The sequence below is a fragment of the Streptomyces sp. NPDC001393 genome (assembly GCF_053597455.1).
On sequence record NZ_JBSFIH010000002.1, the window covers coordinates 114,803 to 172,473 of the forward strand.

The following is a 57,671-nucleotide window of genomic DNA, read 5'->3' on the forward strand; positions in this document are numbered from 1 at the left end:
AGTGACGGGGCGCTGATCATGGGACTGTGGACCTCCTGTGATGACGCGGGGGGGGCTTTCCCTGGAAACCGGTTTGGTCACCGTCACGCAGCAGCTCGCCCCGAGGGTGGTACAAGCGCCCGACACCAGAGCGGTCATCTGCCGACGCCGTACTTCACCTCGTCCGCAGCGCAGAGAGCGGCGAGCTCGTCGAGGCCGTGGTGCTGCACGGCACCGAAGCGCCTGACGGTGTGGTGAGGCGCGGGAGAGCCGCTCGGCGAGGTGGATGGGCGGGGCCAAGGGGGTGACCGAGGCTGTTCGACGGTGGTCATCGCGCTTGATCGGGCGGACGCGTCAACGAGCTGGTCAGTTTGCGGGTACCTACGCGTGAGTTCTCGGGGTTATCGACCTACTCGGACGGGCCCCATAGTTTCCGTGGCAGCCTGCCTCTCGGGAAACGGCTGGTTCGGCGCGACTGCTGCGGACGGGGAGAAGTGCATGAGATGCCCGGTGTGAGCGGGCTGCTCCAACCGTGTGCCCGGGTGGGAAGCCAGGTACTCGCGGAACGCCTGGGTCTCGCCGGGGAAGACCCCGTAGTTGTCCACGATCACGATGCCGCCCGGAGAGACGAGGGGAACGAGTTCGGTGAGGCAGGTGACGGCTGGCTCGTAGAGGTCGGTGTCGATCACGAGCAGCGAAATGGCGAGTTCAGGGTGGTTGGCGACGTACTGCGGAACCGTCTCGCACACGTCGCCAGGGACCAGGACCGTGTTCGCTTCGAGCCCGCGCCCCCGTTGCCCCAGGGTCTCAAGCAGCTGGTCTGCTCCGATGCAGTTGAGGCCGGCGACCTGCTGGATGTGGTCGACGATGCGCTGGTCGGATTCGGCGCTGGTGTGAGGGAATTCCCCGAACGTGTCGAAACCGATGAGGGGTCGGGTGTGCTCGGACTCCAGCAGGTGTCGCAGCATCGCCCACATGGTGAAGGATCCCCCGCGGAAGACACCGCACTCGACGATCGCACCAGGGACCGTGCGGATCCGCTGGTAGAGGTCGTAAAGCGCGAGTATCTTGCCGATGCGGCTGGGGCCACAGGTCAGGAGGAAGTCCTCTTCGTGCTGGAATGCTGTGGCCGGATCGGGAAGGTCGATCATGCTGTTCCAAACCTTTCTTCCTGGGTGAGTGGCTTAGCGGTGGTAGTGCCTCCGGCCTGGCGCGCTGCGGCCGCGAGCAGGTCGATCTGCTCGTCGTCGAACAGACCGAAGGGCATGCCGAGGGCGCACACGACGTGGTCGACCCCGAGGCTTTCCCATGCGGTGAGCCGGCTGTGCACCTCGTCAGGAGTGCCGATCAGCCCCCGTTTGCGCCACGCGTCGAAGCTGAGACCGTCGAGGTGACCGCCAGGTACCCAACGGCGCAGCCTGGTCCACCGCTGGTGGAGATCGTTTTCGTCCCTTCCGATGACGGTGGTGAGCCCGACAGAGCGCAGGATGGGGGCGGTTTCCCTTGCCGACGGCTGCGCCGCATTTAGCCGTGCGAGACGCTGCCAGTAGCCGGCGGGGGTGGGGTCCCAGGCCAGGTTCCAACCATCGGCGATGCGTGCGGCGACGCTCAGAATGCCGCTGCGTTTGCCCCCGACCCAGACAGGCGGTGCCGTCGGACCCAGCTCGGTGCGGATCAGCGCAGCAGTCCGTTCCACGTCGACGAGCCGGTCGGCGGCTGCGGAGAACCGACGGCCTGCCGCTGCGAACTCCGCGGCGTTCCAGCCGGCGCCGAGGCCGATGTCGAGGCGTTCCCCGGCGAGCTCGGCAACCGTTGCGATCTGGTGGACGAGGAGTGCGGGTTCCCGCAGCGATGCGGGGGTGACCAGAGACCCGAGCCGGATGCGACGGGTGGTCGCGGCGATCGCAGCCAAGAGAGTCCAGCAGTCCGGGGAGCGGCGACGGTCCTGGGGGGCAACGTCCAGCCAGAGATGGTCGGACACCCAGAGCTGGTGCAGTCCGGCCTGCTCCGCTCTTTGGGCGTAGGCGAGTGCCTTGCGCGTCCGGTGTGCTCCGGTGACCGCTGGGTTAGGGAAGAACCCGTCGTAATGGGGCAGTGCCAGGCCGATCGTGATCACCCCAGGCTCCCCTCGGTCTGCTGCGGGTGGGTGAAGGCTTCGAGCAACGGGTGCGGACGGCCGGAGTACGCGGAGTCGAGGATCCGGGCCGCCTCGCCCAGGAGTGGAGCGAACAGGTGGTGCCTTCCCTCCACGATGACCTTGGGTATTTCCCGGAGCAGGAGCATCGCGGTGTGAACAGCGAGCGCACCGAAGTCCTCTTCGAGTTCGGCGGGCCGACTCATCCGCCGGAAGGCGCGCACCGCCGGGGTGGTCCACCTGGAGAGAACGGCCGGGGGTGTGCTGCTGTAACTGAGCGCGAGTGCGGACCGTGTAGGCGTGATAACGCCGTGCGTGCCGGCCAGGAGGCTCTCGACGTACCACCAGCCGACGAGGTGGCTTGTCATCATGCGCCAGTCCTGATGGCGGCCGGACCACTCCCAGTCCACCAGGTGCCACTGCTTCGCATGGTCGAGCAGGATGTTGCGGGGTTGTGGGTCTCCGTGGCAGGCGACGCGAATAGTGGGTGGTCGCAGGGCTGCCAGCCGATGCAGCATCCGGTCCAGGGATCCGTGGTCCGTGCCGTTGACGATGATGTGGTGTTGGCCGTCGATCGGTATTCGCAAGTGGTGCGCGGCGTGGTGTAAGCCGTGGCGGCCACGTTCCAGTCGCAATGTGTGCTTTCTGGTGGCCAGCGCAGACTCGAAGCCGGGCCGTGCGGACTGGAGCCATACCTGGCAGAGTGCCTCGGTCACCTCGGTCCATACCGCGGCTGCCCGGGTGGTGGGCCCGGGACGGAGGGCGGCGTCTGCCAGGGTGGTTACCGAGGGACAGCGAGTGATCAGCGTGTCGCTGCCGTGGTGGTGGCCGGCGAAGAGGACCTCGGGAAGTCTGGCGCCGAAGTATGGGGCGATGGTGTCCCGGGCGCGGGCCTGCTGGATGGCGGGCACTCGCGGGTTGCGTGCGGACTTGACGGCCACGAGCGTGCCGTCGGGGCGTTGGACGATGCGGACGAGGGCTCCCGAGGAGCCGGTGCGGACGATACGGACGGTGTGGGCGGTGCGGGAGCTTAAGGACCGCTCCCGCACCGACGTGCCAGAAGGCATGGGTCTCCCGGTGTCCTTCAGGGTGCTGTGTCTTCCCTGCTCTTGCGGGCTCGCTCGGCCTTGCGGCGCAGCTGGTTGTAGGCGGCGGTCAAGCCCATCGCCTTGCGGGCTTCAAAGACCACCTGCTGCACTTCGCGGCGGGTGCGTTCGGTGCCTTCGACGATGATCTCGTCGACGAGGCCGCTCTGCTCCTCGTAGTGTGCGCGGCGCTCCCGCATCGGGTCGAGGAAGCGGTTGATGGCGGCAGCCAGCTTGTCCTTGACCTCGACGTCGCCGACCTTGCCCGCTCGGTAGCGTTCCTTGAGGTCGGCGACCTCCGCGGCGTTGTCGTTGAAGACGTCGTGGTAGATGAAGACGGGGTTGCCTTCGACCGTGCCGGGAATGTCGGCGCGGATCCGCTTGGGGTCGGTGTACATGCCGGCGACCCGCTTGCGGACATCCTCGGCGCTGTCGGAGAGGTAGATGACGTTGCCGATGGACTTGCTCATCTTGCCCTGGCCGTCGGTGCCCACCAGGGTGGGCACCTCGCTCTCGACGAGTTCGGGGACGGGGAAGGTCTCCCCGTAGAGGTAGTTGAACCGGCGGGCGATCTCCCGGGTGACCTCCACGTGGGCGTGGTTGTCCTTACCAACGGGAACGACGTGCGCCTTGACGCAGAGGATGTCGGCCGCCTGTAGCACAGGGTAGCCGAGCAGGCCGTACGGCATCTCTTCCTTGCCCGCGTCCCGAGCCATGTCCTTCAGGCTGGGCACGCGCTCCAGACGCGGCACGGTCACCAGGTTCTGGAACAGGGCGTTGAGCTCGGTGACCTCGGGGATGGCCGATTGCAGGTAGAAGGTCGCCCGTGTCGGGTCGATGCCGGCCGCGAGGGAGTCCAGGACCATGTCCCGGGCGTTGGTGGAGACCTTGGCGATGTCCTCCCGGGTGTTCTTGGTGGTGAGCATGTGCAGGTCGGCGATGATCAGGAAGGTCTCGTACTTGTGCTGGAGCTGCACCCGGTTGGCGATGCTGCCCACGTAGTGGCCGAGGTGCAGCTTTCCGGTGGGTCGGTCTCCGGTGAGCATGCGCTGGTCTGTCATGGAACTGATGGCCCTTCAAAGGTCTTGTCGTGCAACGACGGTCGATGAGATGAGGTCCCATTCTCGCCGGTCGTGTCCTGCTGAAGCGCCTCGATAAGTGGTTCGACGAAGGGCACGTCGATCAGATGGAGCTGTATCCAGCCGGGCATCGACCACCGCTGGCCGTCTCGGAACGGCGTCCCACTGGATCGCAGGCGCCTGGTGACCGATGCGTGGCGCGTGCCGAGATCCATCAGGAGGAAGTTCCCCTCGGTGTGCACGTAGGCGATGCCGAGGTTCTGGAGGGTTGCCGTGAGCCGTGCCCGGGCTTCGTGGCTGGCCTGTACCGTCCGCTGACGGGACTGGTCGTCCCTCAGCGCGCTGTGCGCCGCGGCGATCGCCAGCGAGTCCATCGTGTAGGGGAGCCGCTGGGCGCGCAGCCGATCGGCCAAGGGGGTGACTGCGAGTGCGTAGCCGACTCGGGCGCCGAGCAGGCAGTGAGCCTTGGACATCGACCCGAACAGCACAGCGCGCGGATACCGGCTGAGCAGCAGCGAGGCCGGCTCGATGGGCGTGCGTATGAAGTCGGCGTAGACGAGGTCGAGCAGTACGACGGCGTCATCAGGCAGGGCCTCGAAGAGGCGGTCGAGCAGCTCGGTGACTTGGCCGACGGCTCCGGAGACGGAGTGCGGCACGTCGATGACACAGAGTGCCGTGTCCTGATCAGCCAGACGGGCCAAGGCCGAGGTGTCGTGGGTGAAGGTGCTCGGATCCCACGCGGCAGCCGCGTACCGCAGGCGGTGGCGCTCGGCGAGCTCCTGGTACAGCTCGAACGTCGGCTCAGTTGCGACCACCTTTCCACCGGGGCGGGCTTGGATGCGGAAAAGCCAGTCCATGACCTCCGTGGAGCCGTGGCCCACCACAACCTGGTCAGGGTGTACTCCGGAGCGTTCCGCGATGGCAGCCTCCAGGTCGGTGGCGTAGCGGGGTGGCGGGCGGTGCAGTGCGCCTGCGGCCTGCCTGACGGCGGGTCCCACCTGCGAGGAGGTGCCTGCGCGCAGGGGCGTCGTGGTGGCGGCGCGGAGCCCGGCGACGACCCCGGTCAGGTGCTCCGCCTTGCAGTCCCCACAGCTCCGACCTGACAGGCAGCCGTCCAGCGCCCGCTGGGCGGTCTCCGGTGGACACAGCAGCTCGATCATGGCGAACGCCGAGCATCGCGTCGCATCCCCACCCAGGGAACGCTGCTCTTCGACGCTCGCCCGACCACCCGTCCGTGAGCGCAGGAACTTACGCTGGACCGTCGCCTCGTCGTCGTCCACGAAGACCACGGAGGACGGCTCGCGGACACTGCCCCGCTCACCTTCTCGCCGCAGGCTGGGGAAGAGCCGGCGGTAGAGCAGCTCCGGAACCTTGGCGTCGACGGCCCGTGCGGCTTGGGGAAGCAGGGCCGAGTGCGGTGCTTGCATGGCGTCGACCAGGGCGACACCTCCCTCCTCCATGCCTGCCGGGGTGTAGAGGAAGAAGCTGATCATGGCTTCCAGGTCGGTCAGTGCGCTCGCAGGTGTACTGCTGTCCCAGCCGTAGAGGCGGCGCATCCTGTCCAGCCTCAGCCCGGACAGCGCCTGGTGCTGCCACCGTCGTAGATCGGGGCCGTACTCGATGAGCTGGTCGGGCACCGAGGCTCCTGCGTAGTGGCAGACCGCGGTGCGGAAGCCATCGACGATGGAGGTGGAATCATCCGAGGCGTCGAACAGCAGAAGGTGCGCACCGCTGTCGGCCATCTGAGCTGCTGTACGTGCCAGTCCGAGGTGGCCCAGGTGCAGGCGCCGACCGGCGAACCCTACGCGGATCGGAGAGGCGGCCGAGCGGGGGAACGGTTGCGAGGCACCGAGCGTCTGGGTCGCCCAGACTTCGCCGGGGAGCATCGGCCTTTCCGTCTCCTGCGCCCGGTCATCGGAACAGACGACCGGGCGCAGGCCGAACTGCCGTGAGCGGTGCTCTTCGCGCGCGGCGGTCTGCCGGTTGCATGCCGCGTGCCACGCCGCCAGGGTCGTGGTCACGGTGCGCCTCCTCCCTCGGCGATGCCATGGAGGAACTCCAAGGCCGAGTGTTGTTCGTGTGGCGTTGCATGAGCGTCCGTTTTGCCGAAGTACACATCCGGGAAGCCGGGGTCCGCCTCATGGCACACGGCTCCGAAGGCCCAGAACCGGGCCGTGCAGCGGGCACGTTCCCGGTCGGCGTCATCGACTGGTGTCAGCCCGGTGTACACCCAGCCGCCGTGGGTGCCCGCAGGCGCGATGTACCCATCAGCCCGGAGTGCTTCGAGGTACGTGTGGCGCTGGTGCCCCCATACGCGGGTCATCAGCGGGGGGTTTCGCAGGAGCCTGGCCAGGTAGCCCGCAGCGTCCGGGTAGAGGTCGAGGAACGCCAGATGAGCGTGGGCGAGCAGTTGGTCCGCGTTCCAGGCCGTGTCCGGCTGTCCCAGCGCGAGCAATTCAGCAAGGGGCGCCAGGAACCGGGCGGTGTGCTGCGAAAGCAGCAGCTCACGCTCGGGCCGGTCGGTCACGAAGGGGCCAAAGAGCTTCAGCGTGAAGTATCCGCCGAACTGGCGCCTCAGTCCGTCGTCTGCCAGATCTCCGTGCGACAGCACGTAGATCGTCACGGGTGTCGCACCCCACGAGGCACTTCGCCGGTGCGGAGCACTGCTGAGGCTGCCGTCATGGAGGAGAAACGCATCGAGGTCGCTGCCCTCGCGCCCTTGGCCGAGCGGCAGGCTGCCGTAGAAGACCCACTGCCGGCCCTCGCGGGGGATGTCGGCCACGACAGGTTCCAGCAGGGCGATGAGATCGGGGATCCTGTCGACGAAGTCCTGGCTGATCACCTCTTCCACCGGACCGGTCAGCATCCCAGCCACGCGTCCACCTCCTCCGACCATCGTCCGTCGGCGTCGGCCAGCAGGCCCCTGACACCAAGCGCCCTGGCGGCAGCGACGTTCGCCGGCTTGTCGTCCACGTAGAGGGTTCGGGCCAGGTCAGTGCTGCCGAGCACTCGGTCGTAGACCGCTCGATCCGGCTTGACCAATCCCGTGAGGCTGGAGATCCACACGTCCGAGAAATGGCCGGCCAGGGCGAGCGCCTCCAGCCTCGGGACGAGCCACTCGTGCCGGTGGTTCGAGACCAGGATCAGGCGGGCCTGCCGTCCCCAGGACGGCAGCCGGCGGACCACAGGCATGGCCCGCATGGACTGGTCGAGGACCGTACGCCACTCTGCCGGAGCGCGCTCCAACCCGCAGGTCGCGGCCAGGGAGGTCCAGAAAGACGTCTCATCCATGCGGCCGGCCCACAGGTCATCGCGGAACCGCTGCCTGAAGAGCTGGGCGACCACAGTGGGGCTCAGACCACTGGAAGACGCGACGGCGCGGAACAACGGCTCCATGGGTTCACCCAGCACGACTCCGCAGGCGTCCAGCAGCAGTATCCGGTCCGGGGCTTCGCAGTGCAGCCGCGGTTGGCTCCTCACAGCGTCCTCCCGGCCAGATCGCCACCGCTGCCATCGCCGGGAACGGCCGGCATGGCTGCAACCAATACGTCACCCATTGAGTGGGTAGCGATCGCGGACGGCCCCATCAACAAGGGGATGCACGTCGGCAGATAGCGCATGATGAGGCTCCATCAGTAGATCGGTGATCCGTGCGTAACCGGACTCTCCGGCTGAAGTGACCGTGCTGGCGCTACGGCCGTTCTCTGCGGGTTCGGTGACAGACTGGAACTGCGCACCCTCTACACCTCCGTTCCGCGGGCCGTGCCCTCCTCCCGTTTGAGAAGCAGAGCCGAAGGTCAAAGCGAGCCGACACAAGGGAGTTGATGACGTTGCCCTGCGGCCTTCTCGGTCTCCTGCGACAGTAGGCGGGGAGTCCCGCGGCACCCCGGAAAATCCTTCCGGGGCCCCTTTCGGCCACGAGGTGATGCTCAGGACATGCGAGGAATCACAGAGCATCTGACCACCGGGGAGCGCGTCGCCTGGTACCGGCGCCGACGCGGCCTTTCTCAAGAGGTCCTGGCCGGCCTTGTCGGACGCACCACGGACTGGCTGAGCAAAGCGGAGAACAACCGGATCGAGCTCGACCGCCTCTCGGTGATCACTTCACTTGCCGAAGCCCTCGACGTGTCCCTCGGAGACCTGCTCGCCGAACCGACCCTCATGGAGTGGTCCAACGACAGCGGCCGGCATACAGTCCCGGCCTTGCGAAACGCCCTCATGGACTACAGGCAGCTCACGCCTTTGTTGGGAACCTCACCCGACGAGGAACCACCTGCTCTGGAGCGCTTGCGGGCCGACGTGAAGGAAGTCCTCGATGCCTACCAAGTCTCCCGGTACGGCTTCGCCACTCGACGGCTTCCATTTGTCCTGGCCGATGCCCTTGCCGCCTCCCGCGCGTACTCAGGGCGCGAACGGGAGGAGGCTCATGCCGAGCTCGCCCTGGCCTACCACGGTGCGGCACTGGTGCTGGGTAAGGTCGGCGAGTCGGAACTGGCGTGGATCGCCGCCGACCGTGGATTGGCAGCCGCGCAACAGAGCGGCCAGAACTCGGTGACGGGCTCGCTCTTCCGGGCGGTCACGCACTGTCTGATGGCTACCGGCCGCTTCACCGCGGCGATCCAGATGGTGAACGATGCGGCAGCCGTCATGCAGCCGGATCTGGGCACCGCAAACGACGAGTACCTTTCCGTCTACGGCACGCTCTTCCTCGCCGGCGCTATGGCGGCCGCCCGAGCGGAGGACCGGGCAACCACACAGACCTTCCTTCGGGAGGCCGACGAAGCCGCGCAGCGGCTGGGCACCGACGCCAACCACCTATGGACGGCCTTCGGACCGACCAATGTGGCCATCCACTGCGTCGCCACCGCCAGAGAGCTCGGTGACATCCAGATAGCCGTGGACCTCGGACAACGCATCGACACCAGTGGCTTGCCTGTCGAACGGCGTGTGAGGCACAGCCTGGAAGTCGCCCGCGCACTCAGCGCCTGGAACCGGACCGACGAAGCCCTGGCCAGGTTGCTGGACGCCGAACGAGCCGCTCCCGAACAGGTACGCCACCACTACCTGAGTCGGGAACTGGTCATCGGCTGGATCCGCGGCACCCGTGGCCGCCCGTCCCAACCCGTGGCGGACCTGGCACGCAGACTCGGCGTCGTGGGTGGCTAGAGTCCATCCCGTGAGCGAAAACGAGCACGAAGCGAAGATGGCCCACCCGCGCATGGCAGCAGGCGCACTCTTCTTCGACGACGCCGACCGAATCCTGCTCATCGAACCCTCGTACAAGGACTATCGCGATATCCCCGGCGGATACGTCGAGCACGGGGAGTCGCCCCTGCAAGCCTGCGTGCGCGAAGTCCACGAGGAGCTAGGCATCAAGCCCCCCATCGGTCGCCTGCTCGTCGTGGACTGGGCACCGAACCCGGGAGAGGGCGACAAGGTCCTCTATCTCTTCGACGGGGGCCGCCTCAGTGCAGGCCAACGCCAGCAGATCGCGCTGCAAGCCGACGAGCTCCGCGGCTTCGGCTTTCACCACGCCGAAGAGCTGCCCGAGATCACCATCCCCCGCCTCGTACGCCGAATCACTGCCGGCATCCAGGCTCGCGCGAGCGGCTTGACCGCCTACTTGGAACACGGGATGTCGCCAGGAGCAGGGGCGGAACGCCGCTGAACATGGAGTTCAAGAGGGCGAAACAGGGTTAGCGCCTTCCCGGTGCTGCCAGGATCGTCTGCATGGATCGAAGGGACTATCTCGGCCAGTCAATGATGCAGGCCGCTGTGCTGCCGGCGCGCGCCGCCTATCTCATCCGCGTGGGAAGCGACACCGGTTTCCGTCGCGCAGTGCAGGAAGCGAGCACTCGGTGGGGCGGGATGACCGAACCCATCCTTGCCATTCCGGAGAACGGCGAGATCCCCGACGAGCTGCGGCAGACGGTAGCCACCGCGAAGGTCGAAGCTGTCGTCAACGTGGACGTCGACGACGCGCTCGCCCAGCGCGCGGCTGCCGCCCTGAGCCTGACCTGCATCCCGATCGCCCAGATCGACCATGCTGGCGCCGCGATGTTCACCTGCCATCCGCTGCACGTCAACCCCCCTGTGCAGCCATCCACCCTGCCGGTCGTCGCTGTGGAGGGAGCGCCGCTGTGGCAAGTGGCTGCTGCTGGCCTCCTCAGCGAGGACCAGGCGGATGAGCTGCGACACACCGCTCTCGCCGTGCGCTCGGGCCTGCCCGACGAGTACGGCCGGACGCAGCTGTACGGAGCCACCCATCTGCAGAGCACGATCGCGCAGTTCGGCGAGCACCGCAGCAACGCCTTCGGATCGCTGCCCGCAGCCGTGTGGGTCACCGCGCCCGACGACGTCGAGGACTGCCTAGCGTTCTGGAACGCCCGCGCGCTCCGGCCGGCCAGCCGCGCCGGGATGCCTATGCTGCTGCTACCTACCGGACAGGTCCAGCACTGGCTGGGCCTCGCCCAGCAGCTGACCGGTATGCTCAGCCGACCTGCGGAATTCGCCCCCGATGTGATGCTGCTCAGCAGAAACGTCCCCCAAGAGCAATTGCACGAGATCGCCAAGGTCCTGGAGCTGCAGCACACGGAGGAAGAGGTCAGGGCCGGCACAGAGTTCCCCACTCCCGCGCTTCGGCAGGCTCCCTTCACCTACCGGACCGACCTAGATCCACGCCAGTGGCTGCTGCGGGAGCGCGAGTACGGATTGTCGACCTCGTTCGACGCACACGTGTTCGCCGGAGATGCGAGCACACTTCGGTTCACCTCGCCCGTGCACTTCCACACCCAAGGCAGCTGGGCGCTGATCCGGGCATGGGGTAGCCCGTTCGACGGCCTCCCACGGCGCAACTGCGTCGCGACGCTGGTCGAGAAGGCCGCGGAGTGGCGCGGCGACAGCATTCAGCTGCGCTCTCACGCACAGAACGAGTACATCTTTTCGATCACCGTGCCCACGCTCGCGCAGGCCGCCGAAGCAGTGTTGGCGGAGGCGAGCACCCGCCACACCCTGTCTGACAAGGGCAAGCTCGGGGTCGCGTTGCAAGCACAGGCCGAGATCGCCGCTCTGCTCGAACCAGGGGTGTACGAAGCGGTGATCGCCCTCACGACTCCCCGGTCCAAGGAACTCCTCAAGGAGCTGCGGAAGATCAAAGCGGAAGGATCGGACGACTTCGCACAGTTGGTCGAGCTGGCATCAATGTGGGGTGGCCGTGCCGAGCGTCGCTACCGCCCCACCACGAAGTTGGAGCTGCCGCCGAAGCGAGCCTCCGAGGCGGCTGAGCGCCTGTGCGCGCTCGGCTGGGCCGAACGCGGGGTGGAAACAAACTGTGTCCAGTGCGGCGTCCGCACCTTCCACCCCTTCGAGCAGACCCAACGCCGACCGGTGTGCCCAGGCTGCTCCGCCCCTTCCCGCTACGAGACCACTGCGGACGGGCTATCCGTCTTCTACCGGCTGGACAGCTTCGTGGACCGCGCCAGCGACCAGGGCCTCCTCCCCCACCTGCTCGTCATCGCCGCGCTGACAGAGAGGGAGCCGAACTCGTACTTCCTGCCCGGCGTCAACCTGTGGTTCTCCGACCAGACACGCGGCGAGGCCGATGTCTTCGGCCTCTACGGCGGGCGCGTGCTGTCCGGCGAGGTCAAGGCGTCCGCGTCCCACTTCACGACCGAACAGCTCACCCACGACATCGCCCTAAGCGCCCGCCTCGGTGTCGATATCCACCTCCTCGCCGCCGTCGACACCGTCCTCCGGGCCACCCGCGAGCAGGCCGCCGAGCTCTGCTCCGACGCCGGGCTGGAGCTCCTCGTCCTCGACAAGAGCGAGCTCCGGCGTTCCTGACGCCGGCTCGACCCGGGCGCACTTCCTTCGACGTGCTCAGGATCGGATCGGCATGCCGTCTGAGATCAATTCCGGTCAGTTGTCTTTCTTGATCAGTTATCTCAAGACATACGGAAGCGCAGGACGGTCAAAGCAACGGGACTGCGGACCTTCTGTCTCACACTGGGCCCGCGAGCAATAGACCGGAGGCCACCGTGGGCAAACTGACGGAGGAGCAGCGGCAGCAGCGGGCCCGAGCGGGAGCCCGCAGAAAAGCACTGCAGGCTGAGGAGGACGACCGGCGCCAGGAGGAAAAGCGCGAGCAGTGGCAACGGGAAGGCATGTACCTGAGCCGTGAGGAGCTGATAGCGGGGCATCCCTGCCGTGGCTGCGGCGAGCCGATTCTCGACGGCCTCGGCGACCGGCCACCGCTGTTGCGGATGACGTCTGAAGAACGGGCCGAGTACGACGCGGAGGAGGCCCGATACAAGGAGCGGCATGGCGAGTGTCGAGCCCATCGCTGGACGGTGAGTGGGTCCCGCACCCAGCATTGTGGCCACTGCTGCCCACCTCCTCCCATGGGTGAGGAACAGGCGAGGGCCATCGCAAAGATCCTTTTCGGCCATAAGACCGACAAGCGGGATTTGAACGACTGGGACCTCACACTCACTTGTGACCACACCGTTCGCCGCACCCAACACCGCGACCACCAGCACTACTCGACATCCGTTGTGCAATGCCCGACCTGCGGGGAGCGGCGAGGCGTGATCGAGGCCGCGCTCGTCGGGCCCACGGAGGACTCCGACGGCAAGGTCCAGCAGGAGCGCTTGGCTACCGAGCTTCGGGCAGCTAAGGCGAAACTGGAGCGTCAGCGCAAGGCCGCGATCAAGACGGAGCAGCGGATCGCCGACATCGCCAAGGAGCTCGGAGGCACTCAAGGGTAGATCCGGCGGTGGCCCGAAGGGGACGAGTAGATTCCCGAGTCCCAGCAACACCAGGTTCTCCGCGACGTCCTGCTCTACCGGAACGATGCGGCATCGACATTCATCTGGGCGACGGAGTAGCAAGGGCGGGGGCCCCGAGCCAGGCTGCGGCCAACAAGGACGGGCGGATATCCGATCTCAGGCAGTATGAGGCCGACCGCGTACGCTGGGTGCATTCTCGATTGCGGACGCGATCGCGGCGTTCGCATCCTTCCGGGCAACGCGTTGACGGAGACGAGTAGCCAGGGACCACGCGAGCAGAGAGAGCCGCCGGCAGCTGGGAAGGCGGTCTCGCGCCCCGAGGCGAAGACCCTCCCGAGCGCGGGGAGGAACGGCCTCTCTTATGGCCCAATGCCCCGCCGGCTGGCCCCCGTCACCGGGCCAGAACGAGGCCGCCACCTGGTGGCGGTGAAAGTGCGGTGGTACCGCGAGTTGCCCTTCTCGCCCGCACTCCCAAGGGATCATGACGATGTCCTTCGGAGGACCGCAATGATCCAAAGCCGCGTACACGTCTCCGACCTGCGAGAACACGTCGGCCGTACCGTCACCGTCTTCGGCTGGGTGAACACCCTGCGCCTGCAGAGCAAGATGCAATTCGTCGTCGTACGCGACGGAACCGGCATGGTGCAGGTGACCCACAAGCGTGACAACGGGCCGCTGGAGGCCCGGCTCCAAGCCCTCACTCCCGAATCCGCCGTCAAGATCACCGGACGGGTCACGGACGCCGCCCAGGTCAAGCTAGGCGGCCTGGAGATCGTTCCGGAGACCGTCGAGGTCCTGAACCCGGCCGCCACCCCGCTGCCGATCGACGAGCAGACGGGCATCGAGCACCGGCTGGACTGGCGCTTCCTGGACGTGCGCCGCCGTCCCGCCGCCCAGCTGATGTTCGCCGTGCAGACCACCCTGGAACAGGGGCTGCGCGAGTACGCCTACGCGCAGGGCGCCACGGAGATGCACACCCCCAAGCTCATGGGCACCGCCTCGGAATCCGGAGCGGAGGTCTTCGAGCTCGGCTACTTCGGCCGCAGCGCCTACCTGGCCCAGTCGCCGCAGTTCTACAAGCAGATGGCGATCTCGGCCGGCATCGAGAAGGTCTTCGAGATCGGCCCCGTCTTTCGTGCCGAGCCGTCGTTCACCTCCCGGCACGCCACCGAGTTCACCGGCGTCGACGTCGAGCTCGCCTGGATCGACGGCATCGATGACGTCATGGCGTTCGAGGAGCGGATGCTCACCCACGCCATCGCCAAAGTCGCCGACACCCACGGCGAGGCCGTCCGCGAGCGGTTCTGTGTGGAGATCACGGTCCCCACGACGCCCTTCCCCCACATCACCATGGCCGAGGCGCACGAGATCCTGCGCAAGGGCGGCTGGACCCCGGAGGGGATCAAGGAGGACCTAGGCCCGGAGGGCGAGCGACGCATCCGCGCCCACGCCCATATCCAGCAGGCCACCGGCCACGAGTTCGTGTTCATCACCCACTATCCCGTCAGCAGCCGACCCTTCTACCACATGCGGCCGGCCGACGACCCCAGCGTGACCCTGAGCTTCGACCTGCTCTGGAAGGGCCTGGAGATCACCACCGGCGCCCAGCGCGAGCACCGCTACGACGTGTTGCTGAAGCAGGCCGCCGAGAAGGGCATGAGCCCGGAGCCGATGCAGGACTACCTGAACGCGTTCCGGTACGGGTGCCCGCCACACGGCGGGCTGGGCATGGGCCTCGGACGCGTACTGATGGTCATGCTCGGCCTGGAGTCGATCCGCGAGGCCACCTTCCTCTTCCGCGGACCAAACCGGCTCACCCCCTAGCCGACCACTGCATTCTGCCTACCTGTGATGTCCCCCTCTACCAGAGCCTCGTTCGCTGAAAGCATGGACGGATGAGTGTTCACGAACTGGGGCCTTGGGTGCCGACGCGCCCGGAGGACCTGGCCGCGATGTTCGCCGAAGCCGACTTCCCGTGGTGGATCGCCGGCGGGTACGCGATCGAACTCGCCGTCGGTCGCGAGCTACGCCCGCACGGCGATCTCGACGTCCTGGTCCTCCGCCGCGACCAGGCGCTCGCGCGAGAGATGCTGAGCGACTGGGACATGCACGTTGCGGACCCGCCTGGCGCGGGGCACCTGCGTCCCTGGCGTCCGGGCGAGATGCTTGAAGTGCCCCTCCACGACATCTGGTGCAGACGCACACGTAAGGCGCCCTGGTCGGTGCAACTCATGCTGGACGAGGCCGAGGGCGCCCAGTGGGTCTCGCGGCGCAACCCAGGGGTCCGACTTCCGCTCGCGCGATTGGGGCGGAGGAGTCCGACCGGCATCCCTTACCTTGCGCCCGAGGTGCAGCTCTTCTACAAGACGAAGGCCACACGGGACAAGGACGAGACTGACTTCGAAGCGGTATTGCCGCTCCTGGACGAGTCACAACGCGTCTGGCTAGCGGATTCGATCGCGATGACCGCCCCGGACCATCCCTGGCGGAAACGTCTCTTGTCCGCAGACCGAACCTGAGAGGCCAGCCGTCTTCGCCGTGTCGCACGCCGATACCTCGACTGCCTGAGCCGGGCTCGCTCCGCTGCTACGGTCGCCGATATGGCGCTCTCAAGTCCCGCAACGCAGCCAGTTGATCTACGGGTGGAGCCGGTCGACGAGGTTCTTGATCGGGTTGAGCGGTGTCTCCAGGTGTCCCTACTCCCGGATTCGGTGATCCGCAAGCGTCGGACCGTCGGGGCCCGGACAGACCGTGATACGTGGATCCGGGTGGAGCGGCGCGCACACGCCCAGATCCCAGAACAGGGGTGGAACGGCACAGAGTGTGCCGCACGTCTCGAAGGCGTCGCCCAGCCCGAATGGCACGGATGTATGGTCTGGCGAGCGGGAGACGGCTCGGCGATGTGGCGGGCAGACGAGACCGAGCTCCTGCCGAGCCCTCCTGTCGGCACCGCTGTGCTGAGCCAGGCTCCGAAGCTTCCGGACGAGTGGTGGAATGCGTTGAACGCCACATTGGACGCGCTGGCGTCGCAGCCCACGAGGCGGATCGCCACGCCGGACACCGCCGCCATCACCCAGGAGCTCGTCACTGCGTCCATCCGCAGTGTTTTCCCCGAGGACTTCGACACGACCGTCGAGCGGTGGGTGCCAGCCCACGCCGACCTGAACTGGGCCAATATCACCGCACCGGTGTTCAGCCTCTTCGACTGGGAGGACTGGGGCAGCGCGCCGCTGGGGCTGGACAGCGCGACATTGTGGGCGAGTTCCCTTGTGATCCCAGCCTTGGCTGATCGCGTGTGGCGGGAGCGCCGGCGCGACTTCGAGACTCGGGACGGCAAGCTGATGACGCTGTTCGTTTGCTCAAGGCTTCTTGGTCCGTACGCGCACCCTGAGGATCCCCGGCTGCGGCCAGCAGGACGCATGGCCGAGGAGGTCATCAAGCAGCTCCAGGCCGGGTGATCGCGAGAGGTAGCTCTGCACGCCGAAGCCGGGGCATGTTCGACGGATGCTGCTCAAGATCGAAAACCGCCGATCCGGCAACAGCTACCTACCTGCGAGGGGACTGCCGCTCCACCTGCCCCAGTATGCGGCTGGCCAAGTCCATGAAGTTCGTGATCGACGGCGCTTCCACGATCAACAACCGTCCGTGGCTACTGCCGTCGTCGAAACCGCATCCTGTGTCGCGGACCAACGGTGTCAGCCAGTGGACGGTCGGGCGCTCCGCTGCGAAGTAGACAACCGGCCGCGGAGACCATGAGTGATCGGACAGGTGGCTCCGGCAGCTTGCCGCAGTGAAGCAGCCAATGGATGTAAGGGCATACGAGAGGCCCGCCACGCCGAGTTCAAGGGAGCCGAGAAGTGGTTCGGCGGTATAGCCGTCCCCGACGAGTTCGACGATCTCACTCTCGGGATGCTCGGCGACAAAGCCTGCTGGCAGGCTGTCCGGGTCGTTTGACTCCAACGCGTTGGCGATTGCCTCGAAGTCAACGTGGGTCAGCGCGGCACGGTCGACCAGGTTGGAGAGGTGTCGCTCCTCCTTGACCATGGCGACGGCCTCCTCGTGGCTCACATCGCCGATGTCCCACACTCCCCGAAAGAACCCGTATCCCTCTTCATCGATCTCGTCCTCAGGTGGCAGACCTAACGCCACATTGGCAGGAAAGCTGGGGTCAACCTCTATGTCCACGACCGGAATCACGGGCGGCTCCAAGTAGTTGTCAGCGACCTTCTACCCCACCGTAACCCTGCCCTTGGCCCATTCACATCAGTCGCTTGCACGCCTGGTTGCGCTGACGATTGCCATCGCCGCTCTCGTCTCGTTCCGGTCTGGCCCCATGGCACAGGTATCCGGCGGGCCGCCGAGGCGCGGGTCTAGAACACAGCCCGAACGCGCTCTGTACTTCCGAGCGATGGCCGGGTCGCGGGAGTAGCTGAAGCGGACGCGCAGCCAGCCTCGGGGCGCCTGCACCATGTCGCTCCGAAGCTGCAGCACAACGACTGCTCCTGGCTGCGGACATACGGAGGTCCTGTTCCTCCGTGCCAGTACCATTAGCGGCGGGTGGGGGGAGCCCTGCGTGACCGGCCTGGCAGGCGTGTTCCAGTCGCGGTCTCTGTCCGCCTGGTGCCTCTGGCTCTCCGGGACAGCTGTGCACCGACCGAGGGTCCCGGGGAGAAGTGGGACTGGGACCACACATGACGTACGACATCGCAGCTCCCGAGCCCGCCGGGATGGTCGCCTCGCTGAGCTCGCTGGGCTACTCGTTGCCGGCAGCGATTGCCGATCTCGTCGACAACAGCATCTCCGCGAAGGCACAGAACATCGACGTCGAGTTCGCCTGGGCCGGAAGCGACTCCTGGATCGCGGTCGTGGACGATGGCGACGGCATGAGCCAGGAGGAACTCGTCACGGCCATGACCGTGGCGGCGCGAGGACCGGCAACGCCTCGCTCGCCCACTGATCTGGGGCGGTTCGGGGTCGGTCTGAAGTCCGCGTCGTTCTCGCAGGCGAGACAGCTCACCGTGGCGACAGCCTGCGACGGCCAGTGGCACACGCGCACGTGGGACCTCGACGTGGTCGAGAAGTACGGCGAGTGGCGGTTGCTCCACGGGGCCGACGACGACACCGCCGCCATTCTCCAGAGAGTCCGGCCTTGCGGCGGCCATGGCACGGTGGTGCTGTGGCGTCGGCTCAACGGCTATCACACCGTCGCTGTCACCGAGGACGACGAGCGTACCCAGAAGCAGTTCTACGCCGAGGCCACACGCACCGAGGCGCATCTCGGCATGGTCTTCGCACGGTTCCTCGTGGGAACCCGGCGACGCGCTCTAAGGGTTTCAGGAACCGCCGTACAGCCCTGGGACCCCTTCATGACTGCTCATCCCTCGGTCCAGCGGCTGCCTGCCGAGGAACTTCCCCTGGGTAACGGATCGGTGAGGGTCGAAGCGTTCGTCCTCCCGAGCGCCCACCGCCTGACTCCTGATGAGTTCAGCCATGCGGCAGGACCGCAGGGATGGCTTGATCAGCAGGGCTTCTACGTGTACCGGCGCAACCGTCTGATTCTTGCGGGGGACTGGTTGGGGCAGCGCGGGATGCGTCGCGAGGAGAAGTACAACCTCGCTCGCATATCTGTCGACATCCCGGCTGAGTCAGACGCCGAGTGGGGAGTAGACGTGCGAAAATCCAGCGTCGTCCCGCCTGTCAGCCTACGACCCCACCTTCATCGCATCGCACGTCAGGCCCGCACGAGGGCCGCAGAGGTGCTGCGACACCGCGGCCAGGTCGCCGCACGTACACACGGCGATCCCCTGGTGTACGTCTGGAACGTACGTCGTGCGGACGGCCGGCTCACCTGCCGGATCAACCGCAGTCATCCGCTGGTCCAGGCCACGCTGAGGCAGGGAGGCGCGAACCCGGCTGACGTCCGTGCTCTGATCCGTCTCCTGGAGGAGACGGTACCCGTCGCCACACTCCGTGTGATGCACGAGACCGACACCAGCGACGATCCCGATCCCTTCGGCGGGGCGGGTCCCGCTGACGAGACTGCGACCGAGGTCGCACAGCGCATCTACGAGTCCCTTGTCTCAGGTGGCCGTTCGCCTGCTGCAGCGCGCGAACGGCTGCGCACCATGTCTCCCTTCGACCAGCTACAGGGGTTCTGGAGTACCTGAGCCTGTTGTCGGTGGTCCCCCATACTCTGCTCCATACCGTCTCAGACCAGTTGGAGGTTCCCCGTGAGCTCCACCCCCGACGAACCCCTCGCAAAGGCGAAGCGGTTGGTACGCAGCTTCCTGCCACAGGACCGGCAGCCCAGCCCGGACGAGGTGCAGATCGCGGTCAACGCGATCTTCGGCATGCTGGCCGCACAGGGGGAAACTCTGGACCGGGACCAGCTGGCCAAGGAGATCGAGGCCATGATCACGGTGTTCCAGGAGCGTTCCCTGGGACTCGTTGACCCCAAGGGGCACGAGCCCTGGCTCCCTGAGGCGAAGAACAACCGTTCCTGGGATTTCTGGGAGCGATACCGCTGGTTCCTCGAGGATGTCGAGGACCTGCCGCTTTCGGTCGTGCGACGGCTGGACCAGACCTCGGACGAGGTCTTGAGTCAACTGGAGGATCCGCGGCGGCCTGGCCCCTGGCGCCGCAAGGGGCTCGTGATCGGCCAGGTGCAGTCAGGCAAGACCGGACAGTACATCGGACTCGCTTCCAAGGCGGTTGACGCGGGCTACAAGCTCGTCGTAGTTCTCGCCGGCATCCACAACGACCTCCGGAGCCAGACGCAACTGCGCATAGACGAGGGCCTGCTGGGCTTCGACACCCAGCACCAGATGCGCTCCAACGAGAACGGGGACTCCCGCACCATCGGTGCTGGACTCATGCCGCTGCAGGGCAAGAAGCTCGACATCGCGTCTCCGACGAACAGCTCCGAGAAGGGAGACTTCGGACGCCAGGCCGCAGCCACGATCAACTTCCCGCTCGGCAGCTTTCCTGTAGTGCTCGTCGTCAAGAAGCACTGGAAGATTCTCGAGTACCTGCGCAGGTGGGTGACCGACGTGCAGGGCACCGAGGGCGAGAACGGCCGCAAGATCGTGCGCGACGTTCCGCTCCTGGTCATCGACGACGAGGCCGACAACGCGTCGATCAACACGGTCCGCGATCCTGACGACGACCCCACCAGGACAAACAGGGCGATCCGAGACCTCATCAACAGTTTCGACAGGGCGGCGTACGTCGGGTACACGGCCACTCCGTTCGCCAACATCTACATCGACCCCGACGCAGACCACGACGAGGTGGGCGGGGATCTCTTCCCGGAGAGCTTCATCCGCAGCCTCCCCTCGCCCTCGAACTATCTCGGCCCGGAGCGCGTGTTTGGACTCCAGGTGGATGACGAGGATGAGGAGGACGTGGATCCGCTGCCGCTGGTGCGTCACGTGAACGACTCCGACAGCTGGTTGCCGAGCCGGCACAAGGCCGGCGACAGGCCCCGTGGGGATCTCCCTCGGTCTCTACGTGAGGCCGTTGCGTCGTTCGTGCTCTCGTGCGCGGCTCGCCGGGCCAGGGGCCAGGTAAGGGTGCACAACTCCATGTTGGTGCACGTGACCCGGTTCACGGCTGTGCAGAGCCTTGTCCGCGAACAGGTGGAGGACCACCTGCACTTCCTTGTGGACTCGCTCCGTGACCGGTACGGGAAAGGGCCGAAGCTTCTTGCGGAGTTCCAGGAACTCTGGGAGCGCGACTTCGTTCCCACCACCGCGCACTTCCCGGCTGACGAGGCTGAACCTCTGACCTGGGAGCAGGTGTCGACGGAGCTTCTGGACGCGATCAGGAAGATCCAGGTCAAGGCGGTGAACGGCACTTCCCGGGACGCTCTCGACTACTACGACAACCGCAAGGACGGCCTCTCTGTCATCGCCATCGGCGGCCAGAAGCTGTCCCGGGGCCTCACGCTTTCAGGGCTCACGGTCAGTTACTACCTGCGCTGGGCCAACACGTACGACACGCTGCTCCAGATGGGCAGGTGGTTCGGGTACCGACCCGGGTACGAGGACCTGTGCAGGCTGTACACCACGCCTGCCGTCGAGGACGCCTACGTGGAGGTCACGGCTGCGACCGATGAACTACGCCGCGAGGTCGAGGAGATGGCCACGCTCGGTCTTACACCCCGGCAGTTCGGTCTGAAGGTCCGCTCGTCGTCGCTGGGGCTCATGGTCACTGCGGCGAACAAGATGAGGCAGAGTGAGAGGATCCTGCTCAGTTACTCCGGCGAGGGGCCTGAGACGGTGATCTTCAACCTTGCCGACCGAGCTGTGAAGCGTAACTTCAAGTCGCTCGAGGACCTGGTGCGGCACCTCGACGGCATCACGGAACCCGAAACGGCGGTCAGCGGCGGCACGGTGATGTGGCGGGGGGTACCGCCGGAAGTGGTCTCCGAGTTCGTGGCCTCCTACGAGACCGACCGCATGGCCCAGAGGGTCCGTCCCCGACTCATCGCAAAGTACATCGAACAGTGTGCCAAGGTGGGTGAGCTGGGCAACTGGACCGTCTGCCTGGTAGGCAAGTCGGCGGCCACTCACGTGGACGTCGCCGGGCATTCGGTCGGACCAGTTACGCGTGCCCCGCTCAACCCGGAGTTCAGAGCAGAGGGGCGGTACACGATCCGTCGTGTCCTCAGCCCGCGCGACGAGGGCCTCGACCTCGACGAAGCACAGCTTGAAGCGGCACGGGCGGCCGCTGGGAAGGCAGCGAAGCAGAAGGAGAAGACCTCGGTCCCGAAGCACCCGTCGGGTCCGTACCTCCGTCGTCAGCGACGTCCCGACCAAGCCCTGCTACTCATCTATCCCATTGAAGTACCGGGATCCGAGGACGACTCCCCGGAGCTGCCGCTGGTGGGCTTCCAGGTGAGCTTTCCCTACTCCCGTAACCAGTCGAAGACCGAGTACGTGGCGAACAGCATCTACCTGCAGGAGGACATCTACGCCCTCGACGAGGAGGACGAGGCGTGACGGTCACCGAGGAGGACTGGCACGAGCTTGAGCGCCCTCACGACTCGCCAGGACGCTCCAGCCGTCGGTTGCATCCGGACTCCCCGCTGGACGTGTTCCTCTCCGTCGCCCATCCAGGGGGACAGCGCATGCTGGTACTCAGGGCCGACGCCCGCTCGGCAGACCACATCGTGCGTTCGGTTGGGCGACTGCCCCGGGCGGCCGGCATCGAGATGCAGCTGAGTGCGGTGTCCCGTCTCGAGTACGAGCTCCAGTTGGTCCTTACGGCGAACGACCTCCGGGAAGTGTTCAACCCACTCGTGACCGACGTTGCCGACACCGCGCGTTCAGCGCCGGCCGCTGCCGACGCTCTGACAGCCGCCGTGAGCAGGTTCGAGCGCTGGCAGGATCTCCTGCGCACGGTTGGCACGGACGGGCTGGGAGCGGAGGCGCGGAGGGGGCTCTACGGGGAACTTCTGGTGCTTGGTGACCACCTCCTGAGCACCCTGTCCGAGACCGAGGCTGTGGAGTCCTGGACGGGACCGACAGGCGCCAACCAGGACTTCCAACTCCCTGGAGTCGCGATCGAGGTCAAGGCCAGTGCCGCGAAGCACCCCCGCAGCGTCCGCATAGCGAGTGAGCGACAGCTGGACGACACCGGTGTCCCGCACCTGCTGCTGTGCATGATGGTGCTCGACGAACGACGGGGTGGGTCCGGCGAGAGCCTGAACCGTCGTGTGGAGCGCGTCCGGGGGCACCTTGCCAGCGCTGCTGCCAGGGCCCGATTCGACGGCCTGCTTATCCAGGCAGGTTACCTGCCCGGACATCACGATCTCTATGACGAACCTCGATACACCGTTCGTGACCTACGCTTCTGGCACGTTCGGGATGGCTTTCCCAGGCTTGTCGAGTCGGACCTTCCCGAGGGCGTCAGCGACTGCACCTACCACGTGACCGTCTCGGGGTTGGACAGCTATCTGGCGTCAGTCGACGATGTGAGCATGTTGATCGGGGGAGCCCATGAGTGAGCAGGACCTGGCCGAGTACTCCCGGAGCCTCGTCGCTGACATTCAGGCGACCGCGGACGCCGAGGGAACGACAACTCCGGAGGCGTTCACACACAGGGTCCTGTTCGACCTGGAAAATGCCGGCGTCGTCTCCAACACCTTCAGCGCGTACCACAAGGCCCACGGTCACGAGGTCCATGCGTACGGCATTGGAGAGGCGGGTGAGTCCTTGGACCTCTTCCTCACCGATTTCCACCTGGCCCCGCTGGAGACGAAACTCACCAAGGCCCAGACCGAAACCTCGTTCAAACGGCTGTTGACCTTCGCACGTCGTTGCCAGGAGGGCCTGCAGCAACATATTGACGAGTCCTTCGACGTGTACGACATGTGCGAGGCGGTCGAGAAGGCCCTGACCGAGGTGCAGAGGATCAGGCTCTTCCTCCTCAGCAACCGCGTCGCCACGACCGTGGAGGTCCCACCCACCCACTTCGACGGCCTCCCGGTCGTCCACGAGGTGTGGGACCTGGCGCGGCTGCACCGTCACGAGACGTCGGGATCGCTCAGCGAGCCCATCGTGGTTCCCTTCACGCCTCCGCTGCCCTGCGTTTCCGCTCCGAGTTCGGAGCGGGACCATTCCGTCGTGCTCGCTGTGATACCCGGAGAGTTGCTGGCGGAGCTGTACGCGGAGCACGGGACACGGCTTCTCGAACTCAATGTGCGTTCGTTCCTGCAGGCCCGTGGTTCCGTGAACCGAGGCATCCGGGAGACCCTGTTGCACGCGCCCGGCCGCTTCCTGGCCTACAACAACGGGATCACGGCAACGGCCTCCCAGGTCGACTTCGTGACAGGCCCGGACGGAGAGCCGACCCACATCTCCCGCGTACACGGCCTCCAGATCGTCAACGGCGGGCAGACCACGGCGTCACTCCACTATGCCCGGTCACGGGACAAGGCCGACTTGTCCCAGGTCCGGGTCCAGATGAAGTTGACGGAGGTCTCGCCCGAGCGTCTCACCGAGATTGTTCCCAAGATCTCGGAGTACTCGAACACGCAGAACCGGGTGACCCAGGTCGACTTCAGCTCGAACCACGAGTATCACGTGGCGATCCAGCGGATCACCCGTTCCCTCTGGGCTCCCGCAGCCGACGGCAGTGGTCAGGAGACCCACTGGTTCTACGAGCGGGCACGCGGCCAGTACACGGACGAGCTCGCCAAAGCCCGTACGCCTGCCCGACAACGCCAGTTCAAGAGGATCAATCCGACGAAGAAGAGGTTCACCAAGGCCGATCTGGCGAAGTTCGTCCACTCGTGGATCCAGCTGCCCCACCTGGTGAGTCGGGGTGCACAGAAGAACTTTGTCGAGTTCATGCTGCGTATCGACGAGGCGCCACCACGTGTCGACATCCAGTACTGCCAGCGGGTGATCGCAATGGCGATCCTGTTCAAGGCCGTGGACCAGGTTGCCGCCGGCCATGGAGCGGGCAGTCACAAGAGCCTTGTGACGACGTACACGATGGCGAGGCTGTCCCTGGCCACCAAGCAGCGGATCGACCTTGACCGGATCTGGCGTGAGCAGGGGATCTCCGCCGCCCTGGAAGCCGCGGTGGACGATCTGTGCCCCCGCGTCATGGAGGCGGTGACGAACCCGCTGGAGGGCAACCACGTGGGCGAGTGGGCCAAGAAGGTGGGGTGTTGGGACGCCGTTTCACGAGTGCGCTGGGCGGTCCCCGATGCCCTGGCGGCCGAACTCCTGGACCTGCCCCTGGACGAAGCAGCACTGGCCGGCGGCAGCCCGGACGCCGAGGGGGCGGTCGAGGAACTCCTGGTTGTGCCAACCGGCGAGTGGTACGCGCTGGAGCGGTGGGCCAAGGAGACGCACAACCTCGAACCCTGGCAGAGGCAGCTGGCCCAGTCCGTCGGGAGACGGATGGAGAACGGCCAAGAGGTGCCCGAGACACAGGCACTCCAGGCCCTTCACGCGCGTAGCGAGGCTCTGCGCCTGGGGTTCACTCCTGCTCAGTGATGGGACCACGCAGGTCCTGAGTCCTCGGTCAGAGCATGCCCTTCTCGACCAAGTCCCTGACAGCGTCCTCGGCCCGCCTCAGGACGATCCGTCCGTCACCGTCACTGAAGGCGACGAGATCGGAGCCCGGTGCGATGCCGGCCTCCGCCAGCAGGCCGAGCGGCAGCTCGACCCGACCCTGATCATCGACATGGAGTTCGGCTGGTTCCCGGAGCATGGGAAGAGTGTGGCACCCTCCGAGTCGAGGACGTCTACAGACTGGGAATGTGGTCATGAGTGGAGGAGGGCTGACGCCGGACCGTGGGTGGGTCGCCACTCCGGAGGGTGAGCACCTTCGCGGCCGGCGCGTGAGGGACACCAGGCCGGAGGTGGCCCTCAGGAAGGCGGTGCACCGGCTGGGCCTCAGGTTCCGCCTTCACCAGAGAGTGGCTCCCAGGTGCACGGCCGACTTCGTGCTTCCCAGATACCACGTGGCCGTCTTTGTTGACGGCTGCTTCTGGCACGGCTGCCCGAAGCACGGCCCCAAGGTGTTCCGCGGACCGAACGCCGAGCGTTGGACGGACAAGATCGAGACCAACAGGGCCCGAGACAGACGCAACACGGAAGCAGCGGAGGCCGCCGGATGGACCGTGCTCCGGGTCTGGGAGTGCGAGGTCAAGGCCAGTCCAGCGGCGGCAGCACTCATGGTTGCCGAGCGGTGTCCGGCTCCTACTCGCGTGACTGGGCAGGAACAGGCTGCCGACCGTGCGTCCCACTCAGAGCATCCGTGACCAGGTCACCCGCAGCACTTTCCCTGCCCGCGCAGTAGCTACTGAGAGGACACTGGTCACAGAGAGGATTCTTCGCGTTGCACAGGGTGCTTCCGATGAGTCGTAGCGCAGCCATGCGCAGGGGGGCCTTTTCTCCTGCACCGACGAGCTTCACCAAGTGCACCCGGCCGTCACTGAGCCGGTTGGTGCGGTCAGAGTCGCTGTCGTGCAGCCGGGCAGCGACGCGCAGCGCACTCTGTCCCACCCACAGAAGGTCGTCATCGATCAGCAGCCGGTAGAGCGCGCCCTCGGCTGGTTTCATCCCCAGGCGCTTGGGCAGCTCCTTCTGCTTCTCCTCGTCCTCGGACCAGACACTTGACTTGCCGGCCACGGCGGTCAGCCTGTCGAGGCGCGCCCGAACGGCTGCCGTGGGGGCTGATTCAAGGAGAGTGCGCAGAGCGGACTTGGTCAGAGTCGCGTGCTCCCGGATCGTCTCGAGCATCTCGTGCATCTGACCAGGCTGCACCCGGGTTCCCGCCAACACCGCCACGACCGCCGCGTGCACTGACGACAGCTTGGGCAACTGGTACCAGTTCTCCCCGTTGCGCTGCCGTTCCGCCCAGGCAGTCAGGTCCTCGCGGGCCGTGCGCCAGCGGGGCTGGAGTCCGCCTTCCCCGGCCTGGCGCCCCTCGACAGGCAACAGCACTTCCGCGGCGGCCTTGCCCAGGAGGGGTGGCACCGCGTTGCCGATCTGCCGGAAGGCGTCACTACGCGTCCCAGCGAACCTGAACCGGTCCGGGAAGGTCTGTACCCGTGCCGCCTCCCGAACGGTCAGGGTGCGGTTCTGGTCCGGATGGATGTACCAGTAGCCGTCCTTGGCGATGTGGGCGGTGATCGACCTGCTCAGGTCGTCCCAGTCAAGCTTCTTGTACTTGTCGGTGAAGTGCTCGGCGCTGTACCGCTGGAGCTCCGGGTCGATGTCCGAGTACAGGGTGTCGGAGTCCATGCTGTCGAAGATCACCCAGTCGTCCGGCCTGACCCTCCGGGTCATGTGGTCGAAGACGACCTCACGCTTCGCGCGCTTGCGCATCTCCCTGGCAAAGTCGGACAGATCTTCGGAGGGGGTGCCGTAGGCCATCTCACGCTCGCCGACACGCTCCGTGGGCACCACGGTGAGGGGAGGGAGGTCACCAATGGCGTGGCGCAGGGTGGTGCGTTCGTCCTCGGCGACCTCCTGCTGCCACTCGAACCTCTCGATGTCGTTCCTGGCCAGAAGGATGAGCCGCTTCCGGTGCTGGGGTACTCCGTAGCGCCATGCGTCGACAAGGCGTACCTGGGTTGCGTAGCCGAGCTCCTCGAGCTGCTGCTCGATCACGCGGACCACGAAGAAGTCGTCGCCGAGGCCCATGTCCGGGACGTTCTCCATGAGGACGGCGCGCGGCCTGATCCTCTTTATGACGTCCAGGTACGCGCTCCACAGCTCTTTACGGAGGTCGTGAGGGTCGCGGCCATGGTGCTCTACGAGGTGGCGGATCTTGCTCCGCCCAGCCCTGCTGAACGGCTGGCACGGCGGGCCCCCCGCCACCAGATCGATCTTCCCCTTCGCCGGCTCCAGCAGCTCCTCGAGCCTGTCACGCTCGGCTGGGTTCCCCAGGTCCATGTGCAGACTCATGCCGGGGAAGTTGGCCGCATGGGTCTCAAGGGCACGCTCGTCGAAGTCGACAGCGGCTGCAGTGGTCCAGCCAGCTCGCTGAAGCCCAAGACTCAGACCGCCTGCTCCGGAGAAGAGGTCCACGGCGAGGCGACGCCCCTTGCCGTACCCTTCGAGCCACTTTGCGAACCGCTCGGGCCTGCAGCTGTGCCGGTGCCGCGGGAGCTTGAGATAGTCGCTCCGTTCCAGGGGTACGCCATAGTGCGACTCCTGCACAGCACGCACCTCCACACCAGCGAGAACAACGAGCACCAGGAGATCACAGACGCGCTGGTGGAGGCAAGGATTCCACCACGCTGACCTCCGGAAATCCCGTGAGACCGATGCTGCGCTCTGCCGGGTACCGGCGCGAGTCCGCGCGGCCCCCCAGTCCTCGGCTTCGAACCGACGTTCTGGTGCGTTACCAGAGGCAATCGTAGAGGACAGCAGTGACAGCGTCGCTCCCGGGGCCCGGATTGGCCGGACAAGCTGGTCAACGATCCGGCGGGGCTGAAGACACGTTCGAGTCGGCCTGAACCTGTGCACGGTTTCGGCCACTTACGAGAGCCGCCCACCTAGCTCGCTGATGGGTAGTTAGTAGAATCTTGCCCGCCACACACTGCAGAACATGGCTGACAGTTGACGAGCGGGGGCATGGGTGGACTCCGAGAACGCGAAGGCGTATCTCCGGCCGCGGGCCAGGCTCATGAGCACGCTCGGCGAAGAACTGATCAGCAACGAACGCGTCGCCCTCACCGAGCTGGTGAAGAACGCCTACGACGCGGACGCCAGCCTCGTCCTGATCCGCTTCAACCCTCCCCTCGAAGAGGGTGAGGGCTCGATCGAGGTCTGGGACAACGGGCACGGCATGTCGCCGGCCACAGTGCGCGGCACGTGGATGGAGATCGCCACCCCGCACAGGCACCGGAACCCACGCAGTGAGTCAGGTGGGCGTCGCGTGCTGGGCGCCAAGGGCATCGGCCGGTTCGCCTCGGCTCGACTTGGCCATACCGCCACAATCACGACTCGGCGGGTCGATGAGCAGGAGGTCACCCTTCGCATCGACTGGGGGGACTTCACGGATGGTGACGCGTACCTGGATGAGGTTCCGGTCTCCCTGTCCACGACCACTCCGAGCGTCTTCGTAGACGGAGGCATAGCAGCGCAGACCTTTTCCGAGGTCCTCCGGGAATTTCAGTCAGCGCCTGCTACAGCCGTCGGCACGGCGCATGGCACCGTGGTCCGACTCGAGAGGCTTCGCACGGCTTGGGGCACGAACGAGATCGAGGCCCTCAAGCGTTCCCTGTCCAGGCTCCTCCCCCCGCCGCCTCCCGCCGAGCTCTCTGTGCCGGACCAACCTGAGTTCTCGATCTACATCGACACTCCGGAGGGGCCGCTCCGCCACCACAGCGGGTTCGTTTCTGCGAGTGAGACACTGGCCCATCCCCGCTATCGCCTCGTCGGCGCCGTGGATGCCGACGGGGACGCGAGCCTGGCCATTTACGCCGGCGACGAAGAACCGGTGGAGGTCGTCCAGGACAACCTCCGGAAGGACTCGAAGAGGCCCTCATGTGGCCCTCTGAAACTGGACTTCCGAGTCTGGGACCTTGAGTCGTCGGCCATCAAGCCGCTCCTGGCACTCGACACCAGCGCGAGGAACACCAACGACGTACGGGAACTCATCCGGAACAACAGCGGTGTGGCCCTGTACCGGGACGGGTTCCGTGTGCAGCCGTTCGGGGAACCCGGGTTCGACTGGCTTGGTTTCGACCAGCGACGCATCAACAACCCGACGCTGCGTCTCTCCAACCGGCAAGTGGCGGGATTCGTCTACATCTCGGCCGATGACAACCCCGGCCTCCTGGACCGCTCGCACCGCGAAGGACTGATCGACACCCCTGAGTACGAGGAACTGAAGGCAGTCATACTCCAGGCGATTGCCAGGTTGGAGACGCAACGCTACCGGCTGCGTCGGGAACCCACTGCTCCGACGGAAGCCCCGCTCCTTGCCGGGCCGTCCGAAGGCAGGGGCCACGGGCTCTTCCAGAACTTCAACCTGGACCCGCTGCGACAGGTGGCTGCCGAGCGGCACCCAGAGGACATCATCCTCAGTCGCGCCATCGAGGATGCCACGGAGACGATCAACGAAGGCGTACGCAAGGTACAGGAGGTCATCGCCCAGTTCTCCCGCCTCGCGACGCTGGGCACCCTGGTCGACGTCGTCCTCCACGACGGACGTACCGCCCTTTCCCGCATCGGCGTGGGCCTTCGTCGTCTCGGCAAGATCACCACAAAGGTCGAGACACACGATGTGGAGTTGTCAGCTGCGCTGGACAAGCTGCGGACGGACTTCACCGCACAAGAAAGGGCTCTCGACCGGCTCTTCACTCGCATCGAGCCCCTCAGCGGACGGAAGCGTGGACGGCCCCGCCGGCTCTCTCTACACCAGAGCATTTCCGAAGCCGTTGACGTGCTGGAGTCGGAGATCACCAAGCACGGTGTAGATGTACAGATCAGCGGGGAGGACGTGATCGTCACCGCCGAGCCGGGTGACATCAGGACCCTTGTGGTCAACCTCGTGAGCAACGCCGTGTACTGGCTCTCCACAATGCCCAAGGGCACTCCCCGCGAGATCCTGATCGAGACGGAGCGCAATCACGAGGGCGAACTGGACGTGGTCGACATCACGGTCAGCGACAACGGCCCTGGGGTGCGCGAGAAGATCAAGGACCTGATCTTCGATACCTACTTCAGTGAAAAGCCGGATGGCGTCGGCCTCGGTCTCAGCATCGCAGGCAGCGTCGTGAAGGACTTCTACGACGGCGAATTGGGGCTGGTGAGCCCCGGCACCCTCTCGGGTGCGAGTTTCCGGGCACGACTGCGAAGGAGAGTTGGGTGACGTCGACCGACGTTGCGTATCGGGTGCTCATAGTCGATGACGACGCCCAGATGATCGCGGACCTTCGCGAAGTGCTGTCCGAGGAGCTCACAGACCTCGGGGAGATCCACTTCGAGTCCGAGCAGGACTTCTCCACAGCCGAGCAGCGGTTGATTGACGAGGACTTCGACCTGGTCATCCTCGACGTCCGCGACGCCGCCGATGGCATACCCTCCGCTGCCGTCGAAGGACGCGGACACGAACTGTACGACGCCATCGCCGGCGCTCGGTGGCTGCCCGTGGTCTTCTTCACAGCTGTCCCCCAGCAGGTGCGTGACCTGGAGAAGCCTCCCCTCATCCGTGTGGTGACCAAGAACGCCTGGGACGAGGTCGCTCCCGCAGTCCGGGACGGGTTGCTCTCGGGAGTGTCGGAGTTGAGACGCCGTATCTCCGATCTCGTCGAACGCAAGGTCCGCGTTTTCCTCCGTGACGTCGTGGCCCCGCACTGGCACGAGATGGCGGGCGCTGATCCCCACGAGATCACCCCGATCATCGTCAACCGCCTCGCGGCCGAGCTCCGGGAGAACGGCCCCAGCGAACTGGGATACGCCGGGGACGGCGAGGCGGTCGCCACTGCTGGTCAACCCTCCGCTGCGCGGGTCTACTTGAAGCCGTTCGTGACCCATCACCTCACCGCCACGGACCTCGTGGTCAGCCCCGAGGGCGATTGGTGGATCGTCCTCACCCCTGCTTGCGACCTATATGAGGACCACCCGGACGCCAACGTGGCGAGACCTCGTAAGGCCAAGGCACAGTACGTTCGCCTGGCCAAGGCTGACCGCATCTTCACCGAGGACGGCGAGGAGTCGGAGTCGCCAGCGATCGCCACATGGCTGGCCAGCTCGAAGAGCAACAGCCACAAGGACCAGGCCAAACAGGTCTTCGGGGACAAGCAGAACCGGTACCGCGCTCTTCCTGGCTACCTCGACATCCCCGACCTCTTGGTCGACTTCGAGAACGTGGTATCGGTCCCGCTCGCCGAGGCACGAACCTGGCGACGTGTCGCAACCCTCGACAGCCCGTTCTCGGAGGCGATGCTCATCGCCTACAGCCGCTCGGTGGGGCGTATCGGAACCCCGGACCTCAGCTTCGAGGACGTGAAAGTGCGGTTGGAACTCGAGAAGCCGAAGGCCAGGCACGTGCCGACGCAGGCTTCAACGTCATCAGCGAACGGCGAGATTGTGAAGGACTGAGCTTCCAGGCATTCGGACAGCGTGCGCGATCATCAGCGGAGGGTACGCCGGGCGCGGAAGCCTTGGCCCTCGTTGTGGTCGACACAGGGATGCCTTGGCATAGACCTACACGCAGCCGGTGGGCACCACGCCCGGGGAGCCATCTGGGAGCCAACCCGCTCCCCGAACCCCTTCCAGGCCACCCGACACCAACCGAGCCCACCTACCTGACCTGCGAAAACGCCATCGAGGCTGGCAGCCTCACCAACCGAACCTCATTCGGGACGAAGAGGTCGTGGGTTCAAATCCCGCCACCCCGACAGTGCAGTACCAGGTCAGGGGCCTGATCCGCTCAGCGGGTCGGGCCCCTGACGCGTTCCCGTGCTCAGCGTCGCTCGGGTCATCTCGGTGACGAAGGCGCGCACGGTGGGGGTGTCCGTGCGTTGTGCGGTGACGACGGAGACGGTGCGGGTGATGGTCGGCCGGCAGGGGATGAGGCGTACCCCGGGGGGTGTGGCGGTGGCGGCCATGCGGGGCACCAGTGCGGCGGTGACCCCGGCGGCGACGAGCTGCAGCTGGGTGCTGTAGTCGGCGACGCAGTAGCGGATCCGCACGTCGGTGACCGCCTGTTGCCGGAGCATCTGGACCAGGGCCTGGTGGGCGTCGCTGCCGGCGGGGCAGCTGGTCCAGGCCAGGTCGTGCAGGCTGCTCAGGGGGGCCTCCGGCAGGTGGGCGAGCGGATGGCCGCTGTGCACGGCGAGCATCGCGGGTTCGTGCACCAGGGGATGTGTGCGGACGCCGGGCGGGATACGGGCAGGGGCGTGCGTCCAGCTCTCCATCACCACGGCGTCGAGTCGGCCGGCCTGCAGTTCGGGCAGCATGTCCGCGGCCTCGCCGTCCCTGACGGTCAGTTCGAGGCGCGGGTACCGGCCTGTCAGCGAGCTGATCACCTGCGGTAAGAGGGCTCTGAGTACCGAGGCGATGGCGCCCACGCGCAGGGTCCCGGCGACCAGTCCGCTGATGGCCGAGAGATCCGCGCCGGCCCGTACGGCCGCCTCGTCCATCTGCTGTGCCGAGGCCGCCAGCACGCGTCCGGCGTGGGTGAGCCGTATCCCGCGACCGTCGCGTTCGACCAGGGCGCAGCCGGCCTCCCGTTCCAGGCGGCGCAGATGCTGGGAGACGGCGGGGCCGGTGACATGCAGTGCCTCCGCTGCCGCCTGGACGGATCCGAACCGGGCCACGGCGGCGAACACCCGGAGTCTTTCCCAGGTCAACATGTAAGCCAGGCTACTGAGAACAGCGAAAGAAGGATCAATAGTGCTGTGCCTTCCGGAATGGAAGGCTGAGATACGTGGATGCCGCACCCAAGACCAGCTCGCTCACCACCGCCAAGCCGACACCCCGGAGCCTGGGCGTGTCGCTGGTCGTCGGCGGGGCCGCCTGTCTGTCCCTGTCGGCCGTCTTCGTCAAGCTCGCCGACGTCAACGCGGGCACCGCGGCCTTCCTGAGATGTGCCGTCGCCCTGATCGCCCTGGTGCCCATGCTGGTGCACGAGACGCGGCGGCATGGTGCCATGCCGGCCGGGCTGCGCGGTCACGCGGTGATCGCAGGGGTGTTCCTGGGTGCGGACTACGTGATGTGGACGGTGAGCATCATCGACATCGGCGCGGCCGTGTCCACGGTGCTCATCAACGTCCAGGTCATCGTCTTCCCGCTGCTGGCCCGCCTCCTGGACGGCACCCGCGTCCCCCGCCGCTTCCTGTGGGCCTGCCCGCTGATGCTGACCGGCATCGCACTGGCGGGCGGCGTGGCGGAAGCCGGTGCCCAGGCGGTTCATCCGGTGCGCGGCACCCTGCTGGGCATCGGCGCGGGCGCCGCCTACGCGGTGTACCTGTACCTGACGCGGCGCTGCGGCCGGCGCTCCCCTCGGCACGTGGTCAGCCCGGTGTGCCTGTCCACCGCCGCCGCCACCGTCACATCCGCCGCCGTCAGCCTGCTGACCACGGGGCTGCCGTTGGCGGTGCCGGCCGCCTCGTGGGGCTGGATCGTGGCCCTGGCGCTGCTCGGCCAGGTCGCCGCCTGGCTGCTGATCGGCAAGGGCGGGCCACTGCTGCCGCCGAACACCTCGGCCGCGCTGCTCCTGCTGCAACCCGTGATGGCGATCGGCTTCGCCCTCGTCATCCTTCGCGAGACACCCGCCTTCACCCAGCTCTGCGGTTGCGCCCTCGTCATCGGCGCCGTGTGGATCAGCAACCGCGCCCCCGACCGTTCCTGACCCGCACCCGGGACTCCTCGACGGCCGGCAGGACGGGCCCGGGGCCGCCCCCGCCTGTGCCGGGGCCGGCGGACATGGGGCGCCGGCCGGACCGCGCCCAGAAGGGAAACGTGATGGAACAGCCACCGCCCGACGACTTCGGGCTCATAGCGCCGCTCAGCCTGCCCCGGGACGGCAGGGCTCCGGGGGAGGTGAGCAGCGCGGAAGTGAGCGGCCCGGAGGAATACGACGCCTTCTTCCGTATCCACCACGACGACGTCACCTCCGGCGCATGGGCGGCCCAGGCACTGACGGTCACCCGCAAGGTCGCCGACGACCTGGCCGGGACCAGCCTGGACGAGGCGGAGCGAGCCGACCTGCTGGACGGCCTGGCCCTGCTTCTTCAGCATGCCCTGTCCCTCGACGCCGGGCTTCTGACGGAGCGTCAGCAGCTGTGTGCAGGAGGCGTCATCGTGCTCGGCGTAAACGAAAGGCCACTGCATGGAACTGACACAGAATCAGCAGACCGCCATCCGCCGGTGGAAGCTCGGCCACCACGTCTTCCACCTGCATCTGACCCTGATGAACACGCATCTGACCGCACTGCGCGGCGCGCTCGAGGCCGAGGACTGGGCCGCATGCCGGCGGTTGCTGGGAGTGCTGACCAGGCTCTACCGCGCCGCCACCGCCTCCATGCGCTACGCCTCCGACTTCCCCGCCGACACCTACACCGGGCTGCTGCGTCCCGCCATGGCGCCGCCCTGGGTCAGCCCCGGGTTCTCCGGCAGGTTCAACACCGACCACGCGCTCATGCTGGACCTGCTGAAATCCGTCCGCGGCCCGCTGAAGAAGGCCACCCGCGAGGGCCGGGCGCCTACGGACGTACAGGAAGCGGCGCGGGGCCTGTGGCAGGAGCAGTCACGCAACCGCACTCAGCACAAACTCATCTGCGAGAAGTTCGTCCCCGGCGGAACGTCTCTGCTCCAGGAGTACTTCGCCGCCGGGGAACAGTGACCGAGAGGAGCAAGGCCATGCCTGTCACCGTTGTCGAGACCTGGTACCTGACCGACGAGGCCGCCGCCCGGGCCACCCGCACCATGCAGCTCATCGACGACGCCATCGGCGACAACGCCCACGGCCACCCGGGCTGGAGCGGCCACGCCACCTTCCTCCAGGACCATCACGACCCCCGTGTCGTCACCTGGCTCTACCCCTGGCGCAGTACGGAGGACCACGCGGATCTGCTGGTGTCCGAAGAGCCCTTGGTGCAGCCGCTCATCGCCGCCTACTGCACCCGCCCCCGGGAGGTCCGCTATGCCACCGAGCTGCCCGTGGAGGTCGAGCATGACCACCACTGACCCGGATGTCCCAGGCGCCCGCGCCGAACCGGGATTCGCCGACTGGACACCGCAGGAACTGGAGGACAACGGCACACTGCTGTTACGGCGCCTGCGCGAGCACTTCACGAGCCTGCGAGCCCGGCCCGTCACCACCGACCGGGCGGCGAAGGAGATCCACGACCTGATCGACGAGCCGCTGCCGCGGGAGCCGCAGCGGTTCGCCGAGGTTCTGGAGCAGACCTGGCAGGACGTGGTCCCTCACCTCACCCAGTGGAACCACCCTCGCTTCCACGCCTACTTCTCCAACAGCTCCAGCGGGCCGGGAATCCTGGCCGAGATGGCCACTGCCGCGCTGAACGTCAACGTGATGCTGTGGGACGCGGCTCCCTCCGCGGCCGCGGTGGAGAGCACCGTACTGCGCTGGCTGGGGGAGATGGTGGGGTATCCGGCGGACGGCGACGCGGTGCTGGTGGACGGCGCCTCACTCGCCACGCTGTACGCGCTGGCGGCAGCGCGTGAACGCCTCGACGGCCTGGACATCCGCCGTACCGGTCTCGCCGGCGGGCCCGCCCTGCGGGTGTACGCCTCGGACCAGGCGCACAGCAGTGTCGACAAGGCGGCCATCACCCTGGGCATCGGGCTGGACAACGTGGTACGGCTCCCCGCACGCACCGACGGCAGCCTGGACCCGGCGGTCCTGGACGACCGTATCGGCCGGGACATACGGGCCGGGTACCGGCCCTGTGCCGTCGTCGCCACCGTCGGCACCACCTCCACCGGCGGCATCGACCCGGTCGGCGAGCTGGCCCAGGTGTGTGCGCAGCACGGCGTCTGGCTGCATGTCGACGCCGCGTACGGCGGTTTCTGGCGGTTGACCGAGAGCGTGCGGCCGCACCTGCCCGACCTGTCGGCGGCCGACTCCCTGGTGGCCAACCCGCACAAGGTCCTGCTGTGCCCCATGGAGGCCAGCGCCCTCTTCTCGCGCCACCGCGACGCGCTCACCCAGGCCTTCCGCCTCGTGCCGGAGTACCTCTCCACCCGCCAGGAGGACGGCAGCGTCGACTTCATGAACTACTCGCTGCAGCTCGGCCGCCAGTTCCGGGCCCTCAAACTGTGGTGGATCATCAAGTCGTTCGGCGCGGACGGCATCACCGAGCAGCTCACCGCCACCGCCGCACTCGCCGACCGTCTGCGGCAGGCCGCCGCCGCAACGCCCCCTTGGCACATCGCCAACCCGGACAGTCCGTTCCCCCTGGTCTGCCTGCGCCACGCACCGCCAGGTCTGTCCCGCGAGGAGACGGACGCCCTCAACCGCCGTATCCACCACCGGGTCAACGCCGGCCGACGCTCCTACGTCTCGCACACCGTCACCGACGCCGGATACGTCATCAGGGTCTCCATCGGCAACATCCACACCCGCAGCGAGGACGTCGACGCCCTCTGGCACGAACTCACCACCGCCGCCCTGGCGGAAGGGAGCCCGGCATGACCACCGCCCTGCACTCCGCGGCCGCGGACCCCGGCACCTTCGCCGAGCGCCTCGCGCGCTTCCACGCCGTAGGCCGCTGGTCCGCCGTCAACGACGACCAGCCCTGGACACCGGCGCCCCGGTCACGTCCCTGCATGTGGCGCTACGCGAATCTGCGCCCCTTCGTGCTGGAGGCGGCCCAGTTCGTCAAGGGCGACGCCGCGGCGCTGCGCGTCCTCACTCACCTCAACCCCGGGCACCGCGACTACGAGGCCGCCTGCGGCCACCTCTACTCCGGGCTGCAGGCCCTGAAGCCGCACGAGTCCATGACCTGCCACCGGCACGCGGCGTCGGCCGTCCGCTTCGTCCACGAGGGCCGAGGCGGCTGGACCGCGGTCGACGGAGACCGCATACCGGTGAGCGCCGGCGACGTCGTCGTCACCCCCGGCCGCCTGTGGCACGAACACGGCAATGACGCCGACGACGGCCTGGTCATCTGGCAGGACCTCACCAACGACCCGCTGGTGAACACGCTCGGCGCCACCTTCTTCGAGCTCCACCCCGACCGGACCCACCTCACGAGCACACCGGCACGCGACAGCCTCGCCTCCTGGGGCGGCCTGCTGCTGCCCGACACCCGCCGCCGGCATGCGGCCTCACCCCTGCACTCCTACCCCTGGGACAAGTGCCGGGAGTCCCTGCGGTCGGCCGCGCGGTGCGGCCACCACGACCCCTACGACGGCGTCGTCCTGGAGTACGCCAACCCCGCGACCGGCGGACCGGTCACCCCCACCACCGGCTGCCGCCTCCAGCTCCTGCAGCCGGGCGAGAGCACTCTGGCGCATCGCCACACCGGCTCCGTCATCTACGTCGTCGCCGAAGGCCAGGGCGCCACCACGATCGACGGCACCGACTTCGCATGGTCGGCCGGCGACACCTTCTGCGTTCCTTCCTGGGCCCGGCACCACCACACCAACGGCAGCGAGACCAGGGAAGCGGTGCTGTTGTCCGCCGACGAGTTCCCGCTGATGCGCGCCCTCGGCCTGTACGCCGAGCAGACCGACGAGCCCACGGAGACCTGACCGGAGGAACCCCCATGCCGCACATCCTGATGCTTCTGTCGGCCGCCACCCGCATGTCGCTCACGGACGGCAGCACCCGGGCCGTCGGGTTCTGGCCCGAGGAGGTCGTGGCGCCCCTGGCCGTCTTCGACGGCGCCGGTGCGCATGTCACGGTGGCCTCCCCCGACGGGCGGCCCGCCGTCCCCGACCCCGCAGGGTTCACCCCGGAAGGCACCGGCCTCACACCGCGGCAGTGCGAGGCGCTGCGCCGCGAGGTCGCCGCCCGGCACTCCGACCTCTCGTCCCCGGAGCCGCTGCGGGAAGTCGCCCACCAGGTGTACGACGCGGTGTTCGTCCCAGGCGGTTACGCGCCGATGGTCGATCTGTGGTGCGATCCGCACTGCGGTCGCGTCGTGGCCGCCGCACACCGCGCGGGCCGCCCCGTGGCAGCCGTGTGCCACGGGCCTGCCGCCCTGCTGTCCTGCACCGGCCCCACCGGTGCCTGGCCGTTCGCCGGCTACCGGATGACGTCCTTCACCGACGACGAGGAGAAGGACGTGGGTCTCCTGAACGCCTTGCCGTGGACCTCCCAGCAGGCCCTGACCCGCCGGGGAGCCCGTTTCCTGACCGGGCCGGGTCCGTGGCAGGAGCACGTGGTGGAGGACCGGGGCCTGCTCACCGGACAGAACCCCGCATCGGCCGGCCCACTCGCCGCGCGCCTGCTCACCGCGATCGCCTCCGGGCACACAGCGATCACTCGCCCCGGCGGCTGAGCGCCGAGGCGCACCGCCCAGCCCTGGTCAAGAGGGCTCACCGAGGGCACCGACGAAAACGCCACGCAGGCGGCCATGCGGACCGCCGAGCAGCGCGGTCGGTACCTGGCCGCGAAGGCCCCGGCCGCATCGTGACGAAGCGGTTCCCCGGGACCGCTGACGCGACCCCGGGGAACCGCTGTGCTCACGCGTGGCACACGGCCCGGTTGACCATCTGGTTGTGCCGGACGACCACGGGACGCGCGCTCTTGGCCAGGGACTTCACGGCCGGGTTGGTGCCCGTGGCGATCTCCTTGTCGATGAGCGCAAGGGTCTGCACATGGGCGGGGTACTGGGCCTTGAGCCACGCGGCGTCGTACGCGGTCGTCCGGGCAAGGGACTTGAGGGCGGCGGTCTTCCTCTGCTGTGCGGCCGTCTGCCCGGAGGGCAGGGTCACACCGAGTTGCGCCGCGGTCTTGACGACGCCGGCATCAAGGGTGCGGTGGTCGCGGACGAAGTCGGCACCGGCCCGCCTGACGCAGGCGGTGGTCGCGGCGCCCTGAGCCTGCTGACCGGTCGCGATCTCCCACAGGTTGCCCTGGTGGGCCGCGGTCAGGAGCTGCCGGTCCAGGGCGGAGACCGCCGACGGCGAGGGCGACGACGCGGCGAGCGCCGGGAGCGACGTGACACCCATGACGCACAGGGTGGCGGCGCAGACGGCGGCGGAACCGGCACGGGATCGAGTCGTGTACATGAGTCCTCCACAGGTCGCACGTGCAAGCCCGACGAATCCCCACCCTCATCACTCGAATCACTCAACTCACTTGAATAACCTGAATACCCACAAACAACACCTATGCCATGGTTCACCCGGTTGAGTCACCCGGCAACCGAAGGCTCCCCGTAAGGTGGGGCCCGTGATCCTCGCGCAGCCCGTCGCCGGCACGGCCAGGGCCCGCATCCGTCCGTCGGTGCGGGCCTGCGTTCTGGTCGCCGTCCTGCTCGGGCTGTTCCTCATGCACGGCGGCCCGGCCGCGGCCGCGGGCGGCTGCCACGGGGCCATGCCGGACATGGCGACCGCTGTCCCCCGGTCCGCCCCGATGCCCGCGCGCCCGGACACGATGCACCCGGACACGATGCGTCCGGACACGATGCATCCGGCACCCGCGACGGCGGCCGCGCACCCCGCCGGCCACCCGGCGCCCGCAGCCGCACCCGCAGCCGCCAAGGCGACCGCCCGGGCGGACGAGGTCATGCGGGGCGCGCTGTGTCTGGCCACGACGCCCCGGTCCGAGATCCCGCCGCCTCCGCTCGCGGCGAGCGCCCTCGTGTTCCCGGCCGCCCTCGTGCTGGCGCGGGCCCGGCCGGGTCACGACGGCACCCGTCGCCGGGGTCCACCGGCCGGCGGGCGTCACCTCCTGCTCCAGGTGTGCGTCGCACGGACGTGACGGGGCCCTGGGGATCCGGCTCTGCGCCGCGGTCCCGCACGGCTCTCACACGTTCGGCCGCGCCGACTCACGGCGCCCGCCTGGAAAGACACACCCATGATCCAGCGTTTCCGCACATCCCGCCGCGCCCTCGCGGCGGCCGCCACCACCGCGGCCCTCACCCTGACCCTCGCCGCCTGCGGCTCCGGCTCCAGCTCCGGCAAGGGCCACGACTCCGGCATGGCCGGCATGGACCACAGCGCCACGCCGTCCCCCTCGTCCCCGGCCGGCGGCATGGCGTCGATGCCCGGCATGGACCCCGCGTCCACCGGCAACGGTCTGGCCGCCGCCGAGGACGGGTACCGGATGACGTCCACGACCGCCACCCTCCCCGCCGGCCAGGCGACGGAGTACCGCTTCACCATCACCGGACCGGACGGCAAGCCGGTCACCGGCTTCGCCGTCGACCAGACCAAGCGGATGCACTTCTACGCCATCCGCTCCGACCTCACCGGCTTCCAGCACCTGCACCCCACCATGGCCGCGGACGGCACCTGGACCGCGCCGTCGGCCGCGCTGCGGCCGGGCACCTGGCGGCTGTACGCCTCCTTCACCCCGTCCGGCGGCGCCGGCCGGGGCAAGGGCTTCGTACTCAGCCGCACCGTGAAGGTGCCCGGCATGGCGATGCCCTCGGCCCTGCCGAAGCCGTCCGGCACCGCCGGCGTCGACGGCTACACCGTCACCGTGCAGGGCGATCCGATGGCGGGCATGGCGCACCAGCTGACCGCCACCGTCTCCAAGGACGGCAAGCCGGTCACCGACCTCCAGCCGTACCTCGACACCTACGCCCACCTGACCGCCTTCCACCAGGGCGACCTCGCCTTCGCCCACCTCCACCCGGAGACGATGGCCGACGGCGGCCGCGGCGGGCCGACCCTGACCTTCCACGCCGAGTTCGCCCGGTCCGGGAACTGGCGGCTGTTCCTGCAGTTCCAGACCGGCGGCAGGCTGCACACCGCGTCCCTGACCCTGCACGTCGGCTGAACCGACGCCGCGCCCTGGCCACGACCACGGCCAGGGCGCACCACCCGGCGGGGGAGAGGGCGCCGAGGAAGGTGACGGCCGCGGCGGACCGCGCCGCGTGCGGGTGGTGCCGTGCGCCTTCCGCCACTCGGCGAAGAGGGCGTCGGCCTTCGTCCGCTGGGCGCCGGCCAGCTTGCCGATCGCGCCCGGCCCGCGGGGCCGCCCCGAGGCAAACCCTCGGAGAGGCCGGTGCGGATGCCCGCGGATCCTCGGTGGCGGTTCGGTGGGTCTTGACACTGTCTTGACGTGACCTGGCCCGATAGGGTGACGGCAGGTGTGCCGGGAAGTCTGGTCGGCCGGGAGCCGGGGTGGCTTCCGCAATCCCCTTCCGCATCCCCGGGGGACGGCATGCGCAGCGTCGGTACGGTTCTCTCCCTCGTGGTCCTCGCCACGGTGGTCGCCACCTTCGCGCGCCGATGGCGCATTCCCGCCCCCTCCCTCCTCGTGGTCGCCGGTCTCGCCGTGGCGCTGCTCCCGGGCACCCCGCAGATCCAGATCAGCCCCCAGATCATCGGCCTCGTCGTCCTCCCGCCCCTGCTGTACGCGAGCGCCGAGGACATGCCCTGGCGGGAGCTGCGGGCGGTGTGGAAACCGGTCGGGATCCTCGCCATCGGCCTGGTGCTCGCCTCAGCGGCGGCCGTCGCCGCCGTGGCCGCCCTGGTCACCCCCCTGTCCTGGCAGATGGCGTTCGTGCTGGGCGCGGTCCTGGCCAGCACCGACCCGGTGGCGGTGACCGCGCTAGGCCGCAGGCTCGCCCTGCCGCCCCGGGTCCAGGTCCTCGTCCAGGCGGAGAGCCTGTTCAACGACGCGACCTCCCTGGTCCTGGTCCGGGTGGCGGCGGGCATCGCCGTGGCCGCGGCCGCCGCCGACTGGGGCGCCGCGAGCGGCGAGTTCTTCCTGCTCGCGGGCGGCGGCACGGTGATCGGGGCAGCCGTGGCCGGAGTGATCACCCTGATCCGGCGCCGCACCGAGGACCCGGTGCTGGAGACGGTGATCGCCCTGGTCACCCCGTACGCCGCCTACCTGCTCGCGGAGGCCGCGCACACCTCCGGAGTGACGTCGTGCGTGGTGGCCGGGGTGGTGCTGGGCGGCCGGGGCGACCGGCTCACCAACGCCCGCATCCGGCTCCAGCTGCACGCGGTGTACGGCACGGTGGTGTTCCTGCTGGAGAGCGTCGTGTTCAGCCTGATAGGCCTGGCCCTGCCCGCCCAGGTGCGGGCGCTGGCCGACGGCGACCGGTCCTGGCCGCTGTACGCCCTCGCCGTCGCCGCCACCCTCGTCGCCGTACGCCTGCTGTGGCTGGCGCCCCTGTCGGCGGTCGTGCAGCGCAACGGCGGGGGCAGCCGCCTGAACTGGCGGGTGCCGGTGGTGCTGACCTGGGCGGGCACCCGCGGGGTGATGCCGCTGGCCGCCGCCCTGTCCATACCCGAGGTCATGAAGGACGGCAGTCCGCTGACCGACCGGCCGCTGGTGCTCGTGCTGACCACCTCGGTCGTGGTGGTCACCCTCGTCGTGCAGGGCTTCACCCTCGCCCCCGTCGTGCGCGCCTCCGGCATCGCCCTGGAGCCCGCCCACACCGCGCGCGAGGAGGCCCAGGCCAGCTCCCACCTCGCGCACGCCGGCCTCGCGCGCCTGGAGGAGCTCGCGGAGCTGGAGGTCGTACCGGACGTCGTCCTGGACCGGCTGCGCCGGGGCCTGAACGCCCGTCTCGACGACGCCCGCGACCGTCTCGCCCGCAGCAACGGCGCCGAGGGCGTGGCCACCGAGTCCGCCGACCGGGTCTACCGCGAGCTGCGGCGCGACCTGATCGCCGTCGAGACCGGCGAGCTGCAGCGGCTGTACGACGCCCACGCCATCAGCGACACCACGCGACGGCGGCTGCAGCGGGCCCTGGACCTCGAGGAGGCCCGGCTCTCCGACGCGTAGCGCTGCGCGTTGCGCTCCGCGGGGCCCGTCGACCCGACTGCGGGTTGCACGGCTGACCTGCGTTTTCGTGGCTCCGCACGGTGACTTGACGTCGTGGCTCCGCACGGTGACTTGACGCAAGCTTGACGCCCGCGGCGCCATGAGCCATGGGCCCCCGTCTCACCGTCTGCCTACGCTGGTGCCGGTGTCCCCGTGATGGCCGGAAACCCACGCTGAGCCGCACATCAGGAGCGCGCCGATGGCCACGACACAACACCCTCCGCAGGCCGGCCGGCTGCGCGCCTGGATGCTGGAGGGGCTGTCCGACATGGGCAAGGCCGGCGGCCACACCGGACCGCACGCCGAGCCGGAGCCCCCGCACGAGGGCCAGCGCTGGTACCGGGTGATGTGCCTGACCGGTGTCGACTACTTCTCCACCCTCGGCTACCAGCCCGGCATCGCCGCCCTGGCGGCCGGCCTGCTCTCCCCCGTCGCCACCCTGGTCCTCGTCGTCGTCACCCTGGCCGGCGCCCTCCCCGTCTACCGCAGGGTGGCCGAGGAGAGCCCGCACGGCGAGGGCTCCATCGCCATGCTGGAGCGGCTGCTGTCCTTCTGGAAGGGCAAGCTGTTCGTCCTGACCCTGCTGGGCTTCGCCGCCACCGACTTCCTGATCACCATCACCCTCTCGGCCGCCGACGCCTCCACCCACCTCATCGAGAACCCGCACCTGACGAACGCGCTGCACGGCCGGCAGATGCTGATCACCCTGATCCTGGTGGCGCTGCTCGGCGCGGTCTTCCTCAAGGGCTTCCTGGAGGCGATCGGCGTCGCGTTCGCCCTGGTGGTGGTCTACCTCGCCCTGAACGCCGTGGTCGTGGTGGTCGGCTTCTGGCACGTGCTCACCGCCGGGCACGTGGTCACCGACTGGACCGCCGCCCTGACCACCCAGCACGGCACCGTCTTCGCCATGATCGGCGTGTCCCTGCTGGTCTTCCCCAAGCTCGCCCTCGGTCTGTCCGGCTTCGAGACCGGTGTCGCCGTGATGCCGCACGTCCAGGGCGACCCGGGTGACACCGAGGACGCTCCCAGGGGCCGGATCCGCGACACGAAGAAGCTGCTGACCACCGCCGCCGTCATCATGAGCGTGTTCCTGATCACCACCAGCTTCATCACCACGGTGCTCATCCCCGCGAACGCGTTCCAGCCCGGCGGCAAGGCCAACGGCCGCGCCCTCGCCTACCTCGCGCACGAGTACCTCGGCGGCGCCTTCGGCACGGTCTACGACCTCTCGACCATCGCCATCCTGTGGTTCGCCGGCGCCTCCGCGATGGCCGGCCTGCTCAACCTCATGCCGCGCTATCTGCCCCGCTACGGCATGGCCCCGCACTGGGCGCGAGCGGTCCGCCCGATGGTGATCGTCTTCACCCTGGTCGCCTTCCTGGTCACCTGGATCTTCGACGCCAACGTCGACAAACAGGGCGGCGCCTACGCCACCGGCGTGCTGGTCCTGATGTCCTCCGCGGCCATCGCGGTGACCATCGCCTCCCACCGGGCGAGCCAGCGCGGCTGGACCGCCGGCTTCGGCACCGTCTCCGCGGTCCTGCTCTACGTCACCGTCGCCAATGTCATCGAGCGCCCGGACGGCGTGAAGATCGGCGCCTGCTTCATCGTCGGCATCATGCTCGTCTCCTTCCTCTCCCGGCTGGCCCGCGCCTTCGAGCTGCGCGTCACCCATATCGAGCTGGACGACATGGCGGAACGGTTCATCCGGGACATGTCGCACCGCCGTATCCGCTTCATCGCCAACAAGCCCGGCCGACGCGACAAGGCCGAGTACCGCGACAAGGTCGAGCAGATCCGGGCCGACAACGACCTCCCGACCACGGAGGACTTCGTCTTCGTCGAGGTCACGGTCACCGACCCCTCCGAGTTCGAGGCCGGCCTGACCGTGCACGGCGAGGTCCTGCACGACCGCTACCGCGTGCTCACCCTGGAGTCCTCCTCCATCCCCAACGCCCTCGCCGCGCTCCTCCTCCACGCCCGCGACGTCACCGGCTGCACCCCGCACATCTACTTCGAGTGGACCGAGGGCAACCCCTTCGCCAACTTCCTGCGCTTCTTCCTCTTCGGCCAGGGCGAGGTCGCCCCGGTCACCCGCGAGGTACTGCGCGAGGCGGAACCGAACCGACCCCTGCGCCCCCGCGTGCACACCGGGTGAGACCGGGCGGGATGCCGACGCCGTCGAGGACAACCGGGTTCCATCCGGGCCAGAAGGGCCTCAGCACGCTGAAACCCGCAGGTGGGCGGTGGGTGCCGGGGGTCGGCGGGACGGCCTTTAGGCTTCTTCTTGCAGGCAAACCGCTTCGGAAACTCTGAAATGGGGTCCCGTTGAGCTTCTGGTCGATCTACCAGCACGGCTTCGCGCGCGTCGCCGCGTGTACGGGCCACACCGTCATCGCCGACCCGCGCGCCAACGCCGAGACGGTCCTGCGCCACGCGCGCCGGTGCGCCGAGGAGGGCGTCGCCGTCGCCGTGTTCCCGGAGCTGTGCCTGTCCGGATACGCGATCGACGACCTGCTGCTGCAGGACGCCCTGCTCGACGACGTCGAGACGGCGCTCGCCACCATCGTGGCCGAGTCGGCGGAGCTGCTGCCGGTCCTGGTCGTCGGCGCCCCGCTGCGCCACAGCGACCGGATCTTCAACTGCGCGGTGGTCGTGCACCGCGGCCGGGTCCTCGGCGTCGTACCGAAGTCGTACCCGCCGAACTACCGCGAGTTCTACGAGCGCCGGCAGATCGCCGGGGGCGACGACGAGCGCGGCGGAACGATCCGGCTGGGCGGCGCGGAGGTCCCCTTCGGCGTGGACCTGCTCTTCGCCGCCGCTGACGTCCCCGGTCTCGTGCTGCACGCGGAGATCTGCGAGGACATGTGGGTGCCGGTGCCGCCGAGCGCGGAGGCGGCGCTGGCCGGGGCGACCGTCCTCGTCAACCTCTCGGGCAGCCCGATCACCGTCGGCCGGGCCGAGGACCGCAAGCTGCTGTGCCGCTCGGCGTCCTCCCGCTGCCTCGCCGCGTACGTCTACGCGGCGGCCGGCCTCGGCGAGTCGACCACCGACCTGTCCTGGGACGGCCAGACCCTGATCTACGAGAACGGGGCGCTGCTGGCCGAGACCGAGCGCTTCCCGCTGGGCGAGCAGTACGCGGTCGCGGACGTTGACCTCGACCTGCTGCGGCAGGAGCGGCAGCGGACGGGCACGTTCGGCGAGAACCGCCGTACCCACGCCGCCCGCACCTCCGACTTCCGCACGGTGTCCTTCGAACTCGCCCCGCCGGTGACCGACCTGGGCCTGCGCCGCCGCGTCGAGCGCTTCCCGTTCGTGCCCGCCGACGCCGAGCGCCTCGCCCTGGACTGCTACGAGGCGTACAACATCCAGGTCGCGGGGTTGCAGCAGCGCCTGGCGTCGATCGGCGGCCCCAAGGTGGTCATCGGTGTCTCCGGCGGCCTGGACTCCACGCACGCGCTGATCGTCGCCGCCCGGGCGATGGACCGCGCCGGCCGCCCGCGCAGCGACATCCTCGCCTTCACCCTGCCCGGCTTCGCCACCAGCGACCACACCAAGGACAACGCCCACAAGCTGATGCGGGCGCTCGGCGTGACCGCTTCCGAGCTGGACATCACACCGACCGCACGGCTGATGCTCAAGGAGATCGGCCACCCCTTCGCCGCCGGCGAGCCGGTGTACGACGTCACCTTCGAGAACGTCCAGGCGGGCCTGCGCACCGACTACCTGTTCCGGCTGGCCAACCAGCGCGGCGGCATCGTCCTCGGCACCGGCGACCTCTCCGAGCTGGCGCTCGGCTGGTCGACGTACGGCGTCGGCGACCAGATGAGCCACTACAACGTGAACTCCGGCGTGCCGAAGACGCTGATCCAGCACCTCATCCGATGGGTCATCGGCAGCGGCCAGTTCGACGACGAGACGGGCAAGATCCTCGCCGCGATCCTCGACACCGAGATCAGCCCCGAGCTGGTGCCCGGCGAGGAGCTGCAGTCCACCGAGTCGAAGATCGGCCCGTACGCGCTGCACGACTTCACCCTGTTCCACGTGCTGCGCTACGGCTTCCGCCCCTCGAAGATCGCCTTCCTGGCCTGGCACGCCTGGCACGACCCGCAGGCGGGCGCCTGGCCCCCCGGCTTCCCGGAGGCCGACCGCGGCTCCTACGACCTGGCCCAGATCCGCCACTGGCTGGAGGTCTTCATCCGCCGCTTCTTCGCCTTCTCCCAGTTCAAGCGCTCGGCCATGCCCAACGGCCCCAAGGTCTCGGCTGGCGGCTCCCTCTCCCCGCGCGGCGACTGGCGGGCCCCGTCGGACGGCACGGCCCATGCGTGGCTGAGGGACCTGGAGCGCGTCGACCTGAAGGCGACGCAGGCGTAGGAGGCGCCCCGGGCTGGTGCACGGGGCGCCGCCAGGCACGGAGTTCTCGCGGGCTTGCTCAGTTGTTCCAGGTCTCGTCGTACGGGTCGGGCGGGACCGGGACCGGTCTGGCCGAGGTGACCTGCAGATACGGGATGGGGCCGTTGTTCACGGGGTCACGGCTCAGCAGGGGGCTGTACGTGCCGGTCACCTCCAGCCAGGCGTCCGGGCGCAGGACCGGCGGCAGCTCGCCGGTGAGGGCGATCTTGACCGGCTGGGCGTCCGCCGCACAGCAGTTGAGGGCCATGCGGACCAGGTACGGCGCGCCCGAGTGGTCCAGGGCGAGGAACCCGGTGACGCGGACCGCGCGGCCGTGCAGGGAGCGGCCGTGGTCGTAGGCCGCGCGGGAGGCGTAGTCGATCACGGAGAGCGGGGCCGGGTCGGCGGCGGGCATCCGGCCGAGGACGTACGGCTTCTGCAGGGCCGTACCCGAGCGCAGGGCGCTGTAGGAGCCGAGGGCGGGCGGGGCGATGAGGATGAGGGCGAGGAGGGGGAGCAACAGGAGCCAGGAGATGCGGGGTTCGGGGTGGTGGTCGTGTGCCTCGGCAGCGGCGGCCTTGGCGCGGCGGCGCTCGTACCAGACCGTCGCCAGCGCCGCCGCGATCAGGACCGCGCCCGAGGCCAGCAGCAGCGGGCGCAGGCCCTCCTTGACGTACCGGAGGAAGAGATCGGTGCTGCCCGCGTGCAGGAGGGCGGCGCCGAGCAGGAACATGACGGCGGCCTGGGCCTGGCGGTTCACAGCAGCACCGTCCCGGTCACCACGCCGCCCGCGATCGCCAGCACGAACGTGGCCGGGGCGAAGCGGAGGGCGAAGGTACGGCCGAAGGTGCCGGCCTGCATCGCGAACAGCTTGAGGTCGATCATCGGTCCCACCACCAGGAACACCAGCTTGGCCGTCAGGGAGAACTGGGTGAGGGAGGCCGCGACGAACGCGTCCGCCTCCGAGCAGATGGACAGCAGTACGGCGAGGACGGCCAGGGCGAACACGGAGAAGACGGGGTTTCCGGCCGCCGTGCGCAGCCAGTCCGCCGGGGTGGCCGCCTTCAGGGTGGCCGCGGCCATCGCGCCCAGCACCAGGAAACCGCCCGCGTGCATGGTGTCGTGCCGTACCGAGTTCCAGAACGCCTCCCCCTTGGTCGCGCCCTCGTGCGCGCCGTGGGCCGGCGGGCGCAGCCAGTCGGTACGGCCCAGCCGCTGCCACAGCCAGCCCATCGCGCACGCCACCAGCAGGCTCGCCAGGAACCGGCCCAGCACCATCTCCGGGTTGCGGGGGAAGGCGACGGCGGTCGCGGTGAGGACGATCGGGTTGATCGCAGGGGCGGACAGGAGGAAGGCCAGGGCGGCGGCCGGGGTGACCCCCCTGCGGACCAGGGCGCCCGCCACCGGCACCGACGCGCACTCGCAGCCGGGCAGCACCGCGCCCGCGACCCCCGCCACGGGGACCGCCAGCGCCGGGCGGCGCGGCAGGGCGCGCGCGAAGAAGGCCGGCGGCACGAACACCGCGATCGCCGCCGACAGCAGCACCCCGAGGACGAGGAAGGGCAGCGCCTGGACCGTCACCGCGACGAACACCGTCATCCAGCTCTGCATCAGCGGGGTGCCGAGGAGCCCGCGGATCGGCGACTGGGCGAGCACCGCGAGGAGCAGCGTCAGCGTCAGCACGAGAGGTGAGCTGAGCCTGCGGCCCTCCTGGCCGGGCGGCGCTCCGGCGGGTCCCGCCTCCGCGCCGGGCGGGGCGTCTTCCGTGATGGCCACGTGCGGTTACCTCCGGCTGGCTGTCCTCGATCGCTCCCTCCCCTTCGGTACGGGAGTCGTCCCCACGGTGTTCACACCGTTGCTGGAACCACTCCTCTCCTTGGGGCAGTCTTTTCCCTCGTGGGGAGCGTTCCGTATCAAGGTGGGCCCAGTGGACCGCACATGGTGGTGTGCGGTGACGACGGGCTCGCGCACCGGCTGGCCGCCGAGTTGCGCGGAGTCTACGGCGAGCAGGTCACCCTCGTGGTACCGCCGAACGAGCGCACCGCCAGACCTCCGGTGGTCGGACGGGCCCGGGCCGCTTCGGCCGCGCTGTTCGACCGCGTGGTGAGCGCCGCGGTCGGCCGCGGCGGCAACGGAGCCGGATCGGGCCCCGGATCCGGCTCCGGACCGACCGCACGACCCACCGCACGACCGGCCGCCACGGCCACGGGCACCGGTGGTGCGGGCAGTACCGCCGACGGCGGCACCGGCGGCGGGGGCGAACGGGTGCTGGAGGCCGCCGAGATCACCGAGGCCGTGCTCGCCGAGGCCGGTGTGGAACGGGCCGCCGCGCTCGCCCTCGTCTTCGACGACGACGAGACCAATATCCGGGCCGCGCTGACCGCCCGCCGGATCAACCCGCGGCTGCGGCTCGTCCTCAGGCTCTACAACCGGCGGTTGGGCCAGCACATCGAGGAACTCCTCGACCAGGCGGCCGCGTTGGTCACCGGTAACGAGGGCGGCGCCGAGGCGTCCACCACCGTGCTGTCCGACGCCGACACCGCCGCGCCGGCCCTGGCCGCCACCGCCGTCGCCGGCACCAGCAAGGTCGTCCAGACCGAGGGACTGCTGCTGCGGGCCGTCGAACGGCCGACGGCCGGCACCGGACTGTGCACGCTCGCCCTGCTCTCCCCGCCGGGCGCGGATCCCGAGGGCGGCGGGGACCAGGAGTCCCGGCTGCTGCCGGACGACGACGAGGTACGGCAGGCCGCGGGGCGGCCGGCCGTGGTGCTGGAGCAGGTGTCCTCGGCGGGCGGCGGCGAGTCGGCCGCGCCCGGCCGTGGCGGGGTGCCGCCGCTCGCCTCGCTGTTCTCCCGGCGGCTGCGGTGGTCGCTGGCGGGCATGGTGGCGTGCGTGGTCGCGCTCGCCGTCGCGCTGTGGGTGGTCACCGGGATGCATCCGCTCAGTGCCTTCTACCTGACCTTGCTGGACCTCTTCGCGATCGACAATCCGGCCATCGGTGAGTCCCTGGGCCGGCAGATCCTCCAACTCCTCTCCGGACTCGTCGGGTTGCTGCTGCTCCCGGTGCTGCTTGCGGCCGTGCTGGAGGCACTCGGCACCTTTCGCACCGCCTCCGCCCTGCGGAAACCGCCGCGCGGTCTCGGCGGGCACGTGGTGCTGCTCGGGCTCGGGAAGATCGGCACCCGGGTGCTGACCCGGCTGCGCGAGCTGAACATCCCCGTCGTGTGCGTCGAGTCCGACCCGGAGGCGCGGGGCCTTGCGACCGCGCGGCGGCTGCGGGTGCCGGTGGTGCTCGGGGACGTCACCCAGGAAGGGGTGCTGGAGTCCGCCAAGATCCACCGGGCGTACGCGCTGCTCGCGGTGACCAGCGCGGACACCACGAACCTGGAGGCGGTGCTGTACGCGCGGAGCGTACGGCCCGATCTGCGGGTCGTACTACGGCTGTACGACGACGACTTCGCCACCGCGGTGTACCGCACCCTGCGGGCCGCCTACCCGCACGCCCTGACCCGGAGCCGGAGCGTCACGCACCTGGCCGCGCCCGCGTTCGCCGGGGCGATGCTGGGGCGGCAGGTGCTGGGCGCGATCGCGGTGGAACGGCGGGTGCTGCTGTTCGCCGCGGTCGATGTCGCCGGGCATCCCCAGCTGGAGGGGCGGACCGTGCGTGACGCTTTCCGGGCCGGGTCCTGGAGGGTGCTGGCACTGGAGGGGCGGGCGGACACGGCACCGGACCATGTGCTGGTCAAGGAGGACCGGGTCGTGGTCGCCGCCACCCGCAGAGGGCTCGCGGAGCTGCGCTGACCCACAGGCGGCTCGGGCGGCGCCCTACGCGCCCAAGTGCCGTGCCGCGAAGGCCATTTCCAGTCTCACCTGCTTGATCCGCTCGTCCACCACCAGGGAGCCGTGCCCGGCGTCGTAGCGGTAGACCTCGTGGGTCGCGCCTCTCGTCTCCAGGCGTTTGACGTAGTTGTCGATCTGACGGATCGGGCAGCGGGGGTCGTTGACGCCCGCCGAGATGTAGACCGGGGCCTTGACCGCGTCGACGTACGTGAGCGGGGACGAGGCCTCGAAGCGCTCGGGGACCTCCTCGGGGGTACCGCCCAGCAGGGTGCGGTCCATGGCCTTCAGCGCCTCCATCTCGTCGTGGTACGCGGTGACGTAGTCCGCGACGGGCACGACCGCGATGCCCACCGTCCACGCGTCGGGCTGGGTGCCGAGACCGAGCAGGGTGAGATAGCCGCCCCAGGAGGCGCCGGTGAGGACCAGCCGGGCCGGGTCGGCGAGGCCCGAGGAGACCGCCCAGTCGCGGACCGCTGCCACGTCCTCCAGCTCGATCAGGCCGACCCGGTGCTTCAGGGCGTCGGTCCAGGCGCGGCCGTAGCCGGTGGAGCCGCGGTAGTTGACGCGGATCACCGCATACCCCTGGTCGACCCAGGCGGCCGGGCCCGCCGCGAAGGAGTCGCTGTCGTGCCAGGTCGGGCCGCCGTGCAGGTCGAAGACCGTGGGCAGCGGGCCGCTCGCGCCCGCCGGCCTCTGGATCAGGGCGTGGATGCGGCCGCCCGGGCCCTCCACCCAGGCGTCCTCCACCGGCACCGACGGCGGGCAGGCCATGCCGGGCGGGTCCAGGACGATGCCGCCGGAGGTGGACCGCACCGCCGGGGGCTCGGCGGCCGACGACCACAGGTACTCCACGCTGCCGTCGGGGCGGGCCGTGGCGCCGGAGACCGTGCCGGGCGGGGTGGGGATGCGGGTCAGCTCGCGGCTCGCCAGGTCGTAGCGGAACAGCTCGCTGCGGGCCTCGAAGCCGTGGGCGATCAGGAGGGCCGAGCCGTCCGGGTACCACTCGGCGCTGACGTCACCCGGCAGGTCCAGGGCCAGGTCGGTCTCCTCGCCCGTCGCCACGTCCCACACCAGCGGCTCCCAGCGGCCCCGGCGCTGGTGGCCGATGAGCAGCCGGGTGTCGCCGTCGACCGGCGCGAAGCCCAGCACCTCCAGGCCGAGTTCCTCGGTGCCGCCCTTGGTGTCGTCCAGCTCGGCGACCGGCGTGCCGTCCGGGCGGAGCACACGCAGCGCCGCGTGCATGGCGTCGCCGTGCTCGGTGTGCTCGACGGCGATCAGGGAGCCGTCGTGCGAGAGGTCGCCGACGCCCGCCGACTCGCGGTGCCGGTAGATCTCGACCGGATCCTCGCCCTCGCGCGCGAGGTGGATGGTCGTGCCCTCGTCGTCGGTGGAGCGGCCCACGACCGCCGTGCGCCCGTCCCGGGACAGGGCGAGGCCGGCCGGGTAGGACGGATCGAGGCCCGGGACGGCCGGCTCGTCCTCGCCGCCCCCGAAGGGCTGGCGGCGCCAGATGCCGAACTCGTCGCCGTCCTTGTCGTCGAACCACCAGATCCAGGCGCCGTCCGGGGAGAGCGCGCCGTCCGTCGTGCCGTTGGGCCGGTGCGTCGCCTGCCGCTGCCCGCCCGTCGCGCGGTCCCAGGCGTACAGCTCGTACGTGCCCGTCGCGTTCGACACGAACAGGGAGCGGTCCGGCGCGTCCTCCGCCCAGTCGGGCAGCGACACGCGTGGCGCCCGAAACCGCTTCTCCCAGTCCGGCATGCCGGCCGCGTCCGCCGCGCCCGGCCCGTTGCTCTCACTCATCGCCCCAGTCATGCGCCCATACTGCCTGGCCGCGCCGACAATTGGGTGGCGGGCGTGCGCAGCCTGTGGATAACTTCCCGACCATGAGCACCCAGGCCGATCACAAGCCCGCCCCCGACGGCTGGCGCGAGGACAACCGGGCCATGTGGGACGAGCGAGTTCCCGTGCATGTCGCCGGCGCGTACTACGACCTCGACGGCTTCCGCGCCCACCCGGACGTGCTGCGGGACTTCGAGACGGCCGAGGTCGGCGACGTCACCGGCAAAACGCTCCTGCACCTGCAGTGCCACATCGGGACCGACACCCTCTCCTGGGCCCACCGGGGCGCCGCCCGCGTCGTCGGCCTGGACTTCTCCGCCCCGGCCGTCGAGGCCGCCCGCTCCCTCGCCGCCGGTCTCGGCCACGGCCCCGAGCGCGCCGCCTTCGTCACCAGCGACGTGTACGACGCGGCCGACGCCGTGCCCGAGCCGTCGTACGACATCGTCTACACCGGGCTCGGCGCGCTGTGCTGGCTGCCCGACATCCGCCGCTGGGCGAAGACGGCCGCCTCCCTCGTCGCCCCCGGAGGCTTCCTCTACCTCGCCGAGTTCCACCCGATCACCGAGGCCCTGGACCACGCGACCGGCTCGCGGATCGTGCGCGACTACTTCTCCCGCGACGCCCAGGTCTACGACGAGCCCGGCACCTACGCCGACCCGGGTGCCTTCACCTTCCGCAACCGCAGCGTGCAGTGGCAGCACACCCTGGGCGACGTCGTCTCCGCGCTCGCCGCGACCGGGCTGCGGATCGAGTTCCTGCACGAGCACGACGTGTCGCTCTTCCCGGCCTTCGAGAACTTCGAGATCCGCGACGGCTACCACCGCTTCCCGGCGGACCATCCGCGCATCCCGCTGATCTACTCGCTCAAGGCCACGAAGAGCCGATAGCCGACCCGCGGGCGGGCGCCCCGCGGGGGCGCCGTACCGTGGAGGGCGTGTACCGGTTTCTGCTGACACCCCGCTGGTGGGGCATCAACGTCTTCGTGCTGCTCGCCATCCCGTTCTGCGTCTTCATGGGGTCCTGGCAGCTGAGCCGGTTCGAGGGGCGGGTGCAGGAGCACCGGAGCGCGACGCGGGCCGCCGCATCCGACCAGCACGAGACCGCGCGCCCGCTGCAGGCCATGCTGCCCGTCGACAAGGCCACCTCGGGCCGCCGGGTCACCGCGAGCGGGCACTACGGCACCCAGCTGCTGGTGCCCGGCCGGCAGCTGGACGGCAGGAACGGCTTCTACGTCCTCACCCTGCTGCGCACCGACTCCGGCAAGGCGCTGCCGGTGGTCCGGGGCTGGCTGCCGGGCAGGGCGGACCCGGCGAAGGCGCCCGCGCCGCCGAGCGGTGAGGTCACCGTCACCGGTGCGCTGCAGGCGTCCGAGACGCCCGGGGACAACGGGGTGAGCGCGACCGGCGGACTGCCGGCCGGGCAGACGGCGGCGATCAGCTCGGCGTCGCTGGTGAACCTGGTGCCGTACCGGCTGTACGACGCCTGGGTGACCCTCGACAAGGCCGACGCCGGAATGAGGGCCGTGCCCGCGACGGCGCCGGACGGCACCGGGCTGGACCTGAAGGCGTTCCAGAACCTCGGCTACACCGGCGAGTGGTTCGTCTTCGCCGGCTTCGTGGTGTTCATGTGGTTCCGGCTGCTGCGGCGTGAGGTGGAGTACCAGCGGGACGCCGCGCTGGGCCTGCTGCCGGAGGAGACACCGGCGCCGGTGCCCAGTAGCTGACCATGCCTGGTAGCTGACCAGTACGACGGCGCTCCTACGCCCCCGCCAGTACCCCGGTGTAGATCACGGTCCCCGCGCACTCCCCCGCCACTGTCGCGGTGGCCGAAGGTGCACCCCCCTGCGCCATGTGGGTGATCTGTACGCTGCCGTCGGCCGTGCCGTCCGCGGTCGTCAGCTGGGTGGTGGTGCCGCCCGACCCCGCGCTGTCGGTCGAACCGCCGGAGGCGGTCGGCGACGGGTCCGGCGTGGCGCCACCGGTGGCCGAGCCGCCGGTGGTGCCGGTGCCGCCGCCGGTGGTGGGGCAGGTCGCGGAGGGTACGAAGGCGAACTTCTCCTCGTAGGCCGCGCCCGGCTGCAGGACCAGCCCGGAGACCTCCAGCGAGGGGTCGGGCAGACTGGTCGCCGCGTCCCCGGCCACATGCCGCGCGGTGCTGATCCTGGTCTTGTCCGCGGCGCCCACCGCGGTCGGCGTGATGGTGCCCGCGCCGGCGACGGTGCAGGCGGCGGTGGAGACGTTGACGACGCGGAAGGTGCCGTAGACCACGCCCGCGGAGTCGGGGGCGTCGGCCGCTGCGGTGGCCGAGCCGAGCTGGGCCTTCGTACACAGCGGAGCGCCGCTCGGGGCGAGGCTGGAGGACGGGTCGGCGCCGCCGGTGGAGCCGGTGCTGCCGCCGCCGGTCCTGCCCTTCCCCCCGGGCTTGCCGGACTCCCTGCCGCCGGGCCTGACGCTCGTGCTGCCGGTGTCCTTCCTGCCGCCCGTGTCGCCACCCTTGTCCTTGCCCTGCCCGGTGCCGCCCTGGGCCTGGGAGGACTGGCCGGCGATGGCGGTGTTGGGGTCGGTGCCGCCGGATTCGGAGACGTGCACGAGGGCAGGGACGGCGGTGCCGATGAAGAGGGCCGCGGCGGCCATGCCTACGGCGGCCTGCCGCTTGCGGGCCCGCCGCGCGGGCACGGCCCGGCGCAGATGCTCCAGGGTGCCGGTGCGCGGCTCGATGTCGTCGACCGCGGAGTGCAGCATCCGGCGCAGCGCCAGCTCGTCGGCACCGAGTCCGTCGAGACCGGTCCCGAGACCGTCCAGCTCGAACCCGTCGGGACCGGTCCCGAGACCGTCCGGCTCGAACCCGCCCGGACCGGTCCCGACGCCGTCCGGCTCGAACCTGTCGGGACCGGCGCCGTGACCGTCCCGCCCTGGGCCGCACCCACCGAAACCGGAATCCCGCCCGAGCCGATCCGCACCGACCCCGAACCCACCGGTCCCCGCGCCGCGCCCGGCGTATCCCGGGCCGCGCCCCTCAAGGCCAGCGCCGGGCTCTTCCTGACCTGCGCCGCGCCCCTCAAGGCCCGTCCCGAACCCGCCAGGACCCGCGCCGCGTCCCTCAGGACCCGCCCCGCGCCCCTCGGCACCCCTGCCGTGCGCGGCGTGCGCCGGGGCGGGCCCGGTGGCAGCTTGGTCGTGCCTGGCCGGGCCCTGGTCGAGGCCCTCGGGGCCCTTCTCGTCGGGGCCGTGGTTCACAGTTCCGTTCCCAGCGTGCGATTGCGTGTGCTCTTGCTCATCCGGCCCCGTCGGCTCGTGCCAGGCGAAGGGCTCGTGACGTTCGTGGGAGTGGCGTTCATCGGAATCGCCCCCTTGGGCGCGCTCGCTCATGCCGGTGCCTCCATGGCCACCCGCAGCGCGGCGATGCCCCGCGAGCCGTACGCCTTCACCGAACCCAGCGAGATCCCCAGCGTCTCGGCGACCTGGGCCTCGGTCATGTCCGCGAAGTAGCGCAGGACCAGGACCTCGCGCTGGCGGCGCTGCAGGCCCTTCATCGCCTTGATGAGGTCGCGGCGCTCCAGCTGGTCGTAGGCGCCCTCCTCCGCGCTCGCCATGTCCGGCATCGGCTTGGAGAGCAGCTTCAGGCCGAGGATGCGGCGGCGCAGGGTCGAACGGGAGAGGTTGACGACCGTCTGCCGGAGGTAGGCGAGGGTCTTCTCGGGGTCGCGGACGCGCTTGCGGGCCGAGTGCACGCGGATGAAGGCCTCCTGGACCACGTCCTCGCAGGAGGCGGTGTCGTCGAGGAGCAGCGCGGCGAGGCCCAGCAGCGAGCGGTAGTGCGCCCGGTAGGTCTCGGTGAGGTGGTCGACGGTCGTGCCGGCGGCCTCGGTCGCGGTGGCCGCTGCGGCCTCCTCGGCACCGTCACGCTGACTCGGTATGCGGGCGGGCCGCGCTGCGGGCATGGGCGCGATCACCGGCATGCCGCCGGGCCTGCGGGGCCGGAGCGCCGCACGGGGCGGCCGGAGAGCCGCCGTGCCGCGGGCCGCACTGAGTTCGAGTACCTCTGCCACGCCAGTTGGACACGTCCACCCCCGCCAGGGTTGTACGGGCCGGGCGTCACATGTGCGACGACCAGCCGTACCTCAAGTGCCGTCATGCGACCCGCTCTTCCCCTATGTCCGATATGGACGAGTGTCCCCACACTCGCCCCGACCACGGCGTCCCCACGCCCGAAGGGTGACCGCAAAGACGCTCCCCGCCCTCCGCACGGTTGCGGGGACGGGGAGGGAAATCCTCTGTTGCCCTGGGCAATGATTCAAGTGGTTTGGACAACTGCTCGCCACCATAGTTCTTACACGGATCCTACAAACCTCTTGCAGGACCTTGTCCCGGCGGTAGGTGTCTCAGCGGTCGGCGTCCCGGCGGTCGGCCCACTCCGCCGCGACCAGCTCCGCGATCTGCGTGGTGTTCAACGCGGCGCCCTTGCGCAGGTTGTCGCCGCAGACGAAGAGTTCGAGCGCGGTCGGGTCGTCCAGGGCCCGCCGCAGCCGCCCCACCCAGGTCGGGTCGGTACCCACGACGTCCGCCGGAGTGGGGTACTCGCCGGCGGCCGGGTCGTCGCACAGCACCACACCGGGCGCGGTGGCGAG

Annotated in this window: 47 protein-coding genes (1 of these 47 cut by a window edge); 28 read left to right on the top strand and 19 right to left on the bottom strand. The window is 69.1% G+C overall.

Going from position 1 to position 57,671, the window contains the following annotated elements:
• Positions 1 to 380: 380 nt before the first annotated feature.
• Genes ACWC2T_RS03520 through ACWC2T_RS03555 form a run of 8 tightly spaced genes read right to left on the bottom strand, consistent with a single transcriptional unit; the run spans position 381 to position 7,897 of the window.
• Positions 381 to 1,130, bottom strand: a complete 750-nt coding sequence (locus ACWC2T_RS03520; protein WP_450668794.1) for a TylF/MycF/NovP-related O-methyltransferase — start codon at positions 1,128 to 1,130, stop codon at positions 381 to 383.
• On the bottom strand, positions 1,127 to 2,095 hold the full coding sequence (locus ACWC2T_RS03525; RefSeq protein ID WP_450668795.1) for an LLM class flavin-dependent oxidoreductase: 969 nt from the start codon (positions 2,093 to 2,095) through the stop codon (positions 1,127 to 1,129). Before ACWC2T_RS03525 ends, ACWC2T_RS03520 begins: the two co-directional genes overlap by 4 nt.
• Positions 2,092 to 3,180: a hypothetical protein gene (locus ACWC2T_RS03530; RefSeq protein WP_450668796.1), complete on the bottom strand. Its 1,089-nt coding sequence runs from the start codon at positions 3,178 to 3,180 to the stop codon at positions 2,092 to 2,094. The genes ACWC2T_RS03525 and ACWC2T_RS03530 overlap by 4 nt, the downstream gene beginning before the upstream one ends.
• Positions 3,181 to 3,197: 17 nt before the next feature.
• On the bottom strand, positions 3,198 to 4,259 hold the full coding sequence (gene trpS, locus ACWC2T_RS03535) for a tryptophan--tRNA ligase (protein ID WP_450668797.1): 1,062 nt from the start codon (positions 4,257 to 4,259) through the stop codon (positions 3,198 to 3,200).
• Positions 4,256 to 6,298 (bottom strand): aminotransferase class I/II-fold pyridoxal phosphate-dependent enzyme, encoded by a 2,043-nt coding sequence (locus tag ACWC2T_RS03540; protein ID WP_450668798.1) that lies wholly within the window; start codon positions 6,296 to 6,298, stop codon positions 4,256 to 4,258. Before ACWC2T_RS03540 ends, trpS begins: the two co-directional genes overlap by 4 nt.
• A complete protein-coding gene (locus ACWC2T_RS03545) occupies positions 6,295 to 7,152 on the bottom strand; it encodes a hypothetical protein (RefSeq protein ID WP_450668799.1) in 858 nt (285 codons plus the stop codon). Before ACWC2T_RS03545 ends, ACWC2T_RS03540 begins: the two co-directional genes overlap by 4 nt.
• A complete protein-coding gene (locus ACWC2T_RS03550) occupies positions 7,137 to 7,757 on the bottom strand; it encodes an HAD-IA family hydrolase (protein ID WP_450668800.1) in 621 nt (206 codons plus the stop codon). The genes ACWC2T_RS03545 and ACWC2T_RS03550 overlap by 16 nt, the downstream gene beginning before the upstream one ends.
• Entirely contained in the window at positions 7,754 to 7,897 is a 144-nt protein-coding gene (locus tag ACWC2T_RS03555) for a hypothetical protein (RefSeq protein ID WP_159045444.1), read from the bottom strand. Before ACWC2T_RS03555 ends, ACWC2T_RS03550 begins: the two co-directional genes overlap by 4 nt.
• Before the next feature lie 316 nt (positions 7,898 to 8,213).
• Here ACWC2T_RS03555 and ACWC2T_RS03560 point away from each other — a divergent pair, with 316 nt between their 5' ends.
• From ACWC2T_RS03560 to ACWC2T_RS03590, 7 genes are all read left to right on the top strand, one after another.
• The gene (locus ACWC2T_RS03560) at positions 8,214 to 9,443 is read left to right on the top strand and encodes a helix-turn-helix domain-containing protein (protein WP_450668801.1); all 1,230 of its coding nucleotides are present in this window, start codon (positions 8,214 to 8,216) and stop codon (positions 9,441 to 9,443) included.
• A 10-nt stretch (positions 9,444 to 9,453) separates the two neighbouring features.
• Positions 9,454 to 9,945: an NUDIX domain-containing protein gene (locus ACWC2T_RS03565; protein ID WP_079048563.1), complete on the top strand. Its 492-nt coding sequence runs from the start codon at positions 9,454 to 9,456 to the stop codon at positions 9,943 to 9,945.
• A gap of 62 nt (positions 9,946 to 10,007) precedes the next feature.
• On the top strand, positions 10,008 to 12,119 hold the full coding sequence (locus tag ACWC2T_RS03570) for a hypothetical protein (protein WP_450668802.1): 2,112 nt from the start codon (positions 10,008 to 10,010) through the stop codon (positions 12,117 to 12,119).
• Positions 12,120 to 12,313: 194 nt separating this feature from the next.
• Positions 12,314 to 13,042 (top strand): hypothetical protein, encoded by a 729-nt coding sequence (locus ACWC2T_RS03575; protein WP_142218652.1) that lies wholly within the window; start codon positions 12,314 to 12,316, stop codon positions 13,040 to 13,042.
• A 528-nt stretch (positions 13,043 to 13,570) separates the two neighbouring features.
• Positions 13,571 to 14,887 carry an aspartate--tRNA(Asn) ligase gene (aspS, locus tag ACWC2T_RS03580; RefSeq protein WP_450668803.1) on the top strand — a complete coding sequence of 439 codons (1,317 nt, stop codon included), beginning with the start codon at positions 13,571 to 13,573 and terminating at the stop codon, positions 14,885 to 14,887.
• 71 nt (positions 14,888 to 14,958) lie between these two features.
• The gene (locus tag ACWC2T_RS03585) at positions 14,959 to 15,582 is read left to right on the top strand and encodes a nucleotidyltransferase domain-containing protein (RefSeq protein ID WP_450668804.1); all 624 of its coding nucleotides are present in this window, start codon (positions 14,959 to 14,961) and stop codon (positions 15,580 to 15,582) included.
• Between the two features lie 81 nt (positions 15,583 to 15,663).
• A complete protein-coding gene (locus ACWC2T_RS03590; RefSeq protein ID WP_450668805.1) occupies positions 15,664 to 16,521 on the top strand; it encodes a hypothetical protein in 858 nt (285 codons plus the stop codon).
• Between the two features lie 88 nt (positions 16,522 to 16,609).
• Here the strand turns inward: ACWC2T_RS03590 and ACWC2T_RS03595 are convergent, their stop codons facing one another.
• Entirely contained in the window at positions 16,610 to 17,260 is a 651-nt protein-coding gene (locus ACWC2T_RS03595) for a hypothetical protein (protein ID WP_055704534.1), read from the bottom strand.
• 494 nt (positions 17,261 to 17,754) lie between these two features.
• Between ACWC2T_RS03595 and ACWC2T_RS03600 the strand changes: the two genes are divergently transcribed.
• The 4 genes from ACWC2T_RS03600 (at position 17,755) to ACWC2T_RS03615 (ending at position 25,074) form a co-directional block, all read left to right on the top strand.
• Complete coding sequence (locus ACWC2T_RS03600; RefSeq protein WP_055704535.1) at positions 17,755 to 19,230, top strand: ATP-binding protein; 1,476 nt, start codon at positions 17,755 to 17,757, stop codon at positions 19,228 to 19,230.
• A 63-nt stretch (positions 19,231 to 19,293) separates the two neighbouring features.
• Positions 19,294 to 22,065: a Z1 domain-containing protein gene (locus tag ACWC2T_RS03605; RefSeq protein WP_200422308.1), complete on the top strand. Its 2,772-nt coding sequence runs from the start codon at positions 19,294 to 19,296 to the stop codon at positions 22,063 to 22,065.
• Positions 22,062 to 23,072: a PD-(D/E)XK motif protein gene (locus ACWC2T_RS03610; protein WP_200422307.1), complete on the top strand. Its 1,011-nt coding sequence runs from the start codon at positions 22,062 to 22,064 to the stop codon at positions 23,070 to 23,072. Before ACWC2T_RS03605 ends, ACWC2T_RS03610 begins: the two co-directional genes overlap by 4 nt.
• Entirely contained in the window at positions 23,065 to 25,074 is a 2,010-nt protein-coding gene (locus tag ACWC2T_RS03615) for an AIPR family protein (RefSeq protein WP_450668806.1), read from the top strand. Before ACWC2T_RS03610 ends, ACWC2T_RS03615 begins: the two co-directional genes overlap by 8 nt.
• 28 nt (positions 25,075 to 25,102) lie before the next feature.
• Here the strand turns inward: ACWC2T_RS03615 and ACWC2T_RS03620 are convergent, their stop codons facing one another.
• A complete protein-coding gene (locus ACWC2T_RS03620) occupies positions 25,103 to 25,291 on the bottom strand; it encodes an AbrB/MazE/SpoVT family DNA-binding domain-containing protein (protein ID WP_004939606.1) in 189 nt (62 codons plus the stop codon).
• Between the two features lie 55 nt (positions 25,292 to 25,346).
• Between ACWC2T_RS03620 and ACWC2T_RS03625 the strand changes: the two genes are divergently transcribed.
• Entirely contained in the window at positions 25,347 to 25,844 is a 498-nt protein-coding gene (locus ACWC2T_RS03625) for a very short patch repair endonuclease (protein ID WP_004939603.1), read from the top strand.
• On the opposite strand, the gene dcm is transcribed toward ACWC2T_RS03625, so the two are convergent.
• The gene (gene dcm / locus ACWC2T_RS03630; protein WP_450669060.1) at positions 25,783 to 27,750 is read right to left on the bottom strand and encodes a DNA (cytosine-5-)-methyltransferase; all 1,968 of its coding nucleotides are present in this window, start codon (positions 27,748 to 27,750) and stop codon (positions 25,783 to 25,785) included. The two genes, ACWC2T_RS03625 and dcm, sit on opposite strands and share 62 nt — an antisense overlap.
• A gap of 421 nt (positions 27,751 to 28,171) precedes the next feature.
• On the opposite strand from dcm, the gene ACWC2T_RS03635 reads away from it, so the two are divergent.
• Entirely contained in the window at positions 28,172 to 30,412 is a 2,241-nt protein-coding gene (locus ACWC2T_RS03635; protein WP_055704540.1) for a sensor histidine kinase, read from the top strand.
• Positions 30,409 to 31,644, top strand: coding sequence for a hypothetical protein (locus ACWC2T_RS03640; RefSeq protein WP_450668807.1), 1,236 nt, complete (start codon positions 30,409 to 30,411; stop codon positions 31,642 to 31,644). Before ACWC2T_RS03635 ends, ACWC2T_RS03640 begins: the two co-directional genes overlap by 4 nt.
• Before the next feature lie 314 nt (positions 31,645 to 31,958).
• Here ACWC2T_RS03640 and ACWC2T_RS03645 read toward each other — a convergent pair whose 3' ends face one another.
• Positions 31,959 to 32,900: a LysR family transcriptional regulator gene (locus ACWC2T_RS03645; RefSeq protein ID WP_450668808.1), complete on the bottom strand. Its 942-nt coding sequence runs from the start codon at positions 32,898 to 32,900 to the stop codon at positions 31,959 to 31,961.
• A 74-nt stretch (positions 32,901 to 32,974) separates the two neighbouring features.
• On the opposite strand from ACWC2T_RS03645, the gene ACWC2T_RS03650 reads away from it, so the two are divergent.
• The 6 genes from ACWC2T_RS03650 (at position 32,975) to ACWC2T_RS03675 (ending at position 38,519) form a co-directional block, all read left to right on the top strand.
• Positions 32,975 to 33,898, top strand: coding sequence for a DMT family transporter (locus tag ACWC2T_RS03650; RefSeq protein ID WP_450668809.1), 924 nt, complete (start codon positions 32,975 to 32,977; stop codon positions 33,896 to 33,898).
• Positions 33,899 to 34,378: 480 nt separating this feature from the next.
• A complete protein-coding gene (locus ACWC2T_RS03655) occupies positions 34,379 to 34,891 on the top strand; it encodes a hypothetical protein (RefSeq protein ID WP_450668810.1) in 513 nt (170 codons plus the stop codon).
• A 17-nt stretch (positions 34,892 to 34,908) separates the two neighbouring features.
• Positions 34,909 to 35,235, top strand: coding sequence for a hypothetical protein (locus ACWC2T_RS03660; protein WP_450668811.1), 327 nt, complete (start codon positions 34,909 to 34,911; stop codon positions 35,233 to 35,235).
• Entirely contained in the window at positions 35,222 to 36,706 is a 1,485-nt protein-coding gene (locus ACWC2T_RS03665; protein WP_450668812.1) for a pyridoxal phosphate-dependent decarboxylase family protein, read from the top strand. The genes ACWC2T_RS03660 and ACWC2T_RS03665 overlap by 14 nt, the downstream gene beginning before the upstream one ends.
• Positions 36,703 to 37,767: a cupin domain-containing protein gene (locus tag ACWC2T_RS03670; RefSeq protein WP_450668813.1), complete on the top strand. Its 1,065-nt coding sequence runs from the start codon at positions 36,703 to 36,705 to the stop codon at positions 37,765 to 37,767. The genes ACWC2T_RS03665 and ACWC2T_RS03670 overlap by 4 nt, the downstream gene beginning before the upstream one ends.
• A gap of 14 nt (positions 37,768 to 37,781) precedes the next feature.
• Positions 37,782 to 38,519 (top strand): type 1 glutamine amidotransferase domain-containing protein, encoded by a 738-nt coding sequence (locus ACWC2T_RS03675; protein ID WP_450668814.1) that lies wholly within the window; start codon positions 37,782 to 37,784, stop codon positions 38,517 to 38,519.
• Positions 38,520 to 38,703: 184 nt separating this feature from the next.
• Here ACWC2T_RS03675 and ACWC2T_RS03680 read toward each other — a convergent pair whose 3' ends face one another.
• Positions 38,704 to 39,252, bottom strand: coding sequence for a DUF4142 domain-containing protein (locus ACWC2T_RS03680; RefSeq protein ID WP_450668815.1), 549 nt, complete (start codon positions 39,250 to 39,252; stop codon positions 38,704 to 38,706).
• A gap of 163 nt (positions 39,253 to 39,415) precedes the next feature.
• On the opposite strand from ACWC2T_RS03680, the gene ACWC2T_RS03685 reads away from it, so the two are divergent.
• The 5 genes from ACWC2T_RS03685 (at position 39,416) to ACWC2T_RS03705 (ending at position 47,347) form a co-directional block, all read left to right on the top strand.
• Positions 39,416 to 39,946 carry a hypothetical protein gene (locus ACWC2T_RS03685; RefSeq protein WP_450668816.1) on the top strand — a complete coding sequence of 177 codons (531 nt, stop codon included), beginning with the start codon at positions 39,416 to 39,418 and terminating at the stop codon, positions 39,944 to 39,946.
• Between the two features lie 96 nt (positions 39,947 to 40,042).
• A complete protein-coding gene (locus ACWC2T_RS03690; protein WP_450668817.1) occupies positions 40,043 to 40,969 on the top strand; it encodes a hypothetical protein in 927 nt (308 codons plus the stop codon).
• A gap of 387 nt (positions 40,970 to 41,356) precedes the next feature.
• Positions 41,357 to 42,934: a Na+/H+ antiporter gene (locus ACWC2T_RS03695; protein WP_450668818.1), complete on the top strand. Its 1,578-nt coding sequence runs from the start codon at positions 41,357 to 41,359 to the stop codon at positions 42,932 to 42,934.
• Between the two features lie 238 nt (positions 42,935 to 43,172).
• Complete coding sequence (locus ACWC2T_RS03700) at positions 43,173 to 45,131, top strand: amino acid transporter (RefSeq protein ID WP_450668819.1); 1,959 nt, start codon at positions 43,173 to 43,175, stop codon at positions 45,129 to 45,131.
• A 170-nt stretch (positions 45,132 to 45,301) separates the two neighbouring features.
• Complete coding sequence (locus ACWC2T_RS03705) at positions 45,302 to 47,347, top strand: NAD(+) synthase (RefSeq protein ID WP_450668820.1); 2,046 nt, start codon at positions 45,302 to 45,304, stop codon at positions 47,345 to 47,347.
• Between the two features lie 58 nt (positions 47,348 to 47,405).
• On the opposite strand, the gene ACWC2T_RS03710 is transcribed toward ACWC2T_RS03705, so the two are convergent.
• Together ACWC2T_RS03710 and ACWC2T_RS03715 are read right to left on the bottom strand one after the other, a co-directional pair.
• Positions 47,406 to 48,125: a TIGR03943 family putative permease subunit gene (locus tag ACWC2T_RS03710; RefSeq protein WP_450668821.1), complete on the bottom strand. Its 720-nt coding sequence runs from the start codon at positions 48,123 to 48,125 to the stop codon at positions 47,406 to 47,408.
• The gene (locus tag ACWC2T_RS03715) at positions 48,122 to 49,141 is read right to left on the bottom strand and encodes a permease (protein WP_450668822.1); all 1,020 of its coding nucleotides are present in this window, start codon (positions 49,139 to 49,141) and stop codon (positions 48,122 to 48,124) included. Before ACWC2T_RS03715 ends, ACWC2T_RS03710 begins: the two co-directional genes overlap by 4 nt.
• Positions 49,142 to 49,303: 162 nt before the next feature.
• On the opposite strand from ACWC2T_RS03715, the gene ACWC2T_RS03720 reads away from it, so the two are divergent.
• The gene (locus ACWC2T_RS03720) at positions 49,304 to 51,166 is read left to right on the top strand and encodes an NAD-binding protein (RefSeq protein WP_450668823.1); all 1,863 of its coding nucleotides are present in this window, start codon (positions 49,304 to 49,306) and stop codon (positions 51,164 to 51,166) included.
• Positions 51,167 to 51,190: 24 nt separating this feature from the next.
• On the opposite strand, the gene ACWC2T_RS03725 is transcribed toward ACWC2T_RS03720, so the two are convergent.
• Positions 51,191 to 53,005 carry a prolyl oligopeptidase family serine peptidase gene (locus tag ACWC2T_RS03725; RefSeq protein ID WP_450668824.1) on the bottom strand — a complete coding sequence of 605 codons (1,815 nt, stop codon included), beginning with the start codon at positions 53,003 to 53,005 and terminating at the stop codon, positions 51,191 to 51,193.
• 83 nt (positions 53,006 to 53,088) lie between these two features.
• Here ACWC2T_RS03725 and ACWC2T_RS03730 point away from each other — a divergent pair, with 83 nt between their 5' ends.
• Both ACWC2T_RS03730 and ACWC2T_RS03735 read left to right on the top strand, forming a co-directional pair.
• Positions 53,089 to 53,931, top strand: a complete 843-nt coding sequence (locus ACWC2T_RS03730; protein WP_450668825.1) for a class I SAM-dependent methyltransferase — start codon at positions 53,089 to 53,091, stop codon at positions 53,929 to 53,931.
• Between the two features lie 47 nt (positions 53,932 to 53,978).
• Entirely contained in the window at positions 53,979 to 54,767 is a 789-nt protein-coding gene (locus ACWC2T_RS03735) for an SURF1 family protein (RefSeq protein ID WP_450668826.1), read from the top strand.
• A 34-nt stretch (positions 54,768 to 54,801) separates the two neighbouring features.
• Here ACWC2T_RS03735 and ACWC2T_RS03740 read toward each other — a convergent pair whose 3' ends face one another.
• From ACWC2T_RS03740 to ACWC2T_RS03750, 3 genes are all read right to left on the bottom strand, one after another.
• Positions 54,802 to 56,280, bottom strand: coding sequence for a hypothetical protein (locus tag ACWC2T_RS03740; protein ID WP_450668827.1), 1,479 nt, complete (start codon positions 56,278 to 56,280; stop codon positions 54,802 to 54,804).
• A 128-nt stretch (positions 56,281 to 56,408) separates the two neighbouring features.
• Positions 56,409 to 57,092: a SigE family RNA polymerase sigma factor gene (locus tag ACWC2T_RS03745; RefSeq protein ID WP_450668828.1), complete on the bottom strand. Its 684-nt coding sequence runs from the start codon at positions 57,090 to 57,092 to the stop codon at positions 56,409 to 56,411.
• Positions 57,093 to 57,425: 333 nt separating this feature from the next.
• Positions 57,426 to 57,671, bottom strand: the end of a protein-coding gene (locus ACWC2T_RS03750) for an aspartate-semialdehyde dehydrogenase (RefSeq protein ID WP_450668829.1). It continues 828 nt past the right edge of the window; 246 of the gene's 1,074 nt are visible here — the last part of the coding sequence; its start codon lies beyond the right edge, outside the window — the gene reads right to left on this strand; the stop codon is at positions 57,426 to 57,428.

Excerpts from the sequence above, each read along its gene's own strand:
- ACWC2T_RS03520 (WP_450668794.1), bottom strand. The coding sequence starts at position 1,130 with ATGATCGACCTTCCCGATCCGGCCACAGCATTCCAGCACGAAGAGGAC.
- ACWC2T_RS03530 (WP_450668796.1), bottom strand. The coding sequence starts at position 3,180 with ATGCCTTCTGGCACGTCGGTGCGGGAGCGGTCCTTAAGCTCCCGCACC.
- trpS (WP_450668797.1), bottom strand. The coding sequence starts at position 4,259 with ATGACAGACCAGCGCATGCTCACCGGAGACCGACCCACCGGAAAGCTG.
- ACWC2T_RS03555 (WP_159045444.1), bottom strand. The coding sequence starts at position 7,897 with ATGCGCTATCTGCCGACGTGCATCCCCTTGTTGATGGGGCCGTCCGCG.
- ACWC2T_RS03560 (WP_450668801.1), top strand. The coding sequence starts at position 8,214 with ATGCGAGGAATCACAGAGCATCTGACCACCGGGGAGCGCGTCGCCTGG.
- ACWC2T_RS03570 (WP_450668802.1), top strand. The coding sequence starts at position 10,008 with ATGGATCGAAGGGACTATCTCGGCCAGTCAATGATGCAGGCCGCTGTG.
- aspS (WP_450668803.1), top strand. The coding sequence starts at position 13,571 with ATGATCCAAAGCCGCGTACACGTCTCCGACCTGCGAGAACACGTCGGC.
- ACWC2T_RS03585 (WP_450668804.1), top strand. The coding sequence starts at position 14,959 with ATGAGTGTTCACGAACTGGGGCCTTGGGTGCCGACGCGCCCGGAGGAC.
- ACWC2T_RS03590 (WP_450668805.1), top strand. The coding sequence starts at position 15,664 with ATGGCGCTCTCAAGTCCCGCAACGCAGCCAGTTGATCTACGGGTGGAG.
- ACWC2T_RS03600 (WP_055704535.1), top strand. The coding sequence starts at position 17,755 with ATGACGTACGACATCGCAGCTCCCGAGCCCGCCGGGATGGTCGCCTCG.
- ACWC2T_RS03615 (WP_450668806.1), top strand. The coding sequence starts at position 23,065 with ATGAGTGAGCAGGACCTGGCCGAGTACTCCCGGAGCCTCGTCGCTGAC.
- ACWC2T_RS03620 (WP_004939606.1), bottom strand. The coding sequence starts at position 25,291 with ATGCTCCGGGAACCAGCCGAACTCCATGTCGATGATCAGGGTCGGGTC.
- ACWC2T_RS03625 (WP_004939603.1), top strand. The coding sequence starts at position 25,347 with ATGAGTGGAGGAGGGCTGACGCCGGACCGTGGGTGGGTCGCCACTCCG.
- ACWC2T_RS03645 (WP_450668808.1), bottom strand. The coding sequence starts at position 32,900 with ATGTTGACCTGGGAAAGACTCCGGGTGTTCGCCGCCGTGGCCCGGTTC.
- ACWC2T_RS03655 (WP_450668810.1), top strand. The coding sequence starts at position 34,379 with ATGGAACTGACACAGAATCAGCAGACCGCCATCCGCCGGTGGAAGCTC.
- ACWC2T_RS03660 (WP_450668811.1), top strand. The coding sequence starts at position 34,909 with ATGCCTGTCACCGTTGTCGAGACCTGGTACCTGACCGACGAGGCCGCC.
- ACWC2T_RS03665 (WP_450668812.1), top strand. The coding sequence starts at position 35,222 with ATGACCACCACTGACCCGGATGTCCCAGGCGCCCGCGCCGAACCGGGA.
- ACWC2T_RS03670 (WP_450668813.1), top strand. The coding sequence starts at position 36,703 with ATGACCACCGCCCTGCACTCCGCGGCCGCGGACCCCGGCACCTTCGCC.
- ACWC2T_RS03675 (WP_450668814.1), top strand. The coding sequence starts at position 37,782 with ATGCCGCACATCCTGATGCTTCTGTCGGCCGCCACCCGCATGTCGCTC.
- ACWC2T_RS03680 (WP_450668815.1), bottom strand. The coding sequence starts at position 39,252 with ATGTACACGACTCGATCCCGTGCCGGTTCCGCCGCCGTCTGCGCCGCC.
- ACWC2T_RS03690 (WP_450668817.1), top strand. The coding sequence starts at position 40,043 with ATGATCCAGCGTTTCCGCACATCCCGCCGCGCCCTCGCGGCGGCCGCC.
- ACWC2T_RS03695 (WP_450668818.1), top strand. The coding sequence starts at position 41,357 with ATGCGCAGCGTCGGTACGGTTCTCTCCCTCGTGGTCCTCGCCACGGTG.
- ACWC2T_RS03700 (WP_450668819.1), top strand. The coding sequence starts at position 43,173 with ATGGCCACGACACAACACCCTCCGCAGGCCGGCCGGCTGCGCGCCTGG.
- ACWC2T_RS03720 (WP_450668823.1), top strand. The coding sequence starts at position 49,304 with ATGGTGGTGTGCGGTGACGACGGGCTCGCGCACCGGCTGGCCGCCGAG.
- ACWC2T_RS03725 (WP_450668824.1), bottom strand. The coding sequence starts at position 53,005 with ATGAGTGAGAGCAACGGGCCGGGCGCGGCGGACGCGGCCGGCATGCCG.
- ACWC2T_RS03730 (WP_450668825.1), top strand. The coding sequence starts at position 53,089 with ATGAGCACCCAGGCCGATCACAAGCCCGCCCCCGACGGCTGGCGCGAG.